This is a genomic window from Pseudomonas sp. GM78, from assembly GCF_000282475.1.
Classification (GTDB): domain Bacteria; phylum Pseudomonadota; class Gammaproteobacteria; order Pseudomonadales; family Pseudomonadaceae; genus Aquipseudomonas.
The window spans coordinates 1-56680 of record NZ_AKJF01000076.1 but is presented as its reverse complement, the minus strand read 5'-3'; the positions used below and the strand labels follow the sequence as shown (position 1 = coordinate 56680).

General features: G+C 59.2%; 52 protein-coding genes, 2 tRNA genes and 1 pseudogene (1 of these 55 cut by a window edge). 30 read left to right on the top strand and 25 right to left on the bottom strand.

From position 1 onward, the window contains the following. From hisA to PMI35_RS19085, 5 genes are all read right to left on the bottom strand, one after another. On the bottom strand, positions 1-56 hold the beginning of the coding sequence (gene hisA, locus PMI35_RS19065; protein ID WP_007972753.1) for a 1-(5-phosphoribosyl)-5-[(5-phosphoribosylamino)methylideneamino]imidazole-4-carboxamide isomerase. The gene continues 682 nt to the left of window position 1, outside the view; only the first 56 of its 738 coding nucleotides appear in the window; its start codon is at positions 54-56; its stop codon lies off the left edge, out of view. Between the two features lie 42 nt (positions 57-98). Continuing rightward, on the bottom strand, positions 99-356 hold the full coding sequence (locus tag PMI35_RS19070) for a DUF2164 domain-containing protein (protein WP_008058514.1): 258 nt from the start codon (positions 354-356) through the stop codon (positions 99-101). Continuing rightward, positions 356-994: an imidazole glycerol phosphate synthase subunit HisH gene (hisH, locus tag PMI35_RS19075; protein ID WP_008058511.1), complete on the bottom strand. Its 639-nt coding sequence runs from the start codon at positions 992-994 to the stop codon at positions 356-358. Before hisH ends, PMI35_RS19070 begins: the two co-directional genes overlap by 1 nt. Continuing rightward, positions 994-1590 (bottom strand): imidazoleglycerol-phosphate dehydratase HisB, encoded by a 597-nt coding sequence (gene hisB / locus PMI35_RS19080; RefSeq protein ID WP_008058509.1) that lies wholly within the window; start codon positions 1588-1590, stop codon positions 994-996. The genes hisH and hisB overlap by 1 nt, the downstream gene beginning before the upstream one ends. 239 nt (positions 1591-1829) lie before the next feature. Then, a complete protein-coding gene (locus PMI35_RS19085; protein ID WP_008058508.1) occupies positions 1830-3494 on the bottom strand; it encodes an OFA family MFS transporter in 1665 nt (554 codons plus the stop codon). A gap of 409 nt (positions 3495-3903) precedes the next feature. Between PMI35_RS19085 and PMI35_RS19090 the strand changes: the two genes are divergently transcribed. From PMI35_RS19090 to PMI35_RS19105, 4 genes are all read left to right on the top strand, one after another. Then, positions 3904-6129: an AsmA family protein gene (locus PMI35_RS19090; protein ID WP_008058506.1), complete on the top strand. Its 2226-nt coding sequence runs from the start codon at positions 3904-3906 to the stop codon at positions 6127-6129. Then, positions 6126-7193, top strand: coding sequence for an A/G-specific adenine glycosylase (gene mutY / locus PMI35_RS19095; protein WP_008058505.1), 1068 nt, complete (start codon positions 6126-6128; stop codon positions 7191-7193). Before PMI35_RS19090 ends, mutY begins: the two co-directional genes overlap by 4 nt. Continuing rightward, positions 7190-7462: an oxidative damage protection protein gene (locus PMI35_RS19100; RefSeq protein ID WP_003220737.1), complete on the top strand. Its 273-nt coding sequence runs from the start codon at positions 7190-7192 to the stop codon at positions 7460-7462. Before mutY ends, PMI35_RS19100 begins: the two co-directional genes overlap by 4 nt. Before the next feature lie 103 nt (positions 7463-7565). Next, a tRNA-Phe gene (locus PMI35_RS19105) sits at positions 7566-7641 on the top strand. Positions 7642-7877: 236 nt separating this feature from the next. Here PMI35_RS19105 and PMI35_RS19110 read toward each other — a convergent pair. The 4 genes from PMI35_RS19110 to PMI35_RS19125 form a co-directional block, all read right to left on the bottom strand. Further along, positions 7878-9251: an APC family permease gene (locus PMI35_RS19110; protein WP_008058504.1), complete on the bottom strand. Its 1374-nt coding sequence runs from the start codon at positions 9249-9251 to the stop codon at positions 7878-7880. A gap of 183 nt (positions 9252-9434) precedes the next feature. Continuing rightward, positions 9435-10817 carry an aspartate aminotransferase family protein gene (locus PMI35_RS19115; RefSeq protein WP_008058503.1) on the bottom strand — a complete coding sequence of 461 codons (1383 nt, stop codon included), beginning with the start codon at positions 10815-10817 and terminating at the stop codon, positions 9435-9437. Between the two features lie 48 nt (positions 10818-10865). Continuing rightward, positions 10866-11663: a helix-turn-helix transcriptional regulator gene (locus PMI35_RS19120; protein WP_050562610.1), complete on the bottom strand. Its 798-nt coding sequence runs from the start codon at positions 11661-11663 to the stop codon at positions 10866-10868. Positions 11664-11941: 278 nt separating this feature from the next. Next, positions 11942-13432, bottom strand: coding sequence for an aldehyde dehydrogenase (locus PMI35_RS19125; RefSeq protein ID WP_008058501.1), 1491 nt, complete (start codon positions 13430-13432; stop codon positions 11942-11944). Between the two features lie 273 nt (positions 13433-13705). On the opposite strand from PMI35_RS19125, the gene PMI35_RS19130 reads away from it, so the two are divergent. Together PMI35_RS19130 and PMI35_RS0132530 are read left to right on the top strand one after the other, a co-directional pair. After that, positions 13706-14785 (top strand): hypothetical protein, encoded by a 1080-nt coding sequence (locus PMI35_RS19130; protein WP_008058500.1) that lies wholly within the window; start codon positions 13706-13708, stop codon positions 14783-14785. Between the two features lie 72 nt (positions 14786-14857). Beyond that, positions 14858-15649, top strand: a pseudogene (locus PMI35_RS0132530) (TSUP family transporter). Positions 15650-15793: 144 nt separating this feature from the next. Here PMI35_RS0132530 and PMI35_RS19135 read toward each other — a convergent pair. After that, positions 15794-16243 (bottom strand): carboxypeptidase regulatory-like domain-containing protein, encoded by a 450-nt coding sequence (locus PMI35_RS19135; protein WP_008058495.1) that lies wholly within the window; start codon positions 16241-16243, stop codon positions 15794-15796. A gap of 261 nt (positions 16244-16504) precedes the next feature. Between PMI35_RS19135 and PMI35_RS19140 the strand changes: the two genes are divergently transcribed. The 4 genes from PMI35_RS19140 to PMI35_RS19155 all read left to right on the top strand — a co-directional run bounded on the left by PMI35_RS19140 (position 16505) and on the right by PMI35_RS19155 (position 19508). Further along, entirely contained in the window at positions 16505-17563 is a 1059-nt protein-coding gene (locus tag PMI35_RS19140) for a PDDEXK nuclease domain-containing protein (protein WP_008058493.1), read from the top strand. 68 nt (positions 17564-17631) lie between these two features. Further along, positions 17632-18594 carry an alpha/beta hydrolase family protein gene (locus tag PMI35_RS19145; RefSeq protein WP_008058491.1) on the top strand — a complete coding sequence of 321 codons (963 nt, stop codon included), beginning with the start codon at positions 17632-17634 and terminating at the stop codon, positions 18592-18594. A gap of 38 nt (positions 18595-18632) precedes the next feature. Continuing rightward, positions 18633-19049: a hypothetical protein gene (locus PMI35_RS19150; protein ID WP_008058485.1), complete on the top strand. Its 417-nt coding sequence runs from the start codon at positions 18633-18635 to the stop codon at positions 19047-19049. 6 nt (positions 19050-19055) lie between these two features. After that, the gene (locus PMI35_RS19155; protein WP_008058484.1) at positions 19056-19508 is read left to right on the top strand and encodes a hypothetical protein; all 453 of its coding nucleotides are present in this window, start codon (positions 19056-19058) and stop codon (positions 19506-19508) included. Positions 19509-19579: 71 nt separating this feature from the next. Here PMI35_RS19155 and gabP read toward each other — a convergent pair whose 3' ends face one another. After that, positions 19580-20971: a GABA permease gene (gene gabP / locus PMI35_RS19160; RefSeq protein ID WP_008058483.1), complete on the bottom strand. Its 1392-nt coding sequence runs from the start codon at positions 20969-20971 to the stop codon at positions 19580-19582. 563 nt (positions 20972-21534) lie between these two features. On the opposite strand from gabP, the gene PMI35_RS19165 reads away from it, so the two are divergent. From PMI35_RS19165 to PMI35_RS19195, 7 genes are all read left to right on the top strand, one after another. Then, a complete protein-coding gene (locus tag PMI35_RS19165) occupies positions 21535-22308 on the top strand; it encodes an ABC transporter ATP-binding protein (protein ID WP_007972784.1) in 774 nt (257 codons plus the stop codon). Between the two features lie 13 nt (positions 22309-22321). Then, positions 22322-23068, top strand: a complete 747-nt coding sequence (locus PMI35_RS19170; RefSeq protein WP_008058482.1) for an ABC transporter substrate-binding protein — start codon at positions 22322-22324, stop codon at positions 23066-23068. Positions 23069-23140: 72 nt separating this feature from the next. Beyond that, on the top strand, positions 23141-23836 hold the full coding sequence (locus PMI35_RS19175; protein ID WP_008058481.1) for an ABC transporter permease: 696 nt from the start codon (positions 23141-23143) through the stop codon (positions 23834-23836). Next, the gene (locus PMI35_RS19180) at positions 23833-24522 is read left to right on the top strand and encodes an ABC transporter permease (protein ID WP_008058480.1); all 690 of its coding nucleotides are present in this window, start codon (positions 23833-23835) and stop codon (positions 24520-24522) included. Before PMI35_RS19175 ends, PMI35_RS19180 begins: the two co-directional genes overlap by 4 nt. Further along, complete coding sequence (locus tag PMI35_RS19185) at positions 24503-25732, top strand: methyltransferase (protein WP_008058478.1); 1230 nt, start codon at positions 24503-24505, stop codon at positions 25730-25732. The genes PMI35_RS19180 and PMI35_RS19185 overlap by 20 nt, the downstream gene beginning before the upstream one ends. 314 nt (positions 25733-26046) lie before the next feature. After that, positions 26047-26574 (top strand): serine acetyltransferase, encoded by a 528-nt coding sequence (locus PMI35_RS19190; protein ID WP_008058475.1) that lies wholly within the window; start codon positions 26047-26049, stop codon positions 26572-26574. 104 nt (positions 26575-26678) lie between these two features. Beyond that, a tRNA-Thr gene (locus PMI35_RS19195) sits at positions 26679-26754 on the top strand. A gap of 65 nt (positions 26755-26819) precedes the next feature. Here the strand turns inward: PMI35_RS19195 and PMI35_RS19200 are convergent. The 4 genes from PMI35_RS19200 to PMI35_RS19215 all read right to left on the bottom strand — a co-directional run bounded on the left by PMI35_RS19200 (position 26820) and on the right by PMI35_RS19215 (position 29412). After that, positions 26820-27530, bottom strand: coding sequence for an SDR family NAD(P)-dependent oxidoreductase (locus PMI35_RS19200; protein ID WP_008058473.1), 711 nt, complete (start codon positions 27528-27530; stop codon positions 26820-26822). 42 nt (positions 27531-27572) lie between these two features. Then, a complete protein-coding gene (locus tag PMI35_RS19205) occupies positions 27573-28229 on the bottom strand; it encodes a DsbA family oxidoreductase (RefSeq protein ID WP_008058472.1) in 657 nt (218 codons plus the stop codon). Next, positions 28226-28444, bottom strand: coding sequence for a tautomerase family protein (locus PMI35_RS19210; protein WP_008058469.1), 219 nt, complete (start codon positions 28442-28444; stop codon positions 28226-28228). The genes PMI35_RS19205 and PMI35_RS19210 overlap by 4 nt, the downstream gene beginning before the upstream one ends. 167 nt (positions 28445-28611) lie before the next feature. Next, positions 28612-29412, bottom strand: coding sequence for a Fic family protein (locus PMI35_RS19215; RefSeq protein WP_008058467.1), 801 nt, complete (start codon positions 29410-29412; stop codon positions 28612-28614). 242 nt (positions 29413-29654) lie between these two features. On the opposite strand from PMI35_RS19215, the gene PMI35_RS19220 reads away from it, so the two are divergent. The 3 genes from PMI35_RS19220 to PMI35_RS19230 are packed head-to-tail and all read left to right on the top strand — an operon-like array spanning position 29655 to position 32990. After that, a complete protein-coding gene (locus PMI35_RS19220) occupies positions 29655-30995 on the top strand; it encodes a CHASE2 domain-containing protein (RefSeq protein WP_008058465.1) in 1341 nt (446 codons plus the stop codon). A 40-nt stretch (positions 30996-31035) separates the two neighbouring features. Further along, the gene (locus tag PMI35_RS19225) at positions 31036-31401 is read left to right on the top strand and encodes a hypothetical protein (RefSeq protein ID WP_008058463.1); all 366 of its coding nucleotides are present in this window, start codon (positions 31036-31038) and stop codon (positions 31399-31401) included. Between the two features lie 11 nt (positions 31402-31412). Beyond that, positions 31413-32990 carry a M48 family metallopeptidase gene (locus tag PMI35_RS19230; RefSeq protein ID WP_008058462.1) on the top strand — a complete coding sequence of 526 codons (1578 nt, stop codon included), beginning with the start codon at positions 31413-31415 and terminating at the stop codon, positions 32988-32990. Between the two features lie 106 nt (positions 32991-33096). Here PMI35_RS19230 and PMI35_RS19235 read toward each other — a convergent pair whose 3' ends face one another. Then, positions 33097-34383 carry an OprD family porin gene (locus PMI35_RS19235; protein ID WP_008058461.1) on the bottom strand — a complete coding sequence of 429 codons (1287 nt, stop codon included), beginning with the start codon at positions 34381-34383 and terminating at the stop codon, positions 33097-33099. Between the two features lie 442 nt (positions 34384-34825). On the opposite strand from PMI35_RS19235, the gene PMI35_RS19240 reads away from it, so the two are divergent. Continuing rightward, positions 34826-36919 (top strand): TonB-dependent receptor, encoded by a 2094-nt coding sequence (locus PMI35_RS19240; protein WP_008058460.1) that lies wholly within the window; start codon positions 34826-34828, stop codon positions 36917-36919. A 217-nt stretch (positions 36920-37136) separates the two neighbouring features. Here the strand turns inward: PMI35_RS19240 and PMI35_RS19245 are convergent, their stop codons facing one another. The 4 genes from PMI35_RS19245 to PMI35_RS19260 form a co-directional block, all read right to left on the bottom strand. Then, positions 37137-37322: a hypothetical protein gene (locus PMI35_RS19245; RefSeq protein WP_008058459.1), complete on the bottom strand. Its 186-nt coding sequence runs from the start codon at positions 37320-37322 to the stop codon at positions 37137-37139. Positions 37323-37564: 242 nt separating this feature from the next. Then, complete coding sequence (aguA, locus tag PMI35_RS19250) at positions 37565-38671, bottom strand: agmatine deiminase (protein ID WP_008058458.1); 1107 nt, start codon at positions 38669-38671, stop codon at positions 37565-37567. Positions 38672-38676: 5 nt separating this feature from the next. Then, positions 38677-39555, bottom strand: a complete 879-nt coding sequence (gene aguB, locus PMI35_RS19255; protein WP_008058457.1) for an N-carbamoylputrescine amidase — start codon at positions 39553-39555, stop codon at positions 38677-38679. A gap of 266 nt (positions 39556-39821) precedes the next feature. Beyond that, a complete protein-coding gene (locus PMI35_RS19260) occupies positions 39822-42734 on the bottom strand; it encodes an aminotransferase (protein WP_008058455.1) in 2913 nt (970 codons plus the stop codon). Between the two features lie 200 nt (positions 42735-42934). Here PMI35_RS19260 and rfbC point away from each other — a divergent pair, with 200 nt between their 5' ends. The 4 genes from rfbC to PMI35_RS19280 all read left to right on the top strand — a co-directional run bounded on the left by rfbC (position 42935) and on the right by PMI35_RS19280 (position 47260). Further along, entirely contained in the window at positions 42935-43480 is a 546-nt protein-coding gene (rfbC, locus tag PMI35_RS19265; protein WP_008058454.1) for a dTDP-4-dehydrorhamnose 3,5-epimerase, read from the top strand. Positions 43481-43567: 87 nt separating this feature from the next. After that, positions 43568-45376 carry a sensor histidine kinase gene (locus tag PMI35_RS19270; RefSeq protein WP_032831541.1) on the top strand — a complete coding sequence of 603 codons (1809 nt, stop codon included), beginning with the start codon at positions 43568-43570 and terminating at the stop codon, positions 45374-45376. Beyond that, positions 45373-46767, top strand: coding sequence for a sigma-54-dependent transcriptional regulator (locus PMI35_RS19275; protein WP_008058447.1), 1395 nt, complete (start codon positions 45373-45375; stop codon positions 46765-46767). The genes PMI35_RS19270 and PMI35_RS19275 overlap by 4 nt, the downstream gene beginning before the upstream one ends. A 37-nt stretch (positions 46768-46804) precedes the next feature. Beyond that, entirely contained in the window at positions 46805-47260 is a 456-nt protein-coding gene (locus PMI35_RS19280) for a YiiD C-terminal domain-containing protein (RefSeq protein WP_008058444.1), read from the top strand. A 42-nt stretch (positions 47261-47302) separates the two neighbouring features. On the opposite strand, the gene cysQ is transcribed toward PMI35_RS19280, so the two are convergent. Together cysQ and nudE are read right to left on the bottom strand one after the other, a co-directional pair. Beyond that, complete coding sequence (cysQ, locus tag PMI35_RS19285) at positions 47303-48130, bottom strand: 3'(2'),5'-bisphosphate nucleotidase CysQ (RefSeq protein WP_008058442.1); 828 nt, start codon at positions 48128-48130, stop codon at positions 47303-47305. After that, positions 48127-48693: an ADP compounds hydrolase NudE gene (gene nudE / locus PMI35_RS19290; RefSeq protein ID WP_008058441.1), complete on the bottom strand. Its 567-nt coding sequence runs from the start codon at positions 48691-48693 to the stop codon at positions 48127-48129. The genes cysQ and nudE overlap by 4 nt, the downstream gene beginning before the upstream one ends. Positions 48694-48784: 91 nt before the next feature. Here nudE and yrfG point away from each other — a divergent pair, with 91 nt between their 5' ends. Continuing rightward, positions 48785-49447, top strand: a complete 663-nt coding sequence (gene yrfG / locus PMI35_RS19295) for a GMP/IMP nucleotidase (protein WP_008058435.1) — start codon at positions 48785-48787, stop codon at positions 49445-49447. 128 nt (positions 49448-49575) lie between these two features. Here yrfG and lysM read toward each other — a convergent pair whose 3' ends face one another. Then, complete coding sequence (gene lysM / locus PMI35_RS19300; protein WP_008058429.1) at positions 49576-50025, bottom strand: peptidoglycan-binding protein LysM; 450 nt, start codon at positions 50023-50025, stop codon at positions 49576-49578. 129 nt (positions 50026-50154) lie between these two features. Between lysM and PMI35_RS19305 the strand changes: the two genes are divergently transcribed. The 4 genes from PMI35_RS19305 (at position 50155) to PMI35_RS19320 (ending at position 55071) form a co-directional block, all read left to right on the top strand. Continuing rightward, entirely contained in the window at positions 50155-51042 is an 888-nt protein-coding gene (locus PMI35_RS19305; protein WP_008058421.1) for a LysR family transcriptional regulator, read from the top strand. A 92-nt stretch (positions 51043-51134) separates the two neighbouring features. Then, positions 51135-51974 carry a formate dehydrogenase accessory sulfurtransferase FdhD gene (fdhD, locus tag PMI35_RS19310; RefSeq protein ID WP_008058418.1) on the top strand — a complete coding sequence of 280 codons (840 nt, stop codon included), beginning with the start codon at positions 51135-51137 and terminating at the stop codon, positions 51972-51974. Then, entirely contained in the window at positions 51971-54319 is a 2349-nt protein-coding gene (locus PMI35_RS19315; RefSeq protein WP_008058417.1) for an FdhF/YdeP family oxidoreductase, read from the top strand. Before fdhD ends, PMI35_RS19315 begins: the two co-directional genes overlap by 4 nt. Positions 54320-54585: 266 nt before the next feature. After that, positions 54586-55071, top strand: a complete 486-nt coding sequence (locus PMI35_RS19320; RefSeq protein ID WP_008058416.1) for a glycine zipper domain-containing protein — start codon at positions 54586-54588, stop codon at positions 55069-55071. A 65-nt stretch (positions 55072-55136) separates the two neighbouring features. On the opposite strand, the gene PMI35_RS19325 is transcribed toward PMI35_RS19320, so the two are convergent. Further along, positions 55137-55556, bottom strand: a complete 420-nt coding sequence (locus PMI35_RS19325; protein WP_008058415.1) for an acyl-CoA thioesterase — start codon at positions 55554-55556, stop codon at positions 55137-55139. A gap of 99 nt (positions 55557-55655) precedes the next feature. Continuing rightward, positions 55656-56680, bottom strand: a 1025-nt coding sequence (locus PMI35_RS19330) for a 3-hydroxyacyl-CoA dehydrogenase (protein WP_008058408.1), incomplete at its 5' end; no start/stop codon positions are given.

The window sequence follows — 56680 nt, the reverse complement described above, 5'->3', positions numbered from 1 at the left end:
TGGCGCAGACGAACACAGGCACCGTCTTTAAGATCGATAGCGGGAATAATCAGCATCTGGCAAACCTTCAAATTCGAATGTTCAGCTTGGCTCGAAAATCAGTTTTTCTCGAGCGCCCACAGGTCGCTTTCGATGCTTTCGAACCTCTCCTTGAGGTGCGTCTGCACATCGAAAATCGCCCTGTTGTAATAGTGCGGAGCAATTTCGCGGGTAAACAGCTCAAGGATTTCGGCCGCTTCGAACGAACCCAGGTCCAGCTCGAAGCGATCCTCCATGAAGCGCTTGATCTTGAGATTGGCCTCGTTTTCCTGTTCAGGAGTGAGGGTCAGGATCGGCGGCTTCTTCTTGGCAGCCATTACCAGCGACCGTCCCACGCGGCGAAGTTCTGCAGCAACTGCAGGCCATGGGTATGGCTTTTCTCCGGATGGAACTGCACCGCGAAACGCGAGCCTTCAGCCAGCGCTGCGGCAAAATCGACCCCGTAGTGACCGCCACCGACCACCTGCCGCGCATTGCCGGCGGCGATGTAGTAGCTGTGCACGAAGTAGAACCGCGCCATGTCCGGAATATCGTGCCACAGCGGGTGACTCACCTTCTGCTGCACTTCGTTCCAGCCCATGTGCGGGACTTTCAGGTGTTCGCCATCCTCGACAAGATCCTTGCCGAAGAACTTCACCTGGCCAGGGAACAGGCCGATGCAGTCGACGCCGTCGTTCTCTTCGCTGTGCTCGAGCAAGGCTTGCATGCCCACGCAGATGCCGAGGAACGGACGATCCTGGCTGACTTCACGCACCAGCGAATCAAAACCCAGGCGACGGATCTCCGCCATGCAATCGCGGATCGCGCCAACACCGGGAAACACCACCCGGTCGGCTTCGCGAATCACGTTCGCATCGCTGGTGATCAGGACCTTGCCGGCACCGACGTGCTCGAGGGCCTTGGCCACCGAGTGCAGGTTGCCCATGCCGTAATCGATAACCGCGACTGTCTGCATTACAGGACGCCCTTGGTCGATGGCATTTGCCCGGCCATGCGGTCATCGAGCTCCACAGCCATGCGCAGCGCGCGGCCGAAAGCCTTGAACACGGTTTCGATCTGGTGGTGGGTATTGGTGCCGCGCAGGTTGTCGATGTGCAGGCTGACGAGTGCGTGGTTGACGAAGCCCTGGAAGAATTCCTGGAAAAGGTCGACGTCAAAGCCGCGGCCCACGTTGGCGCGGGTGTAGGGCACGTGCATCTGCAGGCCTGGGCGGCCGGAGAAGTCGATGACCACCCGGGACAGCGCTTCGTCCAACGGGACATAGGCATGGCCGTAGCGACGGATGCCTTTCTTGTCGCCAACGGCCTTGGCAAATGCCTGACCGAGGGTGATACCCACGTCTTCCACCATGTGGTGGTCGTCGATGTGCAGGTCGCCCTTGCCGACGATATCCAGGTCGATCAGCCCGTGACGGGCGATCTGGTCCAGCATGTGCTCAAGAAAAGGTACACCGATATCAAATCGGGCCTTTCCGGTGCCATCCAGGTTGATCGAGGCTTTGATCTGGGTTTCCAGAGTGTCGCGCTCGACTGACGCCTTACGTTCGGCCATCACCAGCTCCGCAAAATCATTGGGCGAAAAAGGCAACCATTATAGGGGTGCGGGCGCGAAACAGAAACACGGGAGGTGATATCGCTGACGGATAGAATCCCCAGTCGTCGGGGATAGACATGTCCATACAAGCAAAAGATCGCAGCCTCCGGCAGCTCCTACAACGATGGCGTCCACACGATGCTATGCGGACGCTGACTGTAGGAGCTGCCGAAGGCTGCGATCTTTTCAGCATCTTCTTAGTGGAACAGTACTGCCGTCTTCTGCAAGGTCACCCAGACACCCCACGCCAACGGAATTCCCACCACCAGCCAGGCAGCCACCGCCAACGGCTTGGTGCCGGCATCGGCTTTCCACTCCAGCACAGTGCTGCTGTCAGCACCCTTGTCGTGGCCCAGCGCCTGTTCGGCAGCCAGCTCGGCGTCGGTCATGAAGTACTTGTCGGCCACCGGGCGCACCAGCAGGTTGCAGATAAAGCCCAGCACCAGCAGACCCGCCAGGATGTACAACGTGATGTCGTAAGCCGCCGCACGTTCAACGCCAATGCTCAGCTGATATTCACGCAGATAGTTCACCAGCACCGGGCCAAGCACGCCCGCCGCCGCCCACGCCGTCAGCAGGCGACCGTGGATCGCGCCAACCATCTGCGTGCCGAACAGGTCCGCCAGGTAAGCGGGAACCGTGGCAAAACCACCGCCGTACATCGACAGGATGATGCAGAACGCCGCCACGAACAGCGCGACGCTACCCAGATGCCCAAGGTTCGGAATCAGTCCGTACAGGGCAAAGCCCAGGGCGAAGAACACGAAGTAGGTGTTTTTGCGGCCCAGATAATCCGAGAACGAAGCCCAGAAGAAACGCCCGCCGATGTTGAACAGGCTCAGCAAACCGGTAAACCCTGCAGCGATGGCGGCAATCGAAGCCAGTTGCGCGGCGTCCAGCTGACCAAATGTCAGGTCATTGCCCAACAGTTTGCCGGCAAAAACCTCCTGCAACAGTGGCGATGCCATGCCCAGGATACCGATACCCGCCGAAACGTTCAGGCACAACACCAGCCAAACCAGGCGAAATTGCGGCGTTTTCCACGCCACGTTCACGTGCACGTGACGGTGGGTGATCATCGCGTTCGAAGCTTTTTTCGCCGGTGCCGTCCAGCCTTCAGGTTTCCAGCCGGTAGGCGGCACACGATAGGACAACGCGCCGCCGATCATGAACACAAAGTAGATCGCAGCCATGACCAGGAAGCTTTGCCACACGCCGACACTGGTTGGCGAGGCAAAATGGCTCATCAATGCCGCCGCCAGTGGTGCACCGACCATCGCGCCCCCGCCGAAACCCATGATCGCCATGCCGGTCGCCATGCCGCGCTTGTCCGGGAACCACTTGATCAGGGTCGACACCGGCGAGATGTAGCCCAGGCCCAAGCCGATACCGCCAATGACCCCGGAGCCGATCCACATCAGCCAGATCTGGTGGGTATAGACCCCCAGCGCGGAAATCAGCAGGCCGCCGCACCAGCACAGCGCCGAAACGACACCCGCCTTGCGTGGCCCGGCATGCTCCAGCCAGCCACCCCAGATGGCTGCCGAGCAACCCAGGAAGATGAAGAACAGGGTGTAGATCCAGCCGAGCATCGAAATCGGCCAGTCGCACTGCGAAGAAAAGACTTGAGCGATGAAGCTCATGTCTGGCGCACAAGCCACTGGCGCGGTAATGCCCAGAGCTTTGGACAGCGGCAACCAGAACACCGAGAAGCCGTAGGCCATGCCGATGCACAGATGGATGGCCAGCGCGGCCGGTGGCACCAGCCAGCGGTTGAAACCGGGCCTGGCGATGATGCGTTCCTTGGAAAGGAATGAGGGCTGGCCGGCTTGAAGGCCGTCCGCCGTGATGCTCGTGGTCATTGTTTATCCCCCAATTGTCGGTAGTGTTCGCCAGCCACTCTTCACCCTCAGCCTTAATGCACGCAGACATGACTGTTTTTTAGCGAAAAGCTCGTTTTTCCTGCGACATCACGTCACAGAGGGACGGACGAACGGGTGCAGGGTAGCATTTGCCAGCAGCCGAAAAACCAAACTGACATCACGTTTTCGAAGTTGTCTGTTTTCGTACCACCCAAAGGAACCTCCGTTCCGATCATTGTCGAACTCCTTAACAACTTCTTCTTCCGTACAGATCCTGATTACACGTAGGAAAAATCCCTTTTTGCCTGGATGCTCGATGCTCTGCCCTTGTGATCTGCCCGGTCGGTCGCTGCGGAGCGCTATACTCCCCGGCTAAATTTCGAATTCGACTAACTACAAGGACTCGCCCATGAAAGCGTTCGGCAAAATCCTGGGTCTGGTACTTCTCGGGCTGTTGCTGATCGTAGTGGCGCTGGGCTTTGCCCTGACCCACCTCTTCGATCCCAACGACTACAAAGACGAGATACGCCAGATTGCCCGCGACAAGGCCCACATCGAGCTGACGCTCAATGGCGATATCGGCTGGAGCCTGTTCCCTTGGCTGGGCCTGGAACTGCACGATGCGGCAGTCGCCACCCTGGCCAAGCCCGCCGAACCGTTCGCCGACCTGCAGATGCTCGGCCTGTCGGTCCGCGTGCTGCCGCTACTGCGCCGCGAGGTGCAGATGAGCGATGTGCGCGTCGAAGGCCTGAACCTGCGCCTGAACCGCGACAAGGATGGCCACGGCAACTGGGAAGACATCGGCAAGGTGCCCAAGCCTGCAACCACGGCCACGCCGGCCGATTCCACCAGCGAACCCGAGCCGACAACCACCGCCCAGGCGGAAAAACCGGCCCAGCCTATTCGCCTGGACATCGACAGCCTGACCGTCAACAACGCCCGCGTTGAATACAGCGACGAAAAAACCGGCAAGCAATTCAGCGCCGAAAGCATCCAGCTCAGTACCGGCCCGGTGCACGACTCCACCAATATCCCGGTCAAGCTCACCGCATTCCTGGGCACCAACCAGCCGGTTCTGCGGGTGCGCACAGAGCTCAACGGCGAATTGCGCTTCGAGCGCGCGTTGCAGCGCTACAAACTCGAAGACATGAAGCTGTCCGGTGAAGTCGCCGGCGATCCGCTGCAAGGCAAGACCGTGACCTTTGCCGCCCAGGGGCAGTTACTGCTGGACAAGGCTGCCAACGTCGCCGAATGGACCGGGATCAAGGTCTCCGCCAACCAACTGCGAGCGCTGGGTGAGCTGAAGGTCAATGACCTCGACAAGACCCCGCAGGTTAACGGTGGCCTGTCGATTGCCCAGTTCGACCTGGCGAAGTTCGTCGACAGCATCGGCCGGAAACTCCCGGCGATGGCCGAAGGCAGCCTGGGCAAGGTAGAACTGGCCACGCGCCTGGCCGGCACGCCTTCCAGCCTCACGCTCGAAGACATCAACCTGAAAGTCGACGACAGCACCTTCACCGGTCGCATCGCCGTCGAGGACTTCGCCAAGCAGTCCCTGCGCGCCACCCTCAAGGCCGACACCTTCAACGTCGACCGTTACCTGGCGCCGAAGTCAGCCGAGGCCAACAGCGCCAAGCAAGTTCGCCAGGCCGAAGTCGCCAGCACCGAAGCCGATGCCATGGCCGGCGCCGGCAGCACACCGCTGCCGCAATCCCCAACCAAGGAAGCCTGGAGCAACGAGCGCCTGCTGCCGGTGGAACGCCTGAACAAGCTGGATGTAGATGCCGACCTGACCTTCGGCCAGTTGACCCTGGAAAAACTGCCGATCCAGAACGCCGTACTCAAGGCCAACGGCCAAGGTGGATTGTTGACGCTGAGCAGCCTGCGCGGTGACCTGTACGAGGGCAATTTCGAAGCCAAAGGCACCCTCGATGTGCGCCAGCAGGCACCGGTGTTGAACATGCAGACGCAGATCAGCCGGGTGCCCGCGGAAAAAATCCTCGAAAGCCAGGGCAAGGAACCACCGGTCAAGGGCCTGGTTACGCTCAACAGCACCCTTACCGGTAGCGGCAACAGCCAGAAAGCGTTGATCGAAACCCTCAACGGCAACGCCAGTTTCGTCATCAACAATGGCGTGCTGCTCAATGCCAACCTCGAACAACAGTTGTGCAAAGGCATCGCCACGCTCAACCGCAAGGAGCTCAGCGGCGAGCCACGGGGCAAGGACACACCGTTCCAGGAGCTCAAGGGCAACTTGACCTTGCGTAACGGTGTCGCGAGCAACCCGGACCTTAAAGTGCGCATCCCCGGCATGACCGTCAACGGCGACGGTGATGTCGATTTGCGGGTCCTGGGCATGGATTACCGCGTGGGCATCATTGTCGAAGGCGACAAGAGCGACATGCCGGACCCGGCCTGCCAGGTGGGCGAGAGGTTTGTCGGCATCCAGTGGCCTTTGCGTTGCCGCGGTCCGCTGGAGCTGGGCGCCAAGGCCTGCCGCCTGGACAACGAACGCATGGGCCAGGTCGCGAGCAAACTCGCGGGCGAGCGCATCAGCGAAAAAATCGACGAGAAACTGGGCGACAAGGTCAGCCCGGAACTCAAGGACGCACTCAAGGGGCTGTTCAAGCGATGAAAGCCGAGCAGTTTTCAACGGCGGTGCTGGACTGGTTCGACCGCCACGGCCGCCACGATTTGCCCTGGCAACAAGGCATCACCCCCTATCGGGTGTGGGTCTCGGAAATCATGTTGCAGCAAACCCAGGTCAGCACCGTGCTGAATTACTTCGACCGGTTCATGGCTTCACTGCCGACGGTCGAAGCCCTGGCGGCGGCGCCCGAAGATGAAGTGCTGCACCTGTGGACGGGCCTGGGGTACTACACCCGCGCGCGCAATTTGCAGAAGACCGCGAAGATCGTCGTCGAGCAGTACGGCGGTGAGTTTCCCCGGGACGTGGAAAAACTCACCGACCTGCCCGGCATCGGCCTGTCCACGGCCGGCGCGATCGCCAGCATCAGCATGGGCCTGCGCGCGCCCATCCTCGACGGCAACGTCAAGCGCGTGCTGGCGCGCTTTACCGCACAAGAGGGATACCCGGGCGAGCCGAAGGTCGCCAAACAGCTTTGGGCGAACGCTGAGCGTTTTACCCCGCACGATCGGGTCAACGCCTACACCCAGGCAATGATGGACCTGGGCGCCACGCTCTGCACCCGCAGCAAGCCGAGCTGCCTGCTCTGCCCGCTGGAAAAGGGCTGTGAAGCGCACATGCTCGGCCTGGAAACCCGCTACCCGATTCCCAAGCCGCGCAAAGCCATCCCTCAGAAGCGCACGCTCATGCCGATGCTCGCCAATGCAGAAGGTGCGATCCTGCTTTATCGCCGCCCTTCCACGGGCCTTTGGGGCGGTTTATGGAGCTTGCCGGAACTCGATGACCTCGACGACCTGCAACACCTCGCCTCGCAGCACTCGCTGGCGCTGGGCAACCCGCAGGCACTGCCGAGCCTGGTGCACACCTTCAGCCATTTCCAGTTATCCATCGAACCCTGGCTGGTTCAGGTCCAGGAGGCTGGCCATCACGTGGCCGAGGCCGACTGGCTCTGGTATAACCTCGCCACCCCGCCGCGCCTGGGCCTTGCCGCCCCGGTCAAGACCTTGCTCGAACGCGCGGCCGCCGTATTGAACGCAGGAGAGTCGTCATGACCCGCACCATCATGTGCCGCAAGTACAAAGAAGAATTGCCCGCCCTGGAGCGCGCTCCATTCCCGGGCGCCAAAGGCCAGGACATTTTTGACCACGTCTCGGCCAAGGCCTGGGCCGACTGGCAAAAACACCAGACCCTGCTGATCAACGAAAAGCGCTTGAACATGATGAACGCCGAAGACCGTAAATATCTTCAGGGCGAGATGGACAAGTACTTCTCCGGCGAGGATTACGCCAAGGCCGAAGGCTACGTGCCGCCTGCCGAGTAAGCCCGTAAAATCGGGGGTCGGATCGTAAGCGACGGTAATAATTAAATTTTTTTTGATAACTTGCTTGACGACCCCCTGAAAAACCCGTTTAATGCGCCCCGTTGCCCAGATAGCTCAGTCGGTAGAGCAGGGGATTGAAAATCCCCGTGTCGGCGGTTCGATTCCGTCTCTGGGCACCACCTTTCGTTTTCAGGTGATGCCAAGCACACCTGAAAGCACACAAAAAACCCGCCTAGTGCGGGTTTTTTGCTTTCTACGCTTCGTTCCCTTCCAAGCCCAAACCCATGTGAGCAGATCCCGCTCGATCTGGAAATCTGCTTGCCCGCGATAAGCCCCCCGTGAAAGCCTGGTGGGCGATCACAGGGGGCGTCCCCGCCTCAGCGGCCGGAAACGCTGCGCAGTGTCATACCACTGATCACTCCGCCATCTGCAACTCCGGCAGCTTCATTCGAAACCCACGGGTAACGCCCAGCAAACATACGAGCCCCAGGCCCATCCAGCACAGGCCAATCATGAATGACATGCTGGACAGGCTAGTCCACAGCCAGATTGTGCTGAGGAACCCCAGGGCCGGTACCGCACCGTAGATCAGGCCATTGCGCAGGCCGCGCAGCTTCTGGTCGACCAGGTAATGCTTGATGACTGCCAGGTTCACCGCCGAGAACGCGAAGAGCGCACCGAAGCTGATCATGTTGGCAACGGTATCCAGGGTGATGAACAGCGCAATTAGCGAGAACAGACTGACCAGCATGATCGCGGTGGCCGGCACCCGCTTCTTAGAGACCAGCCTGCCGAACACACGGGGCAGCGCGCCGTCGCGGCCCATGGCGAACAGCACCCGGGAGACGCTGGCCTGGGAGACCATCGCCGAGGCAAAACATCCGGCCACGTAGGTGGCGGTAAAGGCGGTCACCAGCAATTCACCCCCCACGCGGCGCATGACGTCCAGCGACGCAGAGTCCGGGTCGGCAAAGGTGTTCCATTCCGGATAAACCATTTGCGCGAAATACGAAACGAGCACAAACAGCAGGCCACCGAGCAGGCTCACCACCATGATGGCGAGGGGGATGAGGCGCCGCGGGTTGGGTGTCTCCTCAGCCATGGTCGACACAGCGTCGAAGCCGAGGAAGGACAGGCAGAGGACCGCCGCGCCGGTCATGATCAGCGGGACGCTGAAGCCCTCATGGTGGAAAGGTGCGAGCAGCGAAACCGGCTCAGACTGATCCCCCAGGTTGTGGATCGACAAGGCAACGAACACCACGATGAAGACCAACTGGACAACCACGAGCAGCAAGTTGACCCGGGTGATGGATTCGATACCGATCAGGTTGAGGAAGGTCACCAGCGCAATGGAGCCGACCACCCACACCGCAGCGGGAACCGCGGGGAAGTACTCAGACATGTAGATGCCGATCAGCAGATAACTGAGCAGCGGCAGGAAGATATAGTCCAGCAATAAGGTCCAGCCGGCCATAAAGCCGAAGTAGGTACCGAAGGCCTTTCGCGTATAGGAATACACCGATCCCGAATACGGATGCGCCTGCACCATGCGTCCGTAGCTGTAGGCGGTCAGCAGCATGGCGGCGAGGGTCAGCAGGTAGGCGGTAGGCAGGTGACCCTTGGTCATCTGGGTCACCAGGCCATAGGTGGTGAACACCGCCAGCGGGACCATGTATGCCAGACCGAAGAGGACCAGCCCGGTAAGCCCGAGGGATTGTCGAAACTTGCCAGGCGAATCCGCCGGGGAATGATGGGAAGGAGTATCGGCCACGCTTGTTGTTGTAATCATTGCTGACTCCTAAAAATTTGAATGCAGGACGCTGCGATTTCCGAAGAACGGATACCGTTAGTGAATGATCTGCTGAAGGGTGGGCTGCCCGATTTCCGGCAGCCTCAGTTCAATCGATATGCATGCAGGGCGATGAAACGCTGTCGATCACCACCCCGTGCATGGGTTGGCCCACAGATGACTTCAGAGCTTTCCCGCGAGCCGTGCAGTGCGGTCGACCGCGATGCGGGTCTTTTCAACCAGCTCGTCCAGCTCGGCACGCGTTGCCACAAGTGCCGGCGCCATGATCATGCGGCCCAGGGTCGAGCGAATGATCACGCCCTCTTCGAAACCAAAGGTGCGGCATTGCCAGGCCAGGTCATTTTCGTTGGCGAAGCGCTTGCGCGTAGTCTTGTCCTCGGCGAACTGCAAGGCCGCGACCAGGCCCGCGCCCTGGATCTCGCCGATCATTGGGTGGTTGCCGAACACCTCGCGCAGAATCTGCTGCAAGTACGGCCCGGTATCCTCTTTCACCTGGCGCACGATGCCTTCATCACGCAGTGCCTTGAGGTTGGCGAGCGCCACCGCGGCCGCTACCGGGTGTCCGGAATAAGTCAGGCCGTGGGCGAAGACGCCGCCCTGCTCCACCAGCGCATCGGCAATGCGCTTGCCCAGCACCAGGCCACCCATCGGCACGTAACCGGAGGTCAGGCCTTTGGCAATCGACAGGGTGTCCGGCTCGAAACCGAAGTACTGGTGGGCGAACCACTCGCCCGTGCGACCGAAGCCGCCGATCACTTCATCGGCACACAGCAGCACATCGTATTGGCGGCAGATGCGCTGGATTTCCGGCCAGTAGCTCTCAGGCGGGAAAATCATGCCGCCAGCGCCCTGGAAAGGCTCGGCGATAAAGCCCGCGACATTTTCGGCGCCCAGTTCAAGAATCTTCTCTTCCAGCTGCAAGGCACAGCGACGACCGAACTCGGCCGGGGTCAGCTCGCCACCCTGGGCAAACCAGTAAGGCTCATCGATGTGCGCGACGTCCGGAATGGGGCCGCCCATCTCGTGCATGAACTTCATCCCGCCCAGCGCAGTGGCCGCCAGGGTCGAGCCGTGATAGCCGTTCCAGCGGCCGATCATGATCTTCTTCTGTGGCTTGCCGACGACCTGCCAGTAACGGCGAACGGTACGGATCAGCACCTCGTTCGCTTCGGAGCCGGAGTTGGTGTAGATGACGTGGCTGTAGTGGCCCGGCAGGAGGCTGAACAGCAACTCGGACAGCTCGATCACCGCTGGGTGGGTGGTGTGGAAGAACATGTTGTAGTACGGCAACTGGTCCATCTGCGCAGCAGCCGCGGCGGTCAGGTCCTTGCGACCATAGCCGAGCTGGGTGCACCACAGCCCCGACATGCCGTCCAGGTAACGCTTGTCGTCGTTGTCCCAGAGATACAGTCTCTCGCCGCGTACCATCACTCGAGGACCTTCGGCATTGAGCGCCTTTTGATCCACGAACGCGTGGATATGGTGGGCTGCATCGGACTTCTGATAATCCTGAGTCTGCCGTTTCGGTTCGAAGGGTGCATTCATGGCTTTTTTCTCTTTTGTTGGTAGTCACGCGAGGGGTAGCAAGTCCGCTCAGCGGCTCTTGCTCATGTAGCTTTCAAGCGGGTCTTTGCTGAGCACGCCCTGGGCTTCGGCCAACGAATCGATGAACAGTGAGAACAACTCCGATTGCGTGCCGATATCGAGCTTGCAGTAGACGTTCTTGCGGTGAGACTTGATGGTGTCCTCCGAAACCCCGAGGCGCTCGGCCAGGGAGCGGGTCGAATGGCCACGCAGGATCAGTTGGGCGATTCGGCATTCGCGCTCGGTCAGGATCGACGAGCCGAAGTTATCCAGTGCCGAGTGGATGCGCTGCTCCAGCAGGTTTTCGAAGCGGACGCCGCGCGTGTCCAGGCCGACAAAATGCTTTTTCAGCAAGGTCAGGACCCAGGGGGCGATGCACTTGAACTGCTGTGTCGTGGCGGCGTCCAGTTTTTCCGTGAACGCCAGTGAGACCGCTAGGCTCAGCCCGGGAGACAACTGCAGGATGTAGTTCAATTCATCCTGCAGGTGCGAGTGCCGATAGAACGACTGGTAGTACTCGCTAAGTTCGAAGTGGTCGGGAGCGACCTCGGCGAGGTCGTAGCAACCGGAGCTGAAACCTTCCACACAGGCACCGTAGAACGGGTCGAGCAGATAGAACCCGGACAGGTACTGGCGCACATTGCCTTGCGGCAGCCACGGCCCATCAAGCTCGAACAGCGCGCTGGGCATGCCGCCATGCGGATACTGGTACAGCGTCGTCGCCTGGATGGGCCAGATACAGCCCAGGGTTTCGAACAGCGTCGCGGTGAATCCCGGTTGACCGATACTCTCGGTCACCTTGGCCATCTGTTCGAACCATTGCGCAGAAACAAACCGGTCGTTTTCCACTTCAAAGACTCGCCAAAAGAACGGTTGGGAGCGACACAAGGTTTACTGGTGCCGGGGTTGAAATGATGTTCCCACGCTCGCAAAAGTGCCGATATCACCCGTTAGGGTGAGTCGACCAAAGGGTGTCGGATGATCGCCCCAGCTGCCCCACAAGCAGGAAAAGCACGCCACTCCGGGGAGTGCGTGCAGATGGTTTTTCCCTGCCACGCCTTGCGACGTGGCCGACGGAAGCGACGTTAACGGAGCTGGAACCAGGTGGTTTTAAGTTGCGTATACTTGTCGAACGCATGCAGGGAAAGGTCGCGCCCGAAGCCGGACTGCTTGCCACCACCGAAAGGAATGGCGACATCCAGTGCATCCGTGGTGTTGACCGAGACAGTCCCGGCCTTCAATGCCCGGGCCACACGATGAGCGCGGTTCAGGTCATCGCTCCAGACTGACGCGGCGAGACCGTAGATGCTGTCGTTGGCCAACTGGATAGCCTCCTCTTCGGAGTCGAAGGCACTGATGGCTAACACTGGACCGAAAATCTCATCTCGCGCCAGGCGCATATTTTTATCCACGCCAGCGAAAATCGTCGGCTGGATGAAGTTCGAAGAGCCATTGATCGTCACGCTGTCGCCGCCTGCCAGGAGCTTCGCGCCTTCACCCCGTGCTTGCTCGATCGCCTGCATGATGCGGGCAGCTTGCTCGCTGTCCACGATCGCACCAGCCCTGCTTTCAGGGTTCAGCGGATCACCGGGCATCCAGTCCCGAGCCTTGGCGATCATGCGCTCGACGAACTCATCGTGGATAGACCGTTGCACGTAGAGCCGGGAGTTGGCCGAGCAGACCTCGCCCTGGTTGAAGAAAATGCCGAACGCGGCTTTTTCCGCAGCCAGATCCAGGTCCTGGCAATCTTCGAAGACCAGGTTCGGGCTCTTGCCGCCGCACTCCAGCCAGACCTGCTTGAGGTTGGACTGCGCCGAGTACTGCATGAAGTACTTGCCGACCTGGGTCGAGCCGGTGAACACCAGGCAGTCCACATCCGGATGCAGCCCCAGGGCCTTGCCGGCGCTTTCGCCCAGGCCCGGGACAACATTCAATACCCCTTTCGGAATACCGGCTTCGAGCGCCAGTTGACCCAGGCGCAAGGCAGAGAATGGCGACTGCTCGGCGGGCTTGAGAACCACGCTATTACCGGCGGCCAATGCCGGGGCGAGCTTCCAGGCCGCCATGTCCAGCGGGAAATTCCAGGGCACCACGGCGGCAACCACTCCCAAGGCCTCGCGAGTGATGGTGGCGAGGGCATTGCGCGCGGTAGGCGCGACCTGGTCGTAGACTTTGTCCAGGGCTTCACCGTACCAGGCGAACACACTGGCCGCGCCAGGCACATCGATGTTGTAGGCATCCATGACCGGCTTGCCCATGCTCAGCGAGTCGAGCAGCGCCAGCTCCTCGCGGTTGGCCAGGAGAAGCTCGGACAGCTTGATCAGGATCTTCTTGCGCTCGACAGGGGCCATGCGGGCCCACTCCCCCTCTTCGAACGCCCGGCGAGCCGAACGCACCGCAAGGATCACTTCCTCCTCGCCGCATGCGGCGACACAGGCCAGCCGCTGGTTGGTCGCCGGATTGATCACCTCGAACGTCGCACCCGAGGCGCACGCGACCTGCTGCCCTTCGATCAAGGCATTTTCAATGAATGTTTGGCGGGCAGCCCGCTGCTGCCAGTAGTTGAGATCGAGCACACGCTACTCCCATGCCGACCGCCGATACGGTCAGTTTTTATTGGTTTCGCAGGATGGTGCTCTACTCTCGCGGCGAGGAAAAATAGTAAAAATGTGCTCGGTTCCCAAGAAAAAACTGGGTAGTGTCGAGAGGCTGGACCCGTCTCACGTGCCTGTCGGAAGACTCCGTACGCTTTAACGGAAATGGATGACATACGCTGATCATGGAGTTGAGCAGAATCGGAAGAGTAGCTGCCGTAAACCGGGAGCAGATACTCAACCGAGATGTAGACAATGACCCACGCCATCGAAACAGATGTCGAAACCGCCAAGATAGTTACTGAACAAGAAATCAGAACCTTCAACTTCGATATTCAGCAGTCAGCACTACTTCACAGGCTCGTCGAAGAACTGGCCGCCATCGGCGGGCCGCAGGCACCAGGAGCCAAGTCCAAAGCGTCTCTGGCAACCACCGAATTAAAGTTTTCGTTTTCGCAACATCAATGCGATCTGTTGGGCGCCTATTCCGATGGTCTCGTTTCCGTGTTGATTTTTGAAGGGTTGCAAAAAATCACCGATGTCAGCCCTCCAAATGAACTGCCAGACCTGGCATCCCTGGAAAATCGTTACGACGTCCTTTGTCTCGCCGCCCGCAATCAGATCTTGTTGAAGCTGGTTGATAACACTGCCTTTGCTTATGACATGGACAACGAAGGAAAACTGGTTCGATTAGTGGCCAACTTCAAAGGTGGCGGACTCATCAAGATCAATGCAGAGCCAGAAATAAAAGAGTTGAGCTCTCATTCCGGCCTTGCGCTTGGCCCGCATACAGAGGCGCCTTACTGGTGCGCCGTGAACGCGAAAGACGGGCACTCGCCCTCTCCATCGTCGCTCATACTTTCTGCCTTGTGGAACCCGAGCCTGGAGCCTACGCGAATCATTCCACTACCTCCCATACTCGAAAAAATTGGCGTCACCAACTGCCTCGCACTGACAACGGGCAACTTCCAGTTCACTCGCAGCGATTCCTTTGTCAGTGGCAAAGGGGAAGATGGCCGCAACGTTTCGGTTCTGGAGTTCGACGACAAGGTAGGGTTCGCAGCCCGCTTTAACTCCTATCGTTTTTCGGTCAATGACAACGCCTCGACCTTTGTGAAAACGGCTTACAGCGCCCTTTGCCAAGGTGTGGATGAAGCAACTCCGGCCGAATACGCGCTGACCCAGGAATCGGCCATGGCCATCAATAACACCCGGGCTCTGCACTGTCGCGATTTCATCAAAGACAACAGACGGGTCTTGGTTCGTGTTTTCGGGCTGTCAAAATTTTCTTCCCCTATCGTTGTTTCAGAGGATCCATTGGTGCTGCAGGGCTGATTTTTCAAACAATCAGGCTGTTGAACGACCAGTCATTTGACTACTGGCCAGTAACTACAAAGAGGGGATGTAATGTCTTGGGATGTAATTGGCATGTTGGCGCTCGTTGCTTTTTGCGCCGGCTTTTTTGATGCGATTGCTGGTGGCGGTGGGCTGATTACATTGCCTGCTTTACTTTTAGCCAGTGTCGACCCCATCAGCGCGATAGCCACCAACAAATTCCAGGCGGCTTCGGCGACCATATCGGCAACAGTTACCTTTGCCCGCAAGGGAATGATCGAGTGGAGAGATGGCCGCTTTCTGGCTATCAGCGGGTTTATCGGGGGGGCCAGTGGGGCACTACTCGTCAGCTCTATCGATCAGCGTTACCTGGAGGTCTGTGTGCCTATCATGCTGATCCTGGTGGCTATTTACTTTACCTTCTCCCCTAAACTGGCAAATGAAACTCGGCGCAAGAGAATCGGCATTCTGGTGTTCTCCTTTACGGTGGCGCCAATCCTGGGCTTTTACGACGGCATATTTGGCCCTGGTGTGGGCTAATTTTTCATTGTGGGGTTCGTTCTTCTTTGTGGCTTGGGCATGATGCGGGCCATGAGTTTTACCAAACTTGCCAATGCCTCCTGCAACTTGGGCTCCCTGTCGGTGTTTATTACCAAAGGGGTGATCATCTGGCCGATCGCAATCGCTATGGCCGTGGCGGCCTTTATCGGTGCGCAACTGGGTGCACGCGCTGCTGTGCGGGTCGGCCCACGGTTAATCAAACCCATGTTGATCGTGGTGTGTTGTGCATTGGCCATCAAGCTGCTGAGTGTGGAAACCAATCCCTTGCGCGCTGTATTCACGGGCTTAATAGCCTCGCTCTGATGGCCAGCAGTCTCTGGGCGTCAAACACTCCTGGATCCCACAATTCAAGAGTGTTTGATACGCGCGGCGCTCCGCAAACAGCCGTAAAGGTAGCTGTTTGCGGATTTCAGAGTTGACGAAATCGCCTCGCGCTTTACGACACGGCTAAGTATCACTCCAGTGAAATACCAGATTGCGTGCAGCCCCCGCACCAACATCCGCGGTATCGCGTCGCTCCTGACCAGCACGCGTTGCAACGACCGTGTACTTGCCAGGAGGTAGCTGGACGTAAACCAGCGGACCCGCCTCAGTCAGGGTCAACACGCTTTTCCCCTGGGCGTTTTGAATGGCTACATTGACATCCGGGATGTATTCATTCCCGGGACCGACAGAGAATGTCATATGCAGGTTGTAACCCGTGGCTTGCTGAATTGCCTTGGCCTCATCCTCACCGATACCGCCGGACAGGTAGGCAATTCCGTTTTGTTCTTGCCGTTGGACTTGCACACCCGAAGTGTCGACCGGTTCGAGGCTGGCGGCCTGTCCCATGACTGGAAACATCGACACGCCGATAGCGACAACAATGGGCAGGAACAGTGTCTGCACATACTTCATGATGACGCCTCCCGGGCTCCGCGGAACCCAATCGTTACTTGATTTTGATTTCCGCCGCGGGCGTCATGTTTTAGAACGATTTGTACTTGAAGACACTACGAAACGTACTACATGCATCGTTCCATGAGCCTTCACTGCCATCAGCCAGGTCCTGCTCACTAAACCGGCAGGTCCTTCGGAGTTCTCAGAGGGGCCCTGCATCATCACCCCATAGTCTCTTGCCATCCTCTTCTGCCTGTTCAACCTGCTGCGGAAGACTTCATGAGCGCCCTCATACCCGATGACACACAAGACCCACAAATCACCTCACTGCTTGGCAATCTTGGTGAGTTGATTCGCCAGGCACGGCAGAATCTGCAGCGAGCTGTCGATACCGCCCAGGTACAAACCTACTGGCAAATCGGACGACATATCGTGGAGTTTGAACAAAATGGCTCCCGGCGCGCGGTTTACGGCAAGCAGTTGCTGGCAACACTTGCGAAGGTGCTGACAGTGGAGTTTGGGAAGGGCTTTGACGAAACCAACTTGCGGAAAATGCGCCTGTTCTATCAGGCATTTCCAATTCGAGACGCACTGCGCCTCGAATTGAGCTGGACGCACTACCGCCGGCTTCTGCGCGTGGACAACGAGAAGGCACGCAAGTGGTACATGGACGAATCAGCTGACCAAAACTGGTCAAGCCGCAGTCTGGAGCGCCAGATCAACACGCTCTACTACGAACGCCTCCTGATGAGTCGTGACAAATGCGCCGTCATGGCAGAGGCCGCCTCCAACATCAACACAATGAGCAATGACCCCCGGGATTTCATCCGGGATCCCGTGATGCTGGAGTTCTTGGGCCTACCCAATACCGGAATCGTTTTGGAAACCAGACTCGAACAGGCCTTGATCGAACAACTTCAGGGTTTCCTGCTTGAGCTGGGCAAGGGGTTCGCTTTCATTGCCCGCCAGCAACGCATCAGTACCGAAGGTAGAGACTTCTACATCGATCTGGTGTTCTACAACTACCTGCTCAAATGTTTTGTCATTTTCGATCTCAAGCGCGGTGAATTGACACATCAGGATGTGGGGCAGATGGACATGTATGTGCGCATGTATGACGATCTCAAACGCAGCGAGGAAGACGGGCCCACAGTCGGCATTATTCTCTGTGCGCAGAAAAACGATTCGGTAGTGCGCTACTCGGTCCTACAGGGCAATGAGCAACTCTTCGCCAGCAAATACAAGTTAGTACTACCGAGCGAGGATGAGCTGCGAGCGGAACTGGATCGGGAACGAGCACGACTCGAAGAGCGCCTTCTCGACCAGATGCCTGAATAATGCGGCTCGATTGTTCAGGTGCGACATGAGGACTATCTTAGGCAGCTACCCGCAAAGGTCCAACGCCAATGAATGTGCAGGACACCTCCTTACTCGCCCCGACTCAAATCGAGCTGCCGCTGACAGCTGGCACTTCCGGCGAACCGTTCAAGCAAACTGCCGCCGACGGTTTCATCCTCGGCGGCTTCACCTGGCGGCATGCGCGGCAGGACACTTCCCGGGCAGTGGTCATCATCAACGCTGCCACATCGGTCCGCTGCCGACACTACTCGCGCTTCGCCGATTACCTGTTTACCAACGGCTTCGATGTCATCACCTATGACTATCGCGGCATCGGCGAGTCGCGCCCGGTATCGATCAGAGGATTGAAGGCGTCATGGTCCGACTGGGGGGCCCTGGACTTCGAGGCGATGCTCAAGCGCGCACAGCGTGAGTTTCCCGGCCAGCCGATCGACGTCGTCGGTCACAGTTTTGGAGGTTGTGCAGCGGGACTGGGAGCGTCCGGACAACTCATCCGACATTTGGTGACGGTCGGGGCGCAGTTCGCTTACTGGCGCGACTATGACCCCGGTCAACGCTGGAGGATGTTTGGCAAGTGGCACGTGGTAATGCCGCTGGTGACGAGGCTGTGCGGCTACTTTCCCGGCAAACGCTTCGGCTGGCTGGAAGACACCCCGGCCGGTGTCGTCCACGACTGGAGCACGCCCACCGCTCGTTACGAGAAGCGCCCCAGCGGCCAGGACAGCCACGTCAACAACTTCGCCGCAGTCACCGCGAAAACCCTGGCGATCAGCATCAGCGACGATCCCTATGGCACAGTCCCGGCCATCGAGCGCCTGCTCGGCTACTTCACCGGCAGCAAAAATACCCACCTGCGCATCACCCCCGAAGACATCGGCGAGCAAGAAGTTGGACATTTCGCCTTTTTTCGCAGCGCATACCAAGCCACACTATGGCCCATTGCACTGTCCTGGCTGCAAAACGGCGAGCTGGCCCCCAACACACCCGGGCGCACAGTGCCGCGTAACTGAGCCACCAGCCCTTTTCAACGAAATACGGAACGACGCCCATGGCCTCCGCCAACAAACAGCAAAAACGCGCCTCACGCGCCAAGGCCAAGGCCAAGCAGAACCGCACGCAGCGGGCCGCCGCGCCGGTGGAGCTGGACCCGAACGACGATCGCATCGACTTCGAATCGGTGGACCTGACCGAATTGTTCAAGAAAATGATCGACGCCGAGAAGATCAGCCAGCAAGCCATGTGCACGGCGTTCCTCGAAGACCCGCTGCTGGAACTGGTGTACGAGCAGGAAGGCGAAGAAGGCGCGATGGACTTCATCCTCGCGGCGCTGATCGAGTATCGCCAGTGGTCCACCGAAACCGATGAAGCCGGCGCCCTGGCGTGGATCGAATCACCAGCCTTCCAGGCTGACTACGTGGCGGCGTCCGACGCCATCGCGGCACAAACCCAACAGAAACCGAACTGAGTTCCCATGGCCTCCCTGAACAAGCAGCAAAAACGCGCCAAACGCGCAAAAGCCAAAGCCAAGCAGATCAATATCCACGGCAGAAAACCCGCCGCAATGGACGATGACCTGGGCGAAATCGGCGAGCCGATCCCGGAATACACCCTGGCGATGTTCAGCAAAATGCGCGACGCGGAAGCTGTCAGCCGCAGTGAAATGCTCTCCGTGCTGCTGACGAATCTCGCCTTCATCATCATCGACCATCCAGAACTGCTGGACATGGAAAACGCCGACGACGAAGGCATGGCCGCCACCCACCTGGCCGCCGACATGCTGATCGACTACCGCATGTGGGCCGACGGCATGGACCGCGAGGCCGCCCAGGAATGGCTGACCGACCCGCAGTTCATTACCGATTTCGGCGACGCACTGGACGTCTACCGCCAGACGCTGGACGCGCCGGAAGAAAAAGCCGAGTAAGGGTTACGACTCAAACAAAAACGGCCGCTTGTCATCACTGACAGCGGCCGTTTTGCGTTACGCGGTATGAATCAGTTCAACACCACCGCGCCACTTTTTTCCAGCTTGCGACGGCGAGCCACCAGCAAACCAGCAGCCACCACCAACACACTGAGCAGGCCAGTCGCGAGGATTTCCACGCGGTGTGCTTCCTGGAACAGCATGATGGTCAGGGCACCGACGATGAATGCGATCACCGCGTAGGTCAGGCCCGGGAACAGCCACATGCTGAAGACGATTTTCTCACCGCGAGCCATACGCTGTTTGCGCATGCGCAGTTGCGAAATCGCGATCACCAGGTACACCAGCAGTGCAATGGCGCCGGAGCTGGCCAGCAGGAACTCGAACACCGCGGCCGGAGCCACGTAGTTGGCGAAAGTTGCCAGGAACGCTGCGCCAGTGGACAGCATTACCGCCCAGTAAGGCGTGCCACTTTTGTTGGTGCGGGTGGACATGGCCGGCGCATCACCGCGCTTGCCCAGGGAGAACAACATGCGCGACGAGGTGTAGAGCGCCGAGTTCAGGCAGCTGGTAACAGCAACCAGAACCACGATGTCGACGATCATCTTGGCGTTAGGGATGCCCATGCGCTCAAGCACGGTCTGGTAGGAGCCCAGGCTGGCCAGGACAGGATCGTTCCAAGGTACCAGGGCCACGACGATGAAGATCGAAACGAGGTAGAACAAGCCGATCCGCCAGATCACCGAGTTGGTGGCCTTGGAGATTTGCTTGCCAGGGTTCTTCGATTCCGCGGCCGCGATGGTCACGATCTCGGTGCCCATGAAGGAGAACATGGTGGTCAGGATGGCACCCAGTACCGCGCCCATGCCATTTGGCAGGAAGCCTTGGGTGTCGAACAGGTGCGAAACGCCGCTGACCTGGCTGCCCGGCAGGAAGCCGAAGATCGCCATGAGGCCCAGAACAATGAAGCCGATGATCGCCAATACTTTGACCAGAGCGAACCAGAACTCGAATTCACCGTAGTTCTTCACGCTGAACAGGTTGGTCACGGTCAGCAGCATGGTGATGACCAGGGCGAAAGCCCAGATGTCCACGCCTGGGAACCAGGCATGCAGAATGGTTGCGGCGGCGTTTGCCTCCAGCGGGATCACGAGAACCCAGAACCACCAGTACAGCCAGCCGATGGTGAAACCGGCCCAGTGACCGATCGCGCGATCGGCGTATGTCGAGAAGGAGCCTGTGTCCGGCGAAGCAATAGCCATTTCACCGAGCATGCGCATTACCAACACCACCAGCATGCCGGCGGCGGCGTAAGCCAGGAGCACGGCCGGGCCTGCTGCAGCGATGGCGTGGCCCGAGCCAACGAACAGGCCGGCGCCGATAACCCCGGCGATCGACAGCATGGTGACATGCCGTGGTTTGAGCCCCTGTTCGAGGCCGTTGGAGCTTTGGGTACTGCTCATTGAAACTACCTTTGTAAGGAAAAGCGAAAGCGTGCATCCCGCTTGTGTTCCTTCTTGTAAAAAGAAACAAACGGAGCGTTCCGGAATCTGCACGCAATATTTGCGCCAAAATGTTTCAAAACCGTCTAGCTCGGGAACTTCGCCCTGACGGAACAGAGATCGCAAGCCATTGATATTAATGGCACTTTGCCAGAACGTTACCCTGCGACTCACTTTGTGAACGAACCAGCGCCCCGGAAACACACACAAAAATCCCTCGACGCACGATAAAAGGGCAGATCCGCCACCTTTGGCCCGTTAGCGCTTCCAACCCCCCGCCAAAGCTGGCAACATCGCGCCCTTTTTTACGCGACAGCCACCGCGCTTTTATATGAAAGCAGGGTTCAAACGGCTGTTCGGTTGTTGATGGGGCGACAGTCTGCTGTGCCGATGCGACAACCTGCCACATACCACCCGTTTACTGCCCGTAGCGCTGTTGGCTGCCCTTGAAACGCTATGCTAGCTTGGCCGCCTCGCCAGGAAGGCCACCAACAGCAGGAGCGAATACACAATGAGGAACGCACATGGCTGAGGCCACGCCCGCGCTTGAAATCCGCAACTTGCACAAACGCTACGGCTCGCTGGAGGTACTTAAAGGTATCTCGCTGACCGCCCGCGACGGCGACGTGATCTCGATCCTCGGCTCCTCCGGTTCCGGCAAGTCCACGTTCCTGCGTTGCATCAACCTGCTGGAGAACCCGCACCAGGGCCAGATCCTGGTGGCCGGCGAAGAACTCAAGCTCAAGGCCGCGAAGAACGGCGAACTGGTCGCTGCCGACGGCAAGCAGATCAATCGCCTGCGCAGCGAAATCGGTTTTGTGTTTCAAAACTTTAACCTGTGGCCGCACATGAGCGTGCTCGACAACATCATCGAAGCCCCGCGCCGCGTGCTCGGCCAGAGCAAGGCCGAAGCCATCGAAGTCGCCGAAGCCCTGCTGGCCAAGGTCGGCATCGCCGACAAGCGCCATGCCTACCCGGCGCAATTGTCCGGCGGCCAGCAACAACGTGCGGCCATCGCCCGCACCCTGGCCATGCAGCCTAAAGTCATCCTGTTTGACGAGCCCACTTCCGCGCTTGACCCGGAAATGGTCCAGGAAGTACTTAATGTCATCCGCGCACTGGCCGAAGAAGGTCGCACCATGCTGCTGGTCACCCATGAGATGGGCTTCGCCCGTCAGGTCTCCAGCGAAGTGGTGTTCCTCCACCAGGGCCTGGTAGAAGAGCAAGGATCGCCACAGCAGGTGTTTGAAAACCCGCTTTCGGCGCGCTGCAAACAATTCATGTCCAGCAACCGCTAACGGAGCTAACCGCATGCGCAATTACAAGAAGGTCTTCCTGGCCGCCGCCGTTACCCTGGCGTTCAGCGCCGGTGCCATGGCCGAAACCCTGAAGATGGGCATCGAAGCGGCCTACCCGCCGTTCAACAATAAAGATGCCAGTGGCAATGTCGTCGGCTTCGACAAAGAGATCGGCGACGCCCTGTGCGCCAAGATGAAAGTCGAGTGCACCGTCGTGACCTCCGACTGGGACGGCATCATCCCGGCCCTGAACGCGAAGAAGTTCGACTTCCTGATCTCCTCGATGTCGATCACCGACGAGCGCAAGCAAGCGGTGGACTTCACCGACCCGTACTACTCCAACAAGCTGCAATTCATCGCCAAGAAAGACGTCGACTTCAAGACCGACAAGGCCTCCCTGCAAGGCAAAGTGATCGGCGCCCAGCGCGCAACCCTGGCCGGCACCTGGCTGGAAGACAACATGGAAGGCGTTGAAGTCAAACTCTACGACACCCAGGAAAACGCTTACCTCGACCTGACTTCCGGTCGCCTGGACGGCATCCTGGCCGACAAGTACGTCAACTATGAGTGGCTGAAAAGCGACGCTGGCAAGTCCTATGAATTCAAGGGCGACCCAGTGGAAGAAAGCGACAAGATCGGTATTGCCGTGCGTAAAAACGACCCGATCCGCGAGAAGCTGAACATCGCGCTGAAAGAAATCGTTGCCGACGGCACCTACAAGAAGATCAACGACAAGTACTTCCCGTTCAGCATCTATTGATCCTGACCTGCCTGGCCGGCGCCTGATGGCGCCGGCTTACGGTATTGCCTGCCGCGATTTGAAAAGAAATCCATGATTATCGACCTCTACGGATTCGGCCCGGCGCTCGCCGCTGGCGCGCTGATGACTGTGAAACTGGCACTCTCGGCCCTGTGCCTGGGGCTGGTACTCGGTCTGCTCGGCGCCTTGGCCAAGACTTCCCCGTACAAGCCGCTGCAATGGCTTGGCGGCACTTATTCGACACTGGTTCGCGGCATCCCGGAACTGCTCTGGGTGCTGTTGATCTATTTCGGCACGGTTAACCTGATGCGCGCCCTGGGCGAGTTTTTCGGTAACCCTGACCTTGAGCTCAATGCCTTCGCTGCGGGCGTGATCGCCCTGGGCCTGTGCTTTGGCGCCTACGCCACGGAAGTGTTTCGCGGCGCGATCCTTGCCATCCCCAAAGGCCATCGTGAGGCCGGCGTGGCCCTGGGCCTGTCGAAATGGCGCATCTTCACCCGCTTGATCATGCCGCAGATGTGGCGCATCGCCCTGCCCGGCCTGGGCAACCTGTTCATGATCCTGATGAAAGACACCGCGCTGGTGTCGGTGATCGGCCTGGAAGAAATAATGCGTCACGCGCAAATCGGCGTGACCGTGTCCAAGCAACCGTTCACCTTCTATATGGTCGCGGCATTCATGTATCTGAGCCTGACGATTCTGGCCATGACCGGCATGCACTTCCTGGAAAAACGCGCCGCTCGCGGCTTCGCGAGGAGCACCCAATGAACTGGGAAGTCATCATCAAGTGGCTGCCGAAACTGGCCCAGGGCGCAACCCTGACCCTGGAACTGGTCGCCATTGCCGTGATTGCCGGTCTGCTGCTGGCGATTCCGCTGGGTATCGCGCGTTCGTCGCGCCTGTGGTGGGTGCGGGCATTTCCCTACGGCTACATCTTCTTTTTCCGTGGGACGCCGTTGCTGGTTCAACTGTTCCTGGTCTATTACGGGCTGGCGCAGTTCGACGTGATCCGTAACAGTTCGATGTGGCCTTACCTGCGCGATCCGTTCTGGTGCGCCACGGCGACCATGACCCTGCACACCGCCGCCTACATCGCTGAAATCCTGCGCGGCGCGATCCAGGCGATTCCGCCAGGTGAGATCGAAGCGGCACGGGCACTTGGCATGTCGAAAACCAAGGCACTGATCTTCATCATGCTGCCCCGCGCGGCGCGCATCGGCCTGCCGGCCTACAGCAACGAAGTGATCCTGATGCTCAAGGCCAGCGCCCTGGCCAGCACCGTGACCCTGCTGGAGCTGACCGGCATGGCCCGCACCATCATCGCCCGAACCTACCTGCCGGTGGAGATCTTCTTCGCCGCCGGCATGTTCTATCTGTTGATGGCCTATGTGCTGGTACGCGGCTTCAAGCTGCTGGAGCGCTGGTTGCGCGTCGATGCCTGCCAAGGGCGTTGATCCTCGGGTGCTGACGGGCGAGGAACTGCTCGCCCGTTTCACCGCGCTGGACACTTTTCTGACAGCGCATCAGGCGCTGTGGAAACCACGCCCCTTCACGCATCTGCAACTGCCTTGGGAAACCACCTACCCCGAGCTGGCCGCCTGGCTACGCGAACGGTCACTGGAAGAGGCGGAAAACGCACACAACCAACCCGCCCTTTTGGATGCGCCGGAACCTTTTGCAACCTTGGCGACGATGTCCCTTGCGCTGAGTACCGTGGATGAATTGCCCGCCCATGCGCTGGAAGCGGCGGGTCATCGATTGAACATCGACGTACCCGGGCGCAAGTTGCAGCAAATAGAAACCTTTGCCAGTCGATTGAACTTCGCCGATACGCCCAAGCATTGGCTGGACTGGTGCTCGGGCAAAGGGCACCTAGGAAGACGCTTGCTGCAAACCGGCCAACAGCTGACTTGCCTGGAATATGACCCGACACTGGTCGCCAGCGGTCAGGCTCTGAGTCAACGCCATCAGTTGCATGCGCTGCATGTCGAGCAGGATGTGCTCGCTGTCGATGTAGCCGCGTTGTTAAACGCCGAACACACCCCCGTCGCACTGCACGCCTGCGGCGATCTCCACGTGCGATTGATTCAACTCGCCAGCGCAGCAGGCTGCAAACAACTCGCCATTGCTCCTTGTTGCTACAACCGGATCAGTCTTCCCCGGTACTCGCCACTTTCCTCGGCCGCCATGGCCTCCAACCTACAGCTGTCTCTCGATGACCTGGCGTTACCGATGAGCGAAACCGTCACCGCCGGTGCACGCGTCCGACGCCAACGCGACACCTCCATGGCCCGACGCCTGGCCTTCGACCTGCTGCAGCGGCAACTGCGTGGCGTTGACGAATACCTGTCAACGCCATCCCTGCCCAGCGCCTGGCTGGACAAGCCCTTTGCCGATTACTGCCATCATTTGGCCCAGCTCAAAGAGTTATCCACAATCGGCCCGCAGGATTGGCCGGCTCTGGAAACCGTCGGTTGGCAACGTTTGGCTGAAGTGCGCAATCTGGAGCTGCTGCGCGGACTTTTCCGACGCCCACTGGAGCTTTGGCTGGTGCTCGATCGCGCACTTTTCCTGCGCGAGCAGGGCTACAAGGTTCGGCTCGGCACGTTCTGTGACACCAAACTCACACCGCGCAACTTCCTGATGCTGGCAGAACGCGCCTAACACCCCAACCTGTGGATAACTCTGTTGATGGAATATCATGGATCCAATATTTTACAGCTGTTTCAGAGCTGAAACGTCACTGTACAGTTTTCGTACACTTGGATAAAAAACCAGAAAAACAGTGATTTGCGAACAGTTGAGAACGGATCCACAAATTCGTCATATACCTCCCGCATTGCGAATCCCGTTGTGCATAAGCATTTGAGCAAAAGACATATCTGTTGAAATTTGGGCAGAAAGTGAGCGTAGGAATCGTTATAGCCAGCAGCTACTATCGAAGGCCTCACAACACAAACAATCAACAGGGCTATGTTTTGAATCTGGACACCTTGGTAGAACATTGGCGGTCGGAAGTCTCGAACAAGAAAAAACGCGGAAGCCGCACAGGGTTCATCAGCAACGTCCTCAAGCGGACTCGCAAGAGCAACGTCCTGCGCTACTTGTTCATGTTTCGACTGGCCCAGTACTTTAATTCCGGAAACGGTTTGGCGCGCTGGTATGCCAAGCGTCTTGAGAGAAAGCTCAACCTCAAGTACGGCGTCGACATCTGCATCGACGCCCAAATAGGCTCAGGCTTTCGCATCGGCCACCTGCCGGGCGTAGTGATCACCGGTGAAGTCAAAATCGGCCGTAACTTCTTCATCCGGCAAAACACCACCATTGGCATCAAGACCCTGGGACTGGACAGCTACGATCTGGTCATTGGCGACAATGTCAGCGTGGGCGCCAACAGTTGCATCATCGCGGACACCCTGACAATCGGCGACAACGTCACCATCGGTGCCATGTCGTTCGTCAACAAAGACATCCCCTCGGGCGCCACGTTTTACAACGCTCGATGAGGCTCAACGCACACCAGAAATCCTGGTCAGAGCCCTGCGCAAAAATAGTCTGAATTCAGGGGTTTACAGAACCGTCCCAATCGCTATAATCGTCGCCCTGACACGCCGGTATAGCTCAGATGGTAGAGCAACTGACTTGTAATCAGTAGGTCCCGGGTTCGATTCCTGGTGCCGGCACCATACAAAACAAAGCCCTCGTAGAAATACGAGGGCTTTGTTGTTTCTGCCGTTTGAAAACCCGGATCTTAGTGACCCGCGCTCTGCCCGCCATCAACGTGGAGGATTTCGCCGGTAACAAACTTGGCGTTGTCCAGGTACACGACAGCCTGGGAGATGTCATCGATGTCGCCCATGTGCCCGACCGGGTGCAGAGCGCCCAGTGCGGCGTGGGTTTCTTCGCCGTGCATCGGGGTCTTGATGATGCCAGGGCTCACTGCGTTGACCCGAATGCCGCGCTTGGCGTATTCGATGGCCAGGGATTTGGTCGCCGCGTTCAAGCCACCTTTGGTCAGCGAGGCCAATACTGATGGCACGCCGTCAATAGCGTGGTCGACCAGGCTGGTGGTGATGTTGACGACGTGACCGCTGCCCTGTTTTTCCATCTCGGCGATGGCCAGTTGAGTGATATAGAAGAAGCCGTTTACGTTCACCGACAGCACATTGGCGTAGTCTTCAGCGGTGTACTGGGTGAACGGCTTGGCGATGAAGATACCGGCGTTGTTGACCAGGGTGTCGATACGGCCGAAACGTGCGATGGCTTCACGAACTACGCGTTGAGCGGTCGCCGGTTCACCGATGTCGCCAGCCACGGTGAGGATGTCCGGATCGGTGGACGGTTTGATCGAACGCGAGGTGGCGACGATCTGGTAGCCGAGTTCGCGGAAGGCCTTGACCATGCCGTCGCCGAGACCTTGGGATGCGCCAGTGATGACAACGACTTTTTTCGAATTGCTCATGATGTATACCTCTGACAATGATGGGGTTTGAAATTCGATAAATCAGGCGTCAGCAGGGGCCGTCGCCATTTGTCTCAACATCTGTTCGTAGTACTCGACCGATTGCGAACCGGACACCAGGTGACGGCCGTTCAACACCATGGCCGGGACCGAATTGATGCCGTGCTGCTGGTAAAACGCCTCAAGCTCACGCACTTCCTCGGCAAAGGCGCCCGATGCCAACACCTCGCGTGCACGGGCCTCGTCCAATCCGGCTTTACCCGCCAGCCGCACCAGCGTCTGCTGATCACTCGGGTTCTGGCCTTCGCTGAAGTAAGCGCGAAGCAGGATTTTCTTCAGCGCCACTTGGCGCCCTTCTTCCAGCGCCCAGAGCAACAAACGGTGAGCGTCGAAGGTGTTGTAGAAGTGCGTGCGCTTCTCCAGGTCGAACTTGAAGCCGATGGCCTCGCCGCGTTCGATCTGCATCTTCTTGCCGGCGGCGACGTCTGCGGCGGTGCGCCCGTATTTGCGCATCAAGTGCTCGACGGCTTTCTCGCCCTCGGGCGGCATGTTCGGGTTCAGTTCGAAAGGCTTGTAAGTCAGCTCGACCGACACCTCACCCGCCACGTTCTCGATCGCCTGCTCCAGCGCCGTCGCCCCCAGTGCGCACCATGGGCACACCACATCGGAGACGAAATCGATGGTCACCGACGCCGTCATGACTGCCCCTCTTGCGCCAGTTGCTGGCGGTATTGAGTGGTGGTGATACCGGCGTAGCCCCAGTTATCGGTGTCGACTTCCTCGATCACGATGTGGGTCAGGTCAGGACGTTTGTTGAGGACGCGCTCCAGTGTTTCAGTGATCTCGGCAATCACCTGAGCTTTCTGCTCAGTGGTAACGCCATCGCGGGTGATGCGCACGCTTACAAAAGGCATGAGGGAAACTCCAGTGACCTTCCCGTCGGGATGATGGGAGAGGCGTTGGAGCTCAATGTAGGGAGTTCGCTGGAGGGGATAAAGATGGGGGTGGGAACTTCATTAGTTACACAGTGTAATCAGTTAAAAACTCCCGTAGGGCGAGGCTTTTTCTTTCAGCTCAACCGTCAGCTGAAGTAGCGTTTGAATTCATTACTGGCACGGCTGAGCAATTGCATCAGTTTCGGATGGATAAACAGCTTCTCCTTGCCCACCTGAATCTCCTCCAGCACACCAATGGTCACCAGATCTTTCAGGTGACGCGAAGCGGCCTGTCGTTGCGCAACTTTCTTGTCTACCACATTGCTGATCCGGCAGTAGGGCTGTTCGAAGATGACGTCCACCAACTCCCGCGAGTAGGTTTGGGGTAGTTGGTCACGCACAAATTGAGTGGTGTGTTCGGACAATCCGCGGATTGCGGCAATTTTGGTTGTCGTCCAACGCGCGGTCTCCTCTACTGCACTGAGCATGAACAATAGCCATGGCTCCCACGCCTGCTGGGTCGTCACCTCCAGCAAGAGTCGATAGTAATCGGCACGCTGGGCAATGATGTAGCGGCTGAGGTACAGAATCGGCAGGTTCAGCAAGCCTTCCTGAATCAGAAACAGAAACAGAGTATTGATGACGCGCCCGACACGACCATTGCCGTCGACAAAAGGATAGATGGCCTCACCGGTCCAGTCATTGGCAAGCTGCGTGCCGGGTGTGCGGCGAATATCCAGTTTCGCGCCTTTCAACGTACGACAGATTTCCACGGCGGTGTTGGTGGATAACGGTCGTTCAGCCAGGGACTGGAAGCCTTGGCTCAGCGCCGTTCGATAGCGTAGCTCTTCTTTGGTGGCCGGGTCTGCGTGGTTTGCCGTGTCTTGGGCATGCTGGAACAGCAAATCCGTGGTGGTGACGATGCTTTCTATTTCCGAGCTAGACATGACGCCTTAACGTGTCGCAATTTTTCACTTTTTGCGACACGTATTTGGAATATGTCGCCGCGGGCGACACGTTTTCAGAACATGTTCCCGAAATCGACTTTCAGCGACATGACCACATGAATAGCTCTAAATCGATCGAGACTTTTATATATTTCGAACTGATAGCGCAAAAAGATGGCACCTTGACATCAGCCGTCACATTCACTTAAATCGTCGGCTAATTTGACTATATCGAGCCAGGGATGCCGGCCAATTCGCCTTTGTTTTCTCGCTGGGAGTGCGTGCTTGGAGTGCTTTTCGTGGTCCTCGCTGTGCTTGATCCTTTCGGACTATCGAGCTCGAGCAATTACGCCTCAGCACAATGGCTGAATCGGGTATTTGCCAGTGGCTACAAAAACATTGGGCAACAGCAAGTCGCCGTCATCCTGATCGACGATGCGTACCTGATGCGCAACAACACACACTGGCCGATGCCTTACGACGAGCAAAGCAAGTTGTTCAAACGCTTGCTGGCCTACAAGCCGAAAGCAGTATTCGTCGACTTCATGTACAGCCACGATCATTCCCAAGGCGACCGTGCTTTGGGTAGTCAGCTACTGGCCAATGTTTTCGAACGCTATCGTCATCAGGGCATTCCCTTGTTGCTGGCCAACACCGGTCAGGTGCGTGGCGAGGAGGGTCAGGCTAATACGCTGGTCAACCTGGCTGAGGTCAGCAGCCCTGCACTGGTGGCGTGGAACGGGTTTGGTGACAAATACCCTTTGGCGGTCGAAAAACCACTAGGGCTGATGGAAACGCCGGCTCTGTTGATGTATCGCCAGTATTGCCAATCACACTCCTGTGCTGATCTGCCGAGCGATACACAAGATGCCGTTCAGCGGCCGCCCATCGCCATCCAGTGGGGGATCCATCTGGCACCGGAACAGATGCGCATCGCTGACATTGCTCACTGCTCAGCTCCTGAAGGCTTCTGGAAAGATGTCGGGAAAGAGCTGGCCCAGGCAATTTTCTGGAAGCTTTCCGGCGCCGAAAAATCCCGCTGCCTCTATAACTTCACGCTCTCGGCCAGCGACCTGGAAGTGAGCACGCCAGAAGATCGCGCTCTGCTGACCAAATTGCTACGTGATCGCCTGGTGTTGGTCGGCGCGAACATCACCTCTACTGGCGACCTGGTCCATTCGCCCGTGCACGGCAAGATACCCGGCGTTTACCTGCATGCCATGGCGCTGGATAACCTCGTGACCCTGGGCATGGACTATGACCGCGAACCAGCCAGCCTGCCGAACCTTGATGTCAATTGGCTCGATCTGGTGGAGATAGGCCTGCTTTTTCTGATAGTGCTGTTCAAGGCACTGCATGAGAGACAGAACCCAACGTCAGGCATCATCGAGATGGAGGTTGGACGAGGCGGCTTTTTCAAGTCGTCCTGGGCAACCTTTTTGCTGATGACGGCCTTAGTCGGACTAATTAGCCTGGCGCTTCACTACTACCACTACACCCCCGTCAACGTGCTCGCTGTGTTGATGCTTTCACTGGCGATATTCAACGAAAAAATCCAGGCGTACTTCGCTCGCAAGCACTAATCAACCACCCGTTTTTTTGTCCAGCAAAAAGGAATCAAGGATGACCCGCGCAGCCATATTGTTACTCACCGTAATGTTCAGCCAGTTGGCCTGGTCCGCTACGCCGACCGTCGAGGCATTTCTCGCTGACCCTATAGCGCTGCTTGATGAACAGGGCAAGCTCGAGCGCGAGATGCCCCTTAAGGACGCCCCGAAAACTGCGCTTGCGGTACTGCAATACAACGAGGCTCTGGAGTTGGTGCAGGTCGAGATGGCGGGCAGGAAAGTCTGGCTGGACACCATGGACTTGCGCCTTAACCCCAGCAAGCTGGTAAAGCTGCCATGCCAGAAAATGCCGAGCAGCAAGACTGCCGACAGCCAAAACAACTCCACCATCGGTTTTGGTGCGGGCTGCAATAAACAGTAAGGGGGCGGTAGATGAAAAGATCACTACTGGCACTCACCCTGCTGGCCGCTGGGCTGCTCAGCGGTTGCAACACCCTGCACGGCGCCAATGATGCATTGATGAATCTGGTGGGCCCATCAACGCAATCGAGAGTCGCGGGCAAGTACGTCGAAAATGCGGAAGTTCGTCAGCACTACAAACTCGACATGATGCAGCAGAGCAAACAGCGTTTGAGTTACGACGGCCGGACCATCCCCGCCTCCGAGCTACGCCAGCACAACCTGGTGGATATTCCGATGTTGCAAAGCTATTTGCAGGGCATTGTGATCCGGTTGTCAAAGGGCTGGCCCGGCGAGATGCCCACGCTGCAGGTGAAGATCACCGACAGCTACAGTTTCGGGCCATCGGCTGATCCGTTCGGTAACGTATTCGTGCCTCTGGGCATGCTGGATAACGTCGAGAGTGAGGATGAAATCGCAGCCATGCTGGGCCATGAAATTAGCCATGTGCTGCTGCGCCATCATGACCGCATGGCTGCGTTCCAGCAGCAGAAAGAGCTGATGACAAATGTGGCGACCACAGTGGTCTTTGCCGCGATGGCCTCCAACACTGGCGTGGACCGTAGTGCCGGGGCGATGAAGTTGATCAACAAGGATCCGGTCGGCACGCAAAAAACTATCGGTAACACCGTGATGTTTACCGCGCTGGCCAACAGCTTCTCGGACAACATCTGGAGCACGGCGTGGGGGCGCACGCAAGAAGATCAGGCTGATTTGCTGGGCACTGACCTCATGATTCGCGCCGGTTACGCACCCCGGGGCGCCAGTTACAGCCTGCAGCGCCTGAGTGATTTCCAGGGCAAGCAAAAGCCGCTGCTCAGCGGTTTTCTCAATGCCCGCAAGGACGCCATGCAGCAGTCACTCGAGCAATTCAATCTTGCTAATTTCACCAAAGAATTGGACGTGCTCCTTAACCAGGGCCTGACCACCGGTATCACGGCCACGAGCGAGTACTTCAACCGCTCACACATGTCGCCAACAGACCGCGACGAGCAGCTGCGTCAATACCTGCAACGTGAATACCGTCAGGAACGTCGAGCCCGAGTCGATGCACGCGGATGGCCGAAAATTCGTGATGCGTCGCCAGTAGCCGCCGCGATGCAGGCTTACAAGGATGCCTATGCGTCGACTGATGCCTTGGAGCAAGGCAAGTTGCGTGAAGCCGACGTCCTCAGCCAGCGTGCACTGTCATCTCCAGTGAAGGATCAGCCAGGCATCCGGCGCGCTGCATTCGCCGTACATCTCGCACAAGGCAAGAGCGCCGAGGCGCTGAAAGATCTGGAATCGATCAAGGATTGGTCGCTGGCCGGGCCATCCATTTATGACTTGATGATCGGTTATTACCTCAAGCGTGGCGACGCCCAGGCAGCATTAATCTTGATCGACAAAGCTGAACGCAATCTTGGCTCGGAAGAGTTGTTCATTACTGAAAAGCTGCTAGCCAACCAGCAACTCAAAGATGCCACTCAGGTTCAGACAGTGTTGCAAAAATGCGAGCAGTATCCATCCCGTAAGGAAAACTGCAAAAAACTCGCACCCGTTAAAGCCTGACGGAAAAGTCACCGCCATCCAGGCAAGAAACCAAAAAGAAACCCCGAACCAGTCGGGGCTTCTTCTTTCTTAGCCTTTCATCAGGCCTCGATACCGCAACCCATCATCAGAAAACGTTGATCGGGTAATCCACGAACACACGTACTTCGTTACCGCTGACGTTGTACTCGCTCGACTTCTGCGACACGCGCAGGATCGAGCTGCGCAGCTTGATGCTCAGGTCTTTGGCCGGGCCGCTTTGCACGACGTACTTGAACTGGTTGAAGATTTCGCGCTCGGTACCGCCTTCGCTGGTGGAGGTGGTGATGTTGTCACCGCGGACATAGGCGAAGTTGTAGCTCAGGCCCGGAACACCGAAGGTGCTGAAGTCCAGGCCGTAGCCCAGTTGCCAGCTGCGTTCGTCTTCGGCGTTGAAGTCGGACCAGTAGGAGTTGGCCAGGTAGATGGTGTTGCCACCGTCACCGACGCGACCTTGATCCTTCTGGTAGCCGCCGTAGGCGTAGCCCAGGTTGCTGTCGCCGGTGCTGCGCTGGTGCGCCAGGGTGAACGAGTGTGGGCCGGTGGCGAAGGTGGCTGCCAGGCTCCAGATCTTGTTGTCGTCGCCGGTGACGTTGTTGTCGCGAACGTAGGAATCTTCCAGCTTGGTGCGATAGCCGTTGAAGTCCAGGGTCAGGGACTGATCCTTGTCGATCGGGAATACATAGTTGGCGTTCACGTATTGCTTCTTCAGCACGTCTTCGACGTCGGAGGCGTACAACGCGGCCTTGAATTGTTCGGTGAACTGGTAGCTACCACCCAACACGTTGATCGACTTCAGGCCACCACTGTCATGACCTTCGGCGCTTTTGCGCGATTCGGCGGTGAAGCGACCGGCGTTCAGTTCCAGGCCCTTGATCTCCTTGGAGGTGATCAGGGTACCGGTGTAGCTTTCCGGCAGCAGACGACCGTTGTCGTAGCTCAGTACCGGCAGGACCGGCATTTGGTCGCCGTAGGTCAGCGTGGTGCTGGACAGGCGGAATTTGACCGCTGCGCCAGCCTTGGCCAGGTCGTCAGCCGGTTCGCCGCTGGCACCCTTTTTGAAAAAATCGATGCCTTGGGCGCCGCTGCGGTCTTCGTTGCGCTCCAGGTTGAGCGCGTACAGACCAAAGGCATCCACACCCACACCGATGGTGCCCTGGGTGAAGCCGGACGAGAATGTACCGATAGCCGCTTGGCCCCACTCGGATTTGTCCGGGTTGCCGTCTTTGAAGTCACGGTTCATGTAGGCGTTGCGCAGCAGCACTTTGAGGCTGCTGTCTTCAACAAATCCCTTGGATTCGGCCTGGTCGTTAGCCATGGCCTGTGTAGCGCTCAAAATCCCCAGAGCGATCAGGCTGATTCGCTTGTTCAACATGTTGTTTTCCTTATTACGGGTTGAAACGCGCTGTGTCGAACAGCCGAAACGGCGCTATCGCGCTCTTTTTTCATGTCGCAAACAAAAAGGCCCGCCCACGATCAGTCGCGGCGGGCCTTTTAATTATTATTTGGTCATGGCGGTCTGCCACAGGCGTTGGATGGATCGTAGCCGCGCCTTTAACGGTGTGTCAATTTCATGAATCGTCTGTAAGCAGGCGAAATTCGTCTAAGAAATGAATTTACTTGGCAGGAAAACTCAACTCGAGTGCAGGTTTGACGCCATCCAATGGCGTCAAAAACCTGAAAGTAACATTTACGACACAATTGGAAACAATCCATCAGGAACCACTCTCAAGAATAATTAACACAAGTAAATAGCAAGCATTATCATTCGCGCCGTTCTCGTTGCACCCCTAAAAATCCTACGGATGCGTTCTTCAATGCCTGCCCCTTTTCGCCTTACGCCCTTCAGCCTTGGGCTTTCTGCACTGATATCTGCCGGTTTTTCCTACGCTGCTCCTACCACCTTACCTGCCACGTCCATCAGCGCCGAAGCCGATGCCGATGACCCGCGAGTGAAGGAAACCAACACCGCGACCCGCACCAACACACCGGTGCGCTATGTGCCTCAAGCCATCGACTCGATCAAGACCGCCAACGTTGTCGACTATGGCACCAATGATCTGGGCACCGCACTCAGTGGCATCCCCAACGTCAGCAGCGGCGCCGACACCCGCTTCGACAGCCTGCGCATCCGTGGCTTCGACGCCAGCAATGACTTCTATCTCGATGGCATCCGTGACGACAGCCAATACGTGCGCGACTTGCACAACATCGAACGCATTGACGTACTCAAAGGCCCGGCCGCCGTGCTGTACGGCCGTGGCAGCCAGGGCGGGATCGTCAACCGGGTGAGCAAACTGCCGGAGTTCGGCCGCCGCTCGACGCTCGAGGCCCAGGGCGGCAGCGATGATCTGCGCAGCCTGTACGCCGACCTCAGCACCGATCCATCCGAAAACATCAGCTTGCGCCTGAACATGGGCAACATGGACCAGAACAGTTTCCGCGATGGCGTGAGTGGCAATCGCCAGTTGTTCGCGCCCTCGATGAGCTGGCAACTGACACCGGACCTGAACTGGCTGGTGCAGTACGAATACAGCCGTTACAACCGCACGCCGGATCGCGGCATCCCCGGGGTCAACGGCCGCCCGGCAGACGTAGGACGCGATACCACCTACGGCAGCGAGCACGATTTCATCGACGACAAGTCGCAATCGCTGCGCTCCAAACTCACCTACGAGTTCAGCGATAACTGGCAATTGCGCCAGACCCTGGGCGTGTTCAAGCTAAACAGCGATTTCGACAACACCTACCTGACCGGCTACAACCCGAGCACCAACAAGGTCATACGCCAACACTGGCAACAGGACCTGACCACCCGCAACGTCTACAACAATGTTGAACTGGAAGGCGGGTTCGATACCTTCGGCCTGGAGCATCGCCTGCTGACCGGCATCGAGATCGGCAGCCAGCGCCGCGATCCGACCTTGTACACCGCCGCCACTTCAGGGCCGGGCAGTTCACCGGTGCCGTCGCTCGACCTGAACAACCCCAATCGGGATTTGCGCCACACCGGGCGCATGCAGGTCTCCAGCAGCTCGCACACCGAAGTCGAAAGCCGTGCGGTATACGTGCAGGATCAGCTGCAACTGAACGATCAATGGCAACTGCTCGCTGGTTTGCGTTACGACACATTCGACATCGAGTCGACCAACAAGCTGCGGGACATTTCCGAAGACCGTGATAGTCACAGCACCAGCCCTCGGGTAGGACTGGTGTGGACCCCCCTGCAGAATCATTCCTTCTATGCCTCCTGGTCGAAGACGTTTTCGCCGGTCGGGGGTGGTTTGATCGGAATTACCCCGGGTGCGGCCGGCAACACCAACGACCTGAGCCCGGAGCTGACCAGGCAGAAAGAAATCGGCGTGAAAAGCGACTGGCTAGACGATCGCCTGAGCACCACGCTGGCGATCTACGAGCTGGAGCTCTACAACCGCCGTACCAGCGATCCAAACAACCCGACGATTACCTTGCTGACTGGTAAGCAACGTTCGCGCGGGATCGAGTTGACCGCCTCCGGCAAGGTGACCGGCAACTGGTATGTGCGCGGCGGCGTAGGACTTCAGGATGCAACGATCGAGAAAGACAACAACGGCTTTGAAGGCAATCGCATCAGCAACGTGGCCAAGCGTAACGGCAGTCTGTTCGTGACCTGGAAACCGGAAATGGGCTGGTACGCCGAAACCGGTGTGACCCTGGTCGGCGATCGTTATGCCGACAACCTCAACACCACCGTGTTGCCGGGTTATGGCCGCTGGGATGCCTTGGCCGGCTTCAGGCACAAGGATTGGGATGTGCGCGCGGCGCTGAACAATATCAGCGACAAGACGTACTACGAGTCGGCCACCAGTGCGGCGCAGATTCAACCGGGTGAGCCGCGTAGCGTGGTGGTGACCGGAACCTACAGTTTCTAAAACCACCGCAAAAACCTGTGGGAGCGAGCTTGCCCGCGATGAGGCCCGCATATCGAACATCCTCGCTGCCTGGCACACCGCTATCGCGGGCAAGCCCGCTCCCACAGGGTCTAATGTTTATTTCAAAGATGCAGTTCCACACACAAAATGCTCACCCATAAAAAAAGCGCTGCCATCCCGGCAGCGCTTTTTCTTTATCAATCCGTTGTTTTTCTTCTTATCCTTCCATCACATCCCACAACGCTTCCAGTTCCGCCTCGCTGAATAAACCAGCAGGGTAACGCTCGATCATCATCCGGCGCGGATCAGTCTGGCTGATCTGACACGTTCCATTGGACTTGAACCAGTGCGCCAGGACCTGCAGCGATTCGCTGTCGCTTGCCACATTCACTTCGGCGTTCATTTCAACGCTCTCTCCTGGTTTTTGAGCGGCTAACTTATCCAAGGTTTATGACAGAACATCGAAGCTCTCCCCTCCCCCTTACCCCCCGACAGATACAAGAGCTATGCCAATGTTTTTCATTTGCCGACCGACGGATACAAAAAAGCCCGCAATCCTCAAGGACTGCGGGCTTTGCATGGTGCGGCGTGCGAAAGCGCCAGCCTGAATTTTTTCGCTGTTAACTCAAGCTGTTACAACTGCACTCACTCTTTGTGCGGCGCTGGCTGTTGTTGGGTAAGGCAGTGAATGTTGCCGCCTCCCAGTAACAGTTCACGGCCAGGTACCATGACCACTTCGTGCTGCGGGAACAATGTCTGCAAGATCTCTTTTGCCGGACCATCCAGCGGGTCGTCGAAACTCGGGGCAATAATGCCGCCGTTGACGATCAGGAAGTTCACATAAGAGCCGGCCAGACGAACGCTCGGGTTACGCTCCTGAGTCCCGTCGACCGGATCGACACCGGCACATTCTTCCTCAGTCGCATACAGCGGCCCCGGAATCGGCATCTTATGCACCGTGAATGGGCGCCCCTTGGCGTCGGTGCTGCCTTGCAGCACTTTCATTGCGGCCTGGCAGCGTGGGTAGTTCGGGTCCTGTGGGTCATCTGTCCAGGCCAACAACACTTCACCCGGACGCACGTAGCAGCAGAAGTTATCCACATGGCCATCGGTTTCGTCGTTGAACAAGCCGTCCGGCAACCAGATGATCTTATCCACAGCCAGATTGTCTTTCAGCACCGCTTCGATTTGCGCACGGTTCATGTGCGGGTTGCGATTGCGGTTGAGCAGGCATTCTTCAGTGGTGATCAGCGTGCCTTCGCCATCGACGTGAATCGAACCGCCTTCGAGCACGAAGCCCTCGGTGCGGTAGCGCGAGCTGCGCTCAATCTCGAGGATCTTGCCGCCCACCTGTGAGTCGCGGTTCCACGGCGAATACAGGCCGCCGTCGAAACCACCCCACGAGTTGAAGTCCCAGTTCACGCCACGGACTTCGCCGCTGTTGTTGATGACGAACGTCGGGCCGGTGTCCCGAACCCACGCGTCGTCGCTGGACATCTCGACCACGCGGATATTCGGCACGTCCAGGCGGGCACGGGCGTTTTCGTATTGGCCGGCGGACACCGCCACGGTGACCGGTTCGAAACGGGCGATGGCCTTGGCCACCGCCACGTGTGCGGCTTGCGCCGGTTTGCCGCCCAGGCGCCAGTTGTCCGGGCGCTCGGGCCAGATCATCCAGGTCTGGGTTTGGGGTGCCCACTCGGCCGGCATGTAGAAGCCGTCTGCGCGAGGGGAGCTGTTCAAAGTGGTCATGGCAGTCAGGACTCCAGGGATCCGTCGAGGGTTTTGATAGCACCATACAGGTTCGGACGGCGGTCGCGGAAGGAGCCCCATGCACTGCGTGTGTGTTCGAGTTTGTCGAGGTCGAAGGTGTGAACCAGGATGCCTTCTTCGGTTTCGTTGAGTTCCTGCACCTTCTCGCCGAACTGGTTGGCGATGAACGACGAACCGTAGAAGGTGATGTCATAGCCGTCCTGTTCTTCGTTACCGATGCGGTTACTGGCGATCAGCGGCATCAGGTTGGCGCCGGCGTGGCCCTGTTGTACGCGTTGCCAGTGATCGCGGGACGAAATGGTCTTGTCGTGCGGCTCGCTGCCGATGGCCGTCGGGTAGAACAGGATTTCCGCGCCTTGCAGCGCCATGCTGCGAGCAGCTTCAGGGAACCATTGGTCCCAGCAGATGCCCACGCCGATTTTCGCGTAACGGGTGTTCCACACCTTGAAGCCGGTATCGCCCGGGTTGAAGTAGTACTTCTCGTGGTAGCCAGGGCCATCCGGAATGTGGCTTTTACGATAAATCCCGAGGTTGCTGCCATCGGCATCGATGATCGCGATGCTGTTGAAACGTGCGCGGCCTGCCAGTTCGTAGAAGCTGATCGGCAATACGACTTGCAGCTCCTTGGCGACTTTCTGGAAGTGCTTGATGGCGACGTTGTCTTCCACCGTCGTCGCCAGTTGCAGGTAATCCGGGTTCGGCTTCTGGCAAAAGTACGGTGCCTCGAACAATTCCTGGATCAGGATGATCTGCGCGCCTTTGGCGGCGGCTTCGCGGACCAGTCTTTCAGCGACCTCGATGTTGCCTTCAAGGTCCCAGGAACAGGCCATTTGCGTGGCAGCGACAGTAACGTTACGGCTCATGAAGCATCTCCGGGCAAGTGCGTGACGGTCGGACATGGTTCATCCATGCCCTGGCATTGGCGACTTTATATCCGATAAAAATCGGCTTTAGAAGCTTAAAAAATGCATTTCGTCTAAATACTCACTAAAAACACCGATAACAATCGAATTAAAATCCCCGTTCCTGTGGGAGTGAGCCTGCTCGCGATGGCGGAGGATCAGTCAACATCAACGATGCCTGTTCGGCCGCAATCGCGAGCAGGCTCGCTCCTACAGGGGTCATGTGTTTACAGACCCTCAGCGAGCACCTTCGAAAGCATGTCCACGAAGAAATCCACGCTCTGGCGGGACGTCACCATCGGCGGTTTGATCTTCAGCACGTTCAGGTAATCACCGGTCGGTTGCATGAAAATCCCCAGTTCGCGCAAGCGATCGCACAACGCGGTGGTTTCTTCGGTGGCCGGCTCCAGGGTTTCACGATTGCGGATCAACTCCACCCCCAGATAAAACCCGGAACCATGCACGGCGCCGACCAACGGATGAATATCGATCAGCGCTTCAAGTCGCTCCTTGAAATACCCACCGACGACCTGGGCGTTTTCCCAGAGTTTTTCCTCTTCCATCACATCCAGCACCGCCATGCCGATCTGGCAGCTGACCGGGCTGCCACCGGCGGACGAGAAGAAATACCCCTCGGCCTCCAGCGCTTCGGCGATTTCCCGGCGGGTGATTACCGCACCCAGTGGCTGGCCATTACCCATGCCCTTGGCCATGGTGATGATGTCCGGGACCACGCCCTGCTCTTCAAAGCCCCAGAAGAAATGGCCCATGCGCCCGTAACCCACCTGCACTTCGTCGGCGATGCACACGCCGCCTTGGGCACGGACCATCGCGTAAACCTGCTGCAAGTAACCCGGCGGCAGCGAGATGCCACCGGCATTGCCGTACACCGGTTCGCAAATGAAACCGGCCAGTTGACGTTTTTGCCCGGCGATTTTCGCCAGGTTGTGTTCGACGCTGCGCACGTAGTCCGACGTGCTGTCAGGGCCGCGGAATTCGCCACGATAGGTGTTCGGCGCGGTGACGGGATGTACCCAGTCCGGGCGACTTTCCAACGCCTTGGGGTTGTCGGCAATTGAAGTCGACACCGCATCCGCGCCGACTGTCCAGCCGTGATAGGCCTCCAGTACGCTGAGCATGTCGCGCCCGCCGCTGTAGGCCCACGCCAGGCGAATGGCCAGATCGTTGGCCTCGCTGCCGCTGTTGACCAGGAACACCCGATCCATGCCCTTCGGTGACAAATTCAACAAGCGCTCGGAGAACTCGGCCACGGCCGCATAGTTGAACCGCGAGTTGGTATTGAGCAACGACCACTGACGGCTGGCGACCGCCGCCATGCGCGGATGGCCATGCCCGAGAACCGCTACGTTGTTGAGCATGTCGAGGTAAGAGCGGCCCTGCATGTCGATCAGGTGGTTGCGCCAGCCGCGCTCGATGCGCGGCGGGTCCAAGTAATAGTGTTTTTGCGTGCGGGCGAAACTGGCGTCGCGACGGGCCAGCAAGGTCTGTGAATCAAGTTCCTCTGGCGCATCGCAAGCCAGCCCCAGCAGCGCCGCTGGCGACGGGCACAACGCTTGCCAGGCGTCTGCACGTGAAGGTGTGCAAAACAACGGCGCGGTAAACGATGCTCCACGGCACAGCTGCACGATCAACGGCCCGCTGACCGAACCCAGCACCTGGCCTTTGACCAGCGCAGCGCCGCTGTGCAGCGATGGCGTGACACCCCACAACCGCACGCTCAGTTGCGGACCGTCCAGTTGCAGCAACCCCGGCATCGGCTGGTGCACCACTCCGGCAAACGGCGCTTCGACTGACGTGCCGTGGGGCACGCGCAACTCGACGTGCAAGGGACAGGTGTCCGGCTCGCCGGCAGTGTCCGGGCGCGTGCGGGACAAACGGTATTGCCCGTAACGACTGGCCGCCAGGCCGTGGACGGCGCCGGCTTCGTCCAGAAGGCGCTGATCGATGCCTTCCTGCTCCCAGTTACCAGCCTCGAAATGCGGGCTGAGCACGCCCAGGTCGATCAACGCAAACTCACGCCCCACCAGGCTCGGCAGCAGCGGCGCAAAGCCTTCGCCGCCAATGCCAGGCAGGTTCTGCCCAACGGCCGACAGGATCGCCGCTTCCATCAGCGCCAACGGCACCGATGTGGCCACCCGGAAGATTTCCCACTCGTGGACCAGATTATCGCGGCTATAGGTATTGCCCGGATCAATGCTGACCTGCTGTTCGCCACTGAGCACCAAGACCGCCGCGCGGGCGACGATCAGCGGCCACAGCGCCAGCAGTTCTTCATGCTGTAACGGATTGACCGCGTGATACGCCTGCACCGCTGGCAAAATGCAGAACGGATCGCCTTCACCATGGTGCAGCAACGCTGCACAGGTCACCGACAGGTCGGTTATGCGCCAGGTGCGGATCAAATCGCCGAAATCGATCACACCTTGCAGTTGCCAATGACGTTGCGCATCTCGCTGCCAGACCACGTTGTCGTCGGTGATGTCCATGTGAATGGCTTGCACCGGCAACTTGTCTTGCAGCGGCGCCAAATGGCGCTCGGCCTGCCCGGACGCTTCAACGATCAGCCGGCGCTGGGTTTCATCCTTGATGACCGGCAGCAAGTGCGCGATCAGTGCATGGGCGTGGCGCGCGTCCCACTGTAGGGTTCGCATCAGGCCCGGGTGATCAAAATCCGCCAGTGCCAGGTCCATTTCACCGCACAACCGCCCAAAACCGGCCACCACCGTGCGATTGAAGTATTCGAGGTGCGTCAGGGACTGGCCCTCGATGTAATCCAGCAAACGCACATGCACCGCTTGGCCAGCGACCTCCAGGGACAACAGGTCCGCCCCGTTTTTTGCCGCAATCACACGCGGCACGTGCACGTCGGGATGTTCCGCCAGATGCTTGAGCCCGGCATGCTGGGCTTGCAGCTCCAGCGCCGAATAGTCGCCCCGGCAGATTTTCAGGACAAAGCGGCCTTGGTCGCTGTCGACGCGGTAGTTCAAATCCTGCTGGCTGCCAAGGGCCTGCAACGTTCCGCCAAACCCGTAATGTTCCTGCAACAGCTCAAGCGCTTGCTCCGCAGACACTTGCGGGCTGGGCAAACTGGCGCGATGAATCAACGTGGCGAGCGGCATGAAACAGACCTCTTCAATGAAGGTGTTAAATTTATTAGGCGCCTATATCGCCACTGCACGAGCCGATACGCAACCCCCCTTCAGCCGGCCGGCAAGCGGCTGGATCGGCCAACCACGAAGAAAAAAGCACATGACGCTCGCCCTGACTGGCACCTCTGGGCAAGAATGGCGACCATCAATGCCCATCGTTGGAGAAACCCATGAATGTTGTGACCACCGACCTGCCCGGTGTTTTGATCATCGAGCCCAAGGTTTTCGGTGACGAACGTGGTTTTTTCTACGAAAGTTTCAACGCGAAGGTTTTCAAGGAAGCCACCGGCCTGAACACCCAGTTCATTCAGGACAACCATTCGCGCTCGCAAAAAGGCGTGCTGCGTGGGCTGCATTACCAATTGGAGAATACCCAGGACAAACTGGTCCGGGTCTGCGCCGGTGAAATCCTTGATGTAGCCGTTGACGTGCGGCGCAGCTCGCCGCATTTCGGCAAGTGGGTGGCGGTACGCCTTTCTGCCCAGAATAGTCGCCAGCTATGGATCCCCAAGGGTTTCGCCCACGGCTTCCTGGTGTTGAGTGATTTCGCCGAAGTTCTCTACAAAACCACTGAGTACTACAACCCGTCGGCCGAACGCAGCATTCGCTGGGACGACCCTGACCTGGCCATCGACTGGCCGCTGGATACAGCGCCGCAACTGTCGGCCAGGGACCAGGCCGCGGCATTTTTCAAGGACGCCGACGTCTTCGACTGAAACACCGCTCGCACCGGCCCCAAGGTGCGCAGACTGCGTCGGCAAGCCTAGGCATAATGTACCTGTACCCACAGGCGCTCGATGCTCATGACTCCGACCCTTCCCCGCAGACCCCGCTGGCGCAGCCTGGCCCTGCTCGCGCTGTGCCTGGCGCCGTTGCTGTGGCCACTGGAGCACTTGGCCGAGCGCTATTACCGCAGCGAACTGGCTGGCCAGAATCGCCAGACCCTCGACCTCTACGTCGCCAACCTGCTGGGCACCCTTCACCGCTATGAAGTGCTGCCGCAGATCCTCGGCGACCTGCCGGCCCTGCGCGCCGTGCTTGGCGCGCCGGACGATGGCGTCACCCAGGGCAACGCCAATCGTCTGCTGAAAAACATCAGCACCCAGACCGGCGCCGAAGTCATGTACCTGATGGACACCACGGGCAAGACCCTGGCCGCCTCCAATTGGGACAAGCACGACAGTTTCGTCGGCCGCAACTTTGCCTTCCGGCCGTACTTCAGCGAAGCCATGGCCGGGCGGCTCGGGCGATTTTTCGGGCTGGGCACCACGTCCGCCAAACGTGGTTACTTCTTCGCCGCCGCCGTGCGCGAGGGGGAGAAAATCACCGGCGTGCTGGTGGTCAAGGTTGACCTCGACCACACCGAGAGCCTGTGGGGTAAAACCCCGGAGCAACTGCTGCTGACCGATCACAACGGCGTGGTCATCCTCACCTCGCGGCCGGAATGGCGTTTTCGTTCGACCCGTGAGTTGAGCGAAGAGGAGCGCAAGGCCATCACCGCGATCCAGCCCTACCCCACCCGCGAGCCCAAGCCGCTTAAGCTCAACCCCAACGCCTGGCTGACCCAGACCCAGGCGATCGCGGAAACCGGCTGGAACGTCAGCATCCTCGCCCCGCGCACCCTGATCGATCGTCCGGTGCGCACCGTGGTCGCCATCGGTGGCGCGGCGCTGCTGGTGTTGATGCTGTTGCTCGGCCTGATGATGCAACGCCGCCGTCACTACCTGGAACGGATCGCCTTCGAAGCCAAGGCCCGGCGTGAACTTGAGGGCCGGGTGGCCGAGCGTACCAGTGATCTTGAGGGCCTCAACCGCCGACTCAAGCAGGAAGTGCTGGAGCGCGAACAGGCCCAGCAAGAGCTGGTTCGCGCCCAGGATGACCTGGTGCAGGCCGGCAAGCTCTCGGCCCTGGGAACGATGTCGGCGAGCATCAGCCACGAACTCAACCAACCGCTGGCAGCCATCCGCAGCTACGCGGAAAACGCCGAAGTACTACTCGACCACCAGCGCACAGACGATGCCCGTGGCAACCTCAAGTTGATCAGCGAATTGACCGGGCGCATGGCGTCGATCATCGCTCACCTGCGCGCCTTTGCCCGGCGCGACCGCCATGCCCCGGAAAGCGTCGCCCTGCAGCCGGCGCTGGACGATGCCCTGGCCTTGCTGGCCAAGCGTCGACGCAGCATGGAAGTCGAGTTGATCCGCGACTTGCCCGCCGCCACTTTGTGGGTCGAGGCCGGGGAAACCCGCCTGCGCCAGGTGCTGGGCAACCTGCTGGCCAACGCCCTGGATGCCCTGACGGAAAAAGGCCCGCCGCGTAAACTCTGGCTCAGTGCCCAATCCACGGCCGAAGGCGTCAACCTGTACATTCGCGACAACGGCCCCGGGTTCTGCCTGGAGGCCCTCGGCCGCGCCAGCGAGCCCTTCTACACCACCAAGACCCGCACCCAGGGCCTTGGATTGGGGTTGGCGATCTGCGAGACCCTGATGCGCGCCTTCGGCGGCGAACTGTCGTTCGCCAACCACAAGGAGGGCGGTGCCTTGATTACCCTGAAGCTACGCGCAGGCGCACCCGGTGTGAGCCTGCAACCGTCCGAGGACCGAAGTGCATGACCATCGACAACCGCATCCAGGTCGTGTTGATCGACGACGATCCCCACCTGCGCCAGGCCTTGAGCCAGACCCTGGACCTGGCAGGCCTGAAGATCCTGCCGCTGGCCGAAGCCAAGGGCCTGGCCGCGCAACTGGAGCGCGACTGGCCGGGTGTAGTCGTCAGCGATATCCGCATGCCGGGCATGGACGGCATCGAACTGCTCACCGAACTCCACGCCCAGGACCCGGAACTGCCGGTGCTGCTGATCACCGGCCACGGCGATGTGCCGCTGGCGGTGCAAGCCATGCGCGCCGGGGCCTATGACTTTCTGGAAAAACCCTTCGCCAGCGACGCGCTGCTCGACAGCGTGCGCCGCGCCCTGGCCTTGCGCCGACTGGTGCTGGACAACCGCAGCCTGCGCCTGGCCCTGAGCGATCGCAATGAACTGAGCACACGCCTGGTCGGGCAGTCGCCCTCGATGCTGCGCCTGCGCGAACAAATCGGCGCCCTGGCGGCGACCCGGGCGGACGTGCTGATCCTCGGGGAGACCGGGGCCGGTAAAGAAGTGGTCGCCCGCGCGCTGCATGACCTGTCGAGTCGACGCAATGGCCCGTTCGTGGCGATCAACGCCGGGGCACTGGCCGAGTCGGTGGTCGAAAGCGAGTTGTTCGGCCATGAGCCAGGCGCTTTCACGGGCGCGCAGAAACGCCGCATCGGCAAGTTCGAATTTGCCAACGGTGGCACGTTGTTTCTCGATGAGATCGAAAGCATGAGCCTGGATGTCCAGGTGAAATTGCTGCGCTTGCTGCAGGAGCGTGTGGTCGAACGCCTGGGCGGCAATCAACTGATCCCGCTGGACATCCGTATCATCGCCGCCACCAAGGAAGACCTGCGTCAGGCCGCCGATCAGGGCCGATTCCGCGCCGACTTGTACTATCGCCTGAACGTCGCGCCATTGCGCATTCCACCACTACGCGAACGCGGTGAAGATGCGCTGATGCTGTTCCAGCATTTCGCCGATGAAGCCAGCGCCCGCCACGGCTTGCCGCCGCATGAACTGCAACCCGGGCAACGCGCCCTGCTGTTGCGCCACACCTGGCCCGGCAACGTGCGCGAACTGCAGAATGCCGCCGAACGCTTCGCCTTGGGCCTGGAACTGGCGCTGGACAACAACGAGGTGCAAGGCACGGCTGGCACGACGGTCGAAATGGTCAGCGGCGGATTAAGCGAGCAAGTGGAAAACTTCGAAAAAACCCTGATAGCCGCCGAACTGGCGCGCTCGCACAGCTCCGTGCGCAGCGTCGCCGAAGCGCTGGGCATTCCACGCAAGACCTTGCATGACAAATTGCGCAAGCACGGCCTGAGCTTCGCCGACAGCGGCGCCTCCACCCACGGCGACGACCTCGATTGAGTCGCGCCCACTCCCACTTCAAACAAGAGGCCGCTGAATGAGCCGCGACAGTCGTCAACTGGAATCCGTCCTCCATCACGACATTCCCCTCACCCGGGACATGGGCCTCAAGGTGCTCGACTGGCACGATCAACAACTGCGCCTGTACTTGCCGCTGGACGCCAACGTCAACCACAAGAGCACCATGTTCGGCGGCAGCCTGTATTGCGGCGCGGTGCTGGCCGGTTGGGGCTGGTTGCATCTGCGCCTGAAAGAAGAAGGGATGACCGACGGACACATCGTTATCCAGGAAGGGCAGATCAACTACCCGCTGCCAGTGACCGGCGATGCACATGCCATTTGCCAGGCGCCGAGTGCGCAGGTATGGAAGAAATTCCTGGCGATGTACCAGCGTTACGGACGGGCGCGGCTGGTCCTGCATACGCGGGTGGTGAACGCGGGTAGCGATGAGGATGCGGTGAAGTTTGTCGGGCAATACGTGTTGCACCGGTAACGCAAAAGATCGCAGCCTGCGGCAGGCTGCGATCTTTCGATCTTAACTTCGCGCCAGCGCCAACAACTGTTCCCGCCACGCAGCCTTGGCCGGCAGTGCCAGGAAAAATTCGTTCAGCAGCGATTCCCGGGCCGGATAACAGAACGGCGCACCATCGAGATCCAGCACCTCGCCACCCGCCCCTTCCAGCACACCTTGCGCTGCCGCCGTGTCCCATTGTGAAGTCGGCGCCAGCCGTGGATAACAATCCGCCGCTCCCTCGGCCAACAGGCAGAATTTCAGGGAGCTGCCGATATTGGCGAGTTCCAGATCACCCAGGCTGGCGCCCAACCCGGCCAGCAAGCGTTCCTGTTCAGGACTGGAATGGCGACGACTGGCAACCACGGTGAACGATTGGCCGGGGCCCGGTACATCACGCACCTGAATCGCCACGGGCGTACCACCCTGATCGCAACGCCACGCGCCGAGACCGGCACCCCCGACATAGAAACGCCCGTTAGTCGGCATCGACACCACGCCAAATACCACGCGCCCCTGCTCGATCAGCGCGATGTTGACGGTGAATTCTTCGCTACCGGAAATAAATTCCTTGGTGCCGTCCAGCGGGTCGACCAACCACCAGCGTTGCCATCCGGCGCGCACGCTCTGCGGGATGTTGGCGTCTTCTTCGGACAACACCGGAATGCTCGAGTCCAGTGCGGTGAGCCCGGCCAGAATCACATGGTGGGCGGCGAGGTCGGCGGCGGTGACCGGCGAATCGTCTGCCTTGGCGGTCACGGCAGTGCCAATGCGCCAGAACGGCAGGATCGCCTCGCCGGCCTTCAATGCCAGCTCGACCACCGGCGCCATCAATGGATGGGGAAAATTCATGGCTGGAACACTCCGCGCTGAATCAGCAGGTCACGGGCCAGGTACAAGGCCGCCAAGGCACGGCCTTCGGTGAACTTCGGGTTCTGCGCCAGCGCCGACAATTCGCGCAGGTTGACCTTGTCCATGCCCATCGGCTCCGGCTCGTCACCTTCCAGGCGCTCTTCGTACAGGTCAGTGGCCAACACCACCTGGATTTTCTGGCTCATGTAACCGGGTGACAACGACAGCTCGGTCAGATGTTCCAGCTGCCGCGCGCCATAACCGGCCTCTTCCTTGAGCTCGCGCTCGGCGGCCGCCAGTACGTCTTCGCCCGGCTCGATCAAGCCTTTGGGCAGCGAGAATTCGTATTCATCGGTACCGCCACAGTACTCTTCGACCAGTACGGCATGGTCGGCATCGAGCATTGCCACGATCATCACGGCGCCATAGCCTGCGCCCTTGCCGACCAACCGCTCATAGGTGCGCTCCACGCCATTGGAAAAACGCAGCTTCAGCTCCTCGACGCAGAACAAACGGCTGGTGGCGACAATCTCGCGGGCGAGGATGGTGGGTTTCTGGCGCATGAGCGGCTCCTGGGCGATAGCGGGTTACTATACCCGGCCTATCCTGATTGTTGTCCCCGGATACCTTTTTTTACCGCTGGAGAAGTTTTTTATGTCCCTGCTGCCCTGGCACGACATCGATACCGTTCTGCTGGACATGGACGGCACGCTGCTGGACTTGCACTTCGACAACCATTTCTGGCTGGAGCACCTGCCCCAGCGCTACGCCGAGCTGCACGGGGTGAGCCGGGCCATGGCCGAGATGGAGTTGCACCCCCTGTTTGAACGCAATGCCGGTCAGCTTCAGTGGTATTGCCTGGATTTCTGGAGTGCCGAACTGAAACTACCCGTGCGCGAACTGAAACTGGAAACCGCTCACCTGATCGCCCTGCGCCCGGACGCGGACACCTTTCTGGCAGCGATCAAGCGTGCAGGCAAACGCGTGGTGCTGATCACCAACGCGCACCGCGATTCGCTGTCATTGAAGCTGGAAAGAATCGAGCTGGCACCGTATTTCGAGCGATTGATCAGCTCCCACGATTACGGTTTCCCCAAGGAAAATCCACAGTTCTGGGAAGCCTTGCAGGCCGACATCGACTTTGACCCGGCGCGCAGCTTGTTTATCGACGACACCCTGCCGATCCTGCGCAGTGCCCGGGAATTCGGGGTGGCGCATTTGTTGGCGGTGAAAGAGCCGGACAGCCGCAAAGGGCCCAAGGACACGGCGGAATTTGCGGCGGTCGGGGATTATCGGGATTTGATTACCGGGCTTTGAGACCGTGTTGACTGCTTCGCGGGCAAGCCTCGCTCCTACAGGATCCATGTCGTTCGCATGATGCGTGAACGACACAGGATCTGTAGGAGCGTGGTTTGCCCGCGAAGGCCATCACACGGTTCGGATTCTTATTCAGGAATCCGCAACACCTGGCCTGGATAAATCTTGTCCGGATGCTTGAGCTGCGGCTTGTTGGCCTCGAAGATTTTTTGATATTTGTTCGGATCGCCATACACACGCTTGGAAATCGCGCTCAGCGTGTCGCCTTTCTCGACCGTTACAAATTTCGCTGCCGGGGCCACACCACCGGTCACCGTGATCTGATCGTCAACACCGCTGACCCCGGCAACGTTGCCCAGCGCCAGGAGGATCTTTTCTTTCTCTTCCTGACTGCTCGCTTCACCTGTGGCGATCACTTTATCGCCCTCGACCTTCACCTGAATCTTGGACGTATCGATCCCCGTCAACGCACTCTGCACATGCTTGGTCAACGCTTCGCTGTTGGCTTCGGCCTTGTCCGGCGTCAACGCGTCGAGGATCTTTTCACCGGCTTCTTTGAGAAAACTGAACAGGCTCATCGTTTCGCTCTCCTTGGGTTTCGGGTTCCAGACGCAAAAGCCTAGACCACGGCAGTCATTTGCCAATCCAACCCGACCAATGACGCCGCTTGCGATAGAATCAGCCCCTTCCCGCACCCAGGAGCGAAGATGGACATCAAGCAGCTGAAATTCCTCATCGCTCTGGATGAAACCCGCCATTTCGGCCAGGCCGCCGCACGCTGCCACATCACCCAGCCGACCCTGTCCATGCGCCTGCGCAGCCTCGAAGAAGAACTCGATCTGCCGTTGGTCAATCGCGGCCAGCGCTTCGAAGGCTTTACTGCACCTGGCGAAAGGGTGCTGGCCTGGGCACGCACCGTCCTGGCGGCCTATGACGGCTTGTACGCCGAGGCGGCCGCCTGTCGTGGCAACCTGGTCGGCACCTTGCGCTTGGGCGTGGTTCCGCTGTCGAGCTTCGACCCCTTGCCACTGCTGCAACGCCTGCATGCGGAACACCCGAACCTGCGCTTCGAACTCTCGGCGCTGAGTTCCGAGCAGATCCTCGAACAGCTGGCGAACAACCGCCTGGACCTCGGCGTGTCCTACCTCGAACGCCTGGATGCCGAGCGCTTCGATTCCCTGGCCTTCAGTGAAACCCGCATGGGCCTGCTCTACGACCAGCGTTTCTTCAGCTTCGGCGAAGCGCCACTGAGTTGGGAATCGTTGATCGAATTGCCCCTGGGCATGCTCACCAGCGGCATGCACTTTCGCCAGTCCATCGACCACAACTTCCATAGCCGTGGCCTCAACCCGCAGCCTTTGTTGCAAACCGATGCCGTGCATCAACTGTTACAAGCTGTGCACGGCGGCCTGTGCTGCGCCGTGATGCCACTGGACGGCGGCCTGGAAGAACTGACCGATCATTTGCGCCTGCAACCGATCGAAAACGCCCAAACCCTCGGCCGGCTGGGGCTGATCATGCGCCGCAGCGCGCCACGTTCGGCCCTGGCGGAAGCCTGTTTCGCGATCTATCAACAATCATTGACCGGCGCTTGATCGACGGCATCTATCGGTAGATCAGTAATAGCGATTAGACGTGACAACTTGTCACGCCTAGTCTTAAAGCTGATCAAACCCTCGGTGATGCCATGAACGCCAAGCGCCCAGCCTGCGCGGCGCCTGCCCTCGAAACGCCTGCGCCCGACGCCAGTCAGACATACAGCTACAGCAACCTTGAGTACTCGGAATCAGCCACCACCGCGCTGGCCGAGGAAGTCGCGCTGGCGATTGCTTTTAACGGCATCAGCCAGGCGGTGATGCTGGTGACGCCCACGGACCTGGAAGACTTTATCGTCGGCTTCAGTCTGGGCAGCGGCATTATCCAGGACGCCTCGGACATCTATGACCTGCAACTCAGCGGATCCGGCTCGGCGCAGTACGCGCAAGTGACCATCGCCAATCGCGCGTTCTGGAACCTCAAGCAACAGCGTCGGCAATTGGCCGGTACCAGCGGTTGCGGGCTTTGCGGCGTGGAAGCGGTCGAGCAGGCATTGCCCGAACTCGAAGTATTGCCCGGCGCGCCCCTGCCACCGGCCGAATGGCTCGAGGGCCTGCGTCAGCGCATCGGTGCGTTCCAGCCGCTTGGCCAGCACTGCGGGGCGGTGCACGCGGCCGTGTTCATGAACGACCAAGGCCAACTGTTGCTGGGTCGGGAAGATATCGGCCGACACAACGCCCTCGACAAATTGATCGGCGGCTTGATCCGCCAAAACATTTCGACGGCTGGCGGGCTGGCGATTGTCACCAGTCGATGCAGCCTCGAATTGATCCAGAAAGTCTTGCGCGCCGGCATCCAGACCCTGGTCAGCCTATCGTCGCCCACCGGGCTCGCCGTGCAATGGGCCCGTCGCCACAACCTCAATCTCATTCATCTGCCACAAAAGAATGCGCCGCGGGTCTACAGCCCAGCGTTGGAGAACCAAGCGTGAGTCAACACCGTCAAGCCGACCAGAAACCCGTCCCTCGCTACAAGCCTTACAAAGGCGCGGCCGGAGGCTGGGGCGCACTGATCAGTGTCGCCCAAGCCTGGTTGACCAGCGACAACGCGCTGAAAAACCTGCGCATGATGCTCAAGACCAACAAGAACGGCGGCTTCGACTGTCCCGGTTGCGCCTGGGGCGATTCCAAGGAAGGCGGCATGGTGATGTTCTGCGAGAACGGCGCCAAGGCGGTGAACTGGGAAGCGACCAAACGCCGCGTCGACGCCAAATTTTTCGCCAAACACAGCGTCACTTCGCTGCTGGAGCAAAGCGACTACTGGCTTGAGTATCAGGGCCGGCTGACCGAGCCGATGCGCTATGACGCCGAGACCGATCGCTACAAGCCGATCAGTTGGGACGCTGCCTTTGCGCTGATCGCCAAACACCTGAATGGCTTGTCGAGCCCGAATCAGGCCGAGTTCTACACCTCGGGCCGGGCCAGTAACGAAGCGGCTTTCTTGTATCAGCTGTTCGTGCGCGCCTATGGCACCAACAACTTCCCCGACTGTTCGAACATGTGCCACGAGGCCAGCGGCGTGGCATTGGCACAAAGTGTCGGCGTCGGCAAAGGCACCGTGACCTTCGACGACTTCGAACACGCCGATGCGATTTTCGTCTGGGGCCAGAACCCCGGCACCAACCATCCACGGATGCTCGAACCGTTGCGTGAAGCGGTGAAGCGCGGCGCCCAGGTGGTGTGCATCAACCCGTTGAAAGAGCGCGGCCTGGAGCGCTTCCAGCACCCGCAACACCCGATCGAAATGCTCACCAACGGCGACAAACCGACCAACACCGCGTACTTCCGCCCTGCACTGGGCGGCGACATGGCGATCATGCGTGGCATGGCGAAGTTCCTGCTGCAATGGGAGCGCGACGCCCAGAAAGCTGGCGAGCCTGCGGTGTTCGATCACGCCTTCCTCAATGAACACAGCGTCAACGTCCTTGACTACCTGACCGCCATCGACGAAACCCCATGGCAACAGATCGTCGAGCAGTCCGGCCTGTCCCTGGTGGAAATCGAGCAAGCGGCGCGCATGTATGCCAAGGGCAAGAACGTCATCATGTGCTGGGCCATGGGCATCACCCAGCATCGCCATTCGGTAGCGACCATCCAGGAAATCGCCAACCTGATGCTGCTGCGCGGCAACATCGGTCGGCCAGGCGCCGGCCTGTGCCCGGTGCGGGGCCACAGCAACGTGCAAGGCGACCGGACCATGGGCATCAATGAACGGCCACCCGTGGCATTCCTCGATGCCCTCGAACGTCGCTTCCAGTTCAAGGTACCGCGTGAAAACGGCCACAACGTGGTCGAGGCGATTCATGCCATGGCCGAAGGTCGGGCCAAGGTTTTCATCGGCCTGGGCGGCAACTTCGCCCAAGCCACCCCGGACAGCCCGCGCACCTTCCAGGCCCTGCGCAACTGCGACCTGACCGTGCAGATCAGTACCAAGCTCAACCGCAGCCACCTGACCCACGGGAAAGACGCCCTGATCCTGCCGTGCCTGGGCCGCACCGACATCGACATCCAGGTCGAAGGCGCGCAAGCGGTGACCGTCGAAGACTCCTTCAGCATGGTCCACGCCTCCAATGGCCAGTTGGAGCCGCTGTCGAACCAGATGCGCTCGGAACCGGCGATCCTGGCGGGCATCGCCGCAGCGACCCTGGGCAGCCATCCGGTGGACTGGAACTGGCTGGTGGCCGACTATGGCCGCATCCGCGACCTGATTGGCGATACCATTCCAGGCTTCAAGGACTTCAACCAGAGGGTCAAGCACCCAGGCGGCTTCTATCTCGGCAACAGCGCCGGTGCGCGCAAGTGGAACACCACCTCCGGGCGCGCCAATTTCCGTGCTAACGCGCTGCCCAAGGACCTGGTGCACGAACGCACGCGCGCAACCGGTGTGTTGCCCGACCTGATCATGCAATCGATGCGCTCCCACGATCAGTACAACACCACGATCTATGGCCTTGATGACCGTTATCGCGGAGTGAAGGGGCAGCGTGACGTGCTGTTCGTCAACGAAGCCGACATCATTCGCCTGGGCTTCAAGCCGGGGCAGAAGGCTGACATCGTGTCGATCTGGGATGACGGGCTTGTGCGTCGGGTGAAAGGCTTCACATTGCTGGCGTTTGATATTCCGGCGGGGCAAGCGGCAGCGTACTATCCGGAAGTGAACCCGCTGGTGCCGCTGGAAAGCACCGGGGATGGCAGCCATACGCCAACGTCGAAGTTCGTGGCGATCCGGTTGGAAGCGGCGAGTGAGACAGGGTTGATCCTGGCCAAATCGGCTTGACGCGACATCTTGCCCGCGAAGGGGTATGACCTTGCAACACCTGTCCCGGCCATGATCAACCACCTTCCAAACGCCCACAAAAAAGGCCGTTTTCTCATGAAAACGGCCTATCCGAAGTAGTAAAAGACCGGCGAAAAACCATTAAGTTCCGCCCAAAAAACAGTAACTTATAGAAATGTGCTGAAGTCGTGTTACTCGTCGGATTTCGATTGTCACGCCCAGTACACAGCCTCAGGATCGCGTCGTCATCCCCTTGAGGTTCCTCCATGAAGTTCTCCTCGATTCTCTTGTTGTCCCTTGGCCTGGTCAGTGGCATGGCCTCCGCTGGCGGCACCACCGAAGCAGGTGTGGGCGGCGCATTGGGCGGGGTTCTGGGCTCGGTCGTCGGCCAATCGCTTGGCGGCAGTACAGGTTCCACCATCGGCGCGGCCCTGGGCGGCGCGGGTGGTAGCGCAGTTGGCGCAGACAAACGCAGCCGTGGCGAAGCAGCCATTGGTGGCGCGTTGGGCGCAGCAGGCGGTAACGTGGTCGGCCGCAGCATGGGTGGCACCACCGGCAGCCTGATCGGCTCCGCGGCAGGCGGCGGCGCCGGTGGCGCGCTGGGTAACTACATGGGCAACAAAGCTGATGATGACGACGATGATGATCACCGTCGTTCCTATCGTGACCACGACCGTCGTTACTACCGTGATGGCCACCCGGGGCGCGGTCATGCCTATGGCCATCGTAAGCATCGCCATCATCGTCACTGATACCGGTAAGGTTTAAGTGACAGATAAAAATCGCAGCCCGAGGGCTGCGATTTTTTTTGCCTGCTTCAAACCAGCAGTCGCTCCATCGCACTGCGTAAAACGGCCGGAATCGCCACTGGCTGATTCGACGCCCGGTCGACAAACACATGCACAAAGCGTCCGGCGGCACACGCCTCATCTTCCCCGACCTTGAACACCGCCAGTTCATACTGCACCGAGCTGTTGCCAAGCTTCCCCACTCGCAAGCCGATCTCGATCCGGTCCGGGAACGCGATGGAAGCAAAGTAATCGCAGGCCGAACTCACCACGAAACCCACCACCTCGCCATCGTGGATGTCCAGGCCACCGACTTCGATCAGGTAGGTGTTCACCGCCGTGTCGAAGAAGCTGTAATAGGTGACGTTGTTGACGTGACCGTAAGCGTCGTTGTCGTGCCAGCGAGTGGTGATGGGTTGGAAGTGCGGAAATTCGAAGCGTTGGGGCATCTGTGTTGGTTCCTGAGTTTGCTCGCCATCTGAGGCGAAACCGAGTTATCGTTCTTCGCGATCCGACTTGCCCGCGAAGGCGCCGTGTCAGGCGCCACATCAATCAGCGGTAGTAAACCCCTTGCCCACCGCCGCCAAATCCCCAATCAACCGCGCCGGGCTCCAGTGATCACCCTGGCGGGTCTCCAGCGCCATCAGGCGTTGATGAATATCCGCCAACCCCTGCTGATCCGCCCAGGCCATCGGCCCACCCTTGTCCACCGGGAACCCGTAGCCGTTGAGGTACACCAGGTCGATGTCGTGAGCCGATCCCGCGATCCCCTCCTGAAGAATCTTCGCGCCCTCGTTAACCAATGCCAGCAGGCAGCGCTCCAGAATCTCCTCCGGGCTAATCTCGCGGCGATGAAAGCCCAATCCCTCGCTGACTTCCAGCACCAGCGCATCCACCTGCGGATCGTGCTCAGCCTGACGACTGCCCGGTTCATAGTGGTAGTAGCCGTTGCCGCTCTTCTGACCGAAACGGCCCTGTTCACACAGACGGTTATCCACCTGCACCTCTGGTGCATCCTGCCCCACCCCGGACAGTTGCCGGGCGCGCCATTGCAGATCGACGCCAACCACGTCGAACATACGGAATGGCCCCATGGCAAAACCGAAGCCTTGCAGCGCCGCATCGACCTGATGGGGGTAAGCGCCCTCCAGCAGCATCTTGCGGGCTTCCAGCACGTAGGTATTGAGCATCCGATTGCCGATGAAGCCGTCGCAATTGCCCGACACTACGCTGACCTTGCCCATGCGCTTGCCCAACGCCAAGGCCGCATCGATGACCGCCGGTGCGGTCTTGGCACCCCGGACGATTTCCAGCAGTCTCATGATGTGCGCCGGGCTGAAGAAATGCAGGCCCAGGACCTGTTGTGGCCGACCAGTCACCGCGGCAATAGCGTCGATGTCCAGTGCCGAGGTGTTACTGGCCAGAATGGCTTCAGGTTTGAGCAAGCCGTCCAGTTCGCGGAAAATGGCCTGCTTGAGTTCGAGGTTTTCGTAGACGGCTTCGATAACCAGATCGACATTGGCTATAGCCGCATAATCGGCGGCCGCCGTGACCCGCGCAATGCGGGCATCGG

What these genes read in the sequence shown, in the direction of transcription:
- PMI35_RS19070 (WP_008058514.1), bottom strand. Translation starts at nt 356, where the DNA reads ATGGCTGCCAAGAAGAAGCCGCCGATCCTGACCCTCACTCCTGAACAG.
- hisH (WP_008058511.1), bottom strand. Translation starts at nt 994, where the DNA reads ATGCAGACAGTCGCGGTTATCGATTACGGCATGGGCAACCTGCACTCG.
- hisB (WP_008058509.1), bottom strand. Translation starts at nt 1,590, where the DNA reads ATGGCCGAACGTAAGGCGTCAGTCGAGCGCGACACTCTGGAAACCCAG.
- PMI35_RS19085 (WP_008058508.1), bottom strand. Translation starts at nt 3,494, where the DNA reads ATGACCACGAGCATCACGGCGGACGGCCTTCAAGCCGGCCAGCCCTCA.
- PMI35_RS19090 (WP_008058506.1), top strand. Translation starts at nt 3,904, where the DNA reads ATGAAAGCGTTCGGCAAAATCCTGGGTCTGGTACTTCTCGGGCTGTTG.
- mutY (WP_008058505.1), top strand. Translation starts at nt 6,126, where the DNA reads ATGAAAGCCGAGCAGTTTTCAACGGCGGTGCTGGACTGGTTCGACCGC.
- PMI35_RS19100 (WP_003220737.1), top strand. Translation starts at nt 7,190, where the DNA reads ATGACCCGCACCATCATGTGCCGCAAGTACAAAGAAGAATTGCCCGCC.
- PMI35_RS19110 (WP_008058504.1), bottom strand. Translation starts at nt 9,251, where the DNA reads ATGATTACAACAACAAGCGTGGCCGATACTCCTTCCCATCATTCCCCG.
- PMI35_RS19115 (WP_008058503.1), bottom strand. Translation starts at nt 10,817, where the DNA reads ATGAATGCACCCTTCGAACCGAAACGGCAGACTCAGGATTATCAGAAG.
- PMI35_RS19120 (WP_050562610.1), bottom strand. Translation starts at nt 11,663, where the DNA reads ATGGCCAAGGTGACCGAGAGTATCGGTCAACCGGGATTCACCGCGACG.
- PMI35_RS19130 (WP_008058500.1), top strand. Translation starts at nt 13,706, where the DNA reads ATGACCCACGCCATCGAAACAGATGTCGAAACCGCCAAGATAGTTACT.
- PMI35_RS19135 (WP_008058495.1), bottom strand. Translation starts at nt 16,243, where the DNA reads ATGAAGTATGTGCAGACACTGTTCCTGCCCATTGTTGTCGCTATCGGC.
- PMI35_RS19140 (WP_008058493.1), top strand. Translation starts at nt 16,505, where the DNA reads ATGAGCGCCCTCATACCCGATGACACACAAGACCCACAAATCACCTCA.
- PMI35_RS19145 (WP_008058491.1), top strand. Translation starts at nt 17,632, where the DNA reads ATGAATGTGCAGGACACCTCCTTACTCGCCCCGACTCAAATCGAGCTG.
- PMI35_RS19150 (WP_008058485.1), top strand. Translation starts at nt 18,633, where the DNA reads ATGGCCTCCGCCAACAAACAGCAAAAACGCGCCTCACGCGCCAAGGCC.
- PMI35_RS19155 (WP_008058484.1), top strand. Translation starts at nt 19,056, where the DNA reads ATGGCCTCCCTGAACAAGCAGCAAAAACGCGCCAAACGCGCAAAAGCC.
- gabP (WP_008058483.1), bottom strand. Translation starts at nt 20,971, where the DNA reads ATGAGCAGTACCCAAAGCTCCAACGGCCTCGAACAGGGGCTCAAACCA.
- PMI35_RS19165 (WP_007972784.1), top strand. Translation starts at nt 21,535, where the DNA reads ATGGCTGAGGCCACGCCCGCGCTTGAAATCCGCAACTTGCACAAACGC.
- PMI35_RS19170 (WP_008058482.1), top strand. Translation starts at nt 22,322, where the DNA reads ATGCGCAATTACAAGAAGGTCTTCCTGGCCGCCGCCGTTACCCTGGCG.
- PMI35_RS19175 (WP_008058481.1), top strand. Translation starts at nt 23,141, where the DNA reads ATGATTATCGACCTCTACGGATTCGGCCCGGCGCTCGCCGCTGGCGCG.
- PMI35_RS19180 (WP_008058480.1), top strand. Translation starts at nt 23,833, where the DNA reads ATGAACTGGGAAGTCATCATCAAGTGGCTGCCGAAACTGGCCCAGGGC.
- PMI35_RS19185 (WP_008058478.1), top strand. Translation starts at nt 24,503, where the DNA reads ATGCCTGCCAAGGGCGTTGATCCTCGGGTGCTGACGGGCGAGGAACTG.
- PMI35_RS19200 (WP_008058473.1), bottom strand. Translation starts at nt 27,530, where the DNA reads ATGAGCAATTCGAAAAAAGTCGTTGTCATCACTGGCGCATCCCAAGGT.
- PMI35_RS19205 (WP_008058472.1), bottom strand. Translation starts at nt 28,229, where the DNA reads ATGACGGCGTCGGTGACCATCGATTTCGTCTCCGATGTGGTGTGCCCA.
- PMI35_RS19210 (WP_008058469.1), bottom strand. Translation starts at nt 28,444, where the DNA reads ATGCCTTTTGTAAGCGTGCGCATCACCCGCGATGGCGTTACCACTGAG.
- PMI35_RS19215 (WP_008058467.1), bottom strand. Translation starts at nt 29,412, where the DNA reads ATGTCTAGCTCGGAAATAGAAAGCATCGTCACCACCACGGATTTGCTG.
- PMI35_RS19220 (WP_008058465.1), top strand. Translation starts at nt 29,655, where the DNA reads ATGCCGGCCAATTCGCCTTTGTTTTCTCGCTGGGAGTGCGTGCTTGGA.
- PMI35_RS19225 (WP_008058463.1), top strand. Translation starts at nt 31,036, where the DNA reads ATGACCCGCGCAGCCATATTGTTACTCACCGTAATGTTCAGCCAGTTG.
- PMI35_RS19230 (WP_008058462.1), top strand. Translation starts at nt 31,413, where the DNA reads ATGAAAAGATCACTACTGGCACTCACCCTGCTGGCCGCTGGGCTGCTC.
- PMI35_RS19235 (WP_008058461.1), bottom strand. Translation starts at nt 34,383, where the DNA reads ATGTTGAACAAGCGAATCAGCCTGATCGCTCTGGGGATTTTGAGCGCT.
- PMI35_RS19240 (WP_008058460.1), top strand. Translation starts at nt 34,826, where the DNA reads ATGCCTGCCCCTTTTCGCCTTACGCCCTTCAGCCTTGGGCTTTCTGCA.
- PMI35_RS19245 (WP_008058459.1), bottom strand. Translation starts at nt 37,322, where the DNA reads ATGAACGCCGAAGTGAATGTGGCAAGCGACAGCGAATCGCTGCAGGTC.
- aguA (WP_008058458.1), bottom strand. Translation starts at nt 38,671, where the DNA reads ATGACCACTTTGAACAGCTCCCCTCGCGCAGACGGCTTCTACATGCCG.
- aguB (WP_008058457.1), bottom strand. Translation starts at nt 39,555, where the DNA reads ATGAGCCGTAACGTTACTGTCGCTGCCACGCAAATGGCCTGTTCCTGG.
- PMI35_RS19260 (WP_008058455.1), bottom strand. Translation starts at nt 42,734, where the DNA reads ATGCCGCTCGCCACGTTGATTCATCGCGCCAGTTTGCCCAGCCCGCAA.
- rfbC (WP_008058454.1), top strand. Translation starts at nt 42,935, where the DNA reads ATGAATGTTGTGACCACCGACCTGCCCGGTGTTTTGATCATCGAGCCC.
- PMI35_RS19270 (WP_032831541.1), top strand. Translation starts at nt 43,568, where the DNA reads ATGACTCCGACCCTTCCCCGCAGACCCCGCTGGCGCAGCCTGGCCCTG.
- PMI35_RS19275 (WP_008058447.1), top strand. Translation starts at nt 45,373, where the DNA reads ATGACCATCGACAACCGCATCCAGGTCGTGTTGATCGACGACGATCCC.
- PMI35_RS19280 (WP_008058444.1), top strand. Translation starts at nt 46,805, where the DNA reads ATGAGCCGCGACAGTCGTCAACTGGAATCCGTCCTCCATCACGACATT.
- cysQ (WP_008058442.1), bottom strand. Translation starts at nt 48,130, where the DNA reads ATGAATTTTCCCCATCCATTGATGGCGCCGGTGGTCGAGCTGGCATTG.
- nudE (WP_008058441.1), bottom strand. Translation starts at nt 48,693, where the DNA reads ATGCGCCAGAAACCCACCATCCTCGCCCGCGAGATTGTCGCCACCAGC.
- yrfG (WP_008058435.1), top strand. Translation starts at nt 48,785, where the DNA reads ATGTCCCTGCTGCCCTGGCACGACATCGATACCGTTCTGCTGGACATG.
- lysM (WP_008058429.1), bottom strand. Translation starts at nt 50,025, where the DNA reads ATGAGCCTGTTCAGTTTTCTCAAAGAAGCCGGTGAAAAGATCCTCGAC.
- PMI35_RS19305 (WP_008058421.1), top strand. Translation starts at nt 50,155, where the DNA reads ATGGACATCAAGCAGCTGAAATTCCTCATCGCTCTGGATGAAACCCGC.
- fdhD (WP_008058418.1), top strand. Translation starts at nt 51,135, where the DNA reads ATGAACGCCAAGCGCCCAGCCTGCGCGGCGCCTGCCCTCGAAACGCCT.
- PMI35_RS19320 (WP_008058416.1), top strand. Translation starts at nt 54,586, where the DNA reads ATGAAGTTCTCCTCGATTCTCTTGTTGTCCCTTGGCCTGGTCAGTGGC.
- PMI35_RS19325 (WP_008058415.1), bottom strand. Translation starts at nt 55,556, where the DNA reads ATGCCCCAACGCTTCGAATTTCCGCACTTCCAACCCATCACCACTCGC.